Below are 57,671 nucleotides of genomic sequence, written 5' to 3'. Positions count from 1 at the left end.
TAATCCTGCCGCAACTTTTCAGTTGCGGCCTTTGTTTGTTTTCTTTCATTTATTAACTGAAGAACAACAGTCTGCAACAAGGCAGCAAATATGAATCGTTATCCTATATGGAAATATCTGCTTATTATCGTCTCAATAGTGTTGGGTCTGTTATACACCATTCCCAATTTTTTTGGCGAAATACCGGCAGTACAAATCTCTACCAACCGGCAGGCCATTACTATCAATGAACAAACTGAAAATACAGTTAAACAGGCTCTGGCAGCTGCACACATACAGCATCAGGGTATGTTCATTACTGATGGCAGCCTGAAAGTACGTTTCAGTGATACTGAAACTCAGCTTAAAGCACGTGATGCGATTGCTTCTAAATTCGGTGAAGGCTATATCGTAGCCCTGAATCTATTGGCCAATACTCCGGAATGGATGGAAAAAATTCATGCCAAACCGATGTTTCTAGGTCTTGATTTGCGTGGTGGTGTGCATTTCACCATGCAGGTGGATATGGATTCAGCCGTTGACAAAACACTCGACAGCTATGCCGGTGATATCCGCCGCCAGCTGCGTAAATTACAAATCCGTAGTGGCAATATTGTTAAAAACGGACAGACACTGGTTGTTCCTTTCCAGTCTGCAAACGATGCTTCCACTGCAATATCCGGATTAAAAAAATACCTTAATGATGCAACACTAACTCAGAATGGTGACCGTCTGGTAGTTAGCCTGAGTAACACTGCGCTGACCAGAATTCGTACAGATGCAGTGACCCAGAACATTAATACCCTGCATAACCGTGTTAATGAGCTGGGTGTTGCTGAACCGGTTATACAGCAGGCCGGACCGAACAGGATTGTCGTACAACTGCCGGGCGTTCAGGATACTGCTAAAGCTAAAGATATCATTGGCCGTACTGCAACTTTACAGGTACGAATGGTAAGTGATGATCCCAATCTGTATCAGCAGGCGCTGCAAGGACACAATCCAGATGGATTTGAACTACTGCCATCTGCCGGTAACGGAGCACCTACACTGGTCAGCAAACAGGTTGAACTGACTGGGGACAATATTAATGATGCTCAGGCCAGCTTTAACGACCGGGGATTGCCGGGTGTAAGCGTAAATTTTGACAGTACAGGTGCCAGCATTTTTGCTGACCTCACCCGCAATAATGTTGGTAAACGTATGGCGATGGTACTTATCGATCAGGGTAAAGCAGAAGTGATTACCGCACCGGTAATCAATGAACCTATTCCCGGCGGTAAAACCATTATTTCAGGAAGTATGAGTATTGCGGAAGCCAATGATACTGCATTGCTATTGCGTGCCGGCTCACTAGCTGCACCAATGAAAATTATCGAAGAACGAACCATTGGCCCGTCTCTAGGTAAAGAAAATATTAGCAAAGGCTTTCATTCCACCTTATGGGGATTTGTAGTAGTAGCCATATTCATGATGCTTTATTACCGGATGTTCGGACTGTTTTCAGTAATTGCCCTATCATGCAATCTGTTGTTCCTGATCGCCATTTTGTCTGCCATGCAGGCTACTCTGACACTGCCGGGTATAGCCGCAATTGCTCTTACGCTGGGTATGGCGATTGACTCGAATGTATTGATTAATGAACGTATCCGCGAAGAATTACGTCATGGTAATACACCACAGATATCAATTAATGCAGGTTACGATCACGCCTGGCATACTATTGTAGACTCTAATATCACTTCACTGATTGCCGGTCTGGCGTTACTGATTTTCGGCTCAGGCCCTATTCGCGGATTTGCTGTCGTACATTGTCTGGGTATTATGACATCTATGTATTCGTCAGTAGTGGTTTCTCGTGCCATTGTTAATTTGTGGTATGGTCGCAAACGCAAACTGAAAACACTTTCTATCGGCCACATCTGGATTGCAGATAAAGCTGCCACTGGTAAAAGTAAGGCTTAATAAATTATGGAATTCTTCAAAATAAAACGTGATATCCCGTTTATGAGCTATGGTAAGCTGACAACGGCGATTTCATTAATTACTTTTATTCTGGCTGTATTTTTTCTTGTTACTCGCGGGCTGAACTTTTCTGTAGAATTTACCGGCGGTACTGTAATGGAAGTGGAATTCAAACAGAGTGCGGATTTAAATAAAATTCGTACAGAACTGGATGGATTAAAACTTGGAGAAATACAAGTACAGGCACTGGGCACAAATAAACAAATCATGATTCGTCTGCCCAATAAAGCCAATATGACTTCAGCACAATTGTCCAATCAAGTTATGGACTTGCTTAAACAGCATCAGGAAGGTGTAAGTTTACGTCAGGTTGAATTTATCGGACCGCAAGTGGGCGAAGAACTGGTTACTCACGGCTTACTGGCTTTAGGCATGGTTGTGATTGGCATCATTATTTATTTATCCATGCGTTTCGAATGGCGCTTTGCTGTTTCTGCTATTATTGCCAATATGCACGACGTAGTGATTATTCTGGGTTGCTTTGCCCTCTTTCACTGGGAATTTTCTCTTACCGTACTTGCAGGCGTACTTGCCGTGCTTGGCTACTCAGTTAATGAGTCAGTAGTTGTCTTTGACCGTATCCGTGAAAATTTCCGAAAACCACATATGCGTGGTAAAAGTGTTCCGGCAATCATAGATAATGCCATTACCGCAACCATGAGCCGTACCATTATTACCCACGGATCAACTGAAGCAATGGTCATTTCTATGCTGGTATTTGGCGGAGCTGCTTTGCATGGTTTCGCAATGGCATTAACAATTGGTATTGTGTTTGGTATTTACTCATCAGTATTAGTAGCCAGTCCGTTACTACTGATGTTTGGACTGAACCGGCAAAATCTGGTTAAGCCGCCAAAACGGAAAGAGGAAGCTGTAGTTTAAGATTAAATTACTATTATTTTCCCCTAATAAATAAAAAACTCCAGAATAATATTTTATTTCTGGAGTTTTTTATGATTTTAAAATTTATCTACAAAATTAGATTTATCTATACAGCAATCAAAAATGAAATTTGAAGAGCTAACAAACTGATGTGCCTAAGCCGAACAATATCTGATTGCTAACGTAGTGCCCGTTCGTCTTTCCAACCTTTATCCGTCAGAACCAATACCGCCGTACGACGTTGAGGTTCCTGCATAGACTTCCACCAGTTTTCATCGGTAGTTTTCAATAATTTTTCAGCCCATTTTTCAGGTACCAGTTTTGCATCATAAACTACCTTGGAAATAGTCATTCCATTTGCAGGGGTAGGTTCAGTAAAGAGCACAATTTTATCTACTTTTTGTGTTCCTAGGCACAGCATACTTCCCTGAGCTGTATTTTGCACATTGTCCTCACCTTTACTTGTACGGTAATACACTGCCTGCGGTATATCTTTTCCGCCATTAACAACCAGAGTTGCATCCTTACCTTTTTCATACAAGTCTGCATCAGTTAAAATATCCATTTGCTTTAAAGCAGTTTTATTAACTTTATCGCCATCACTATTTTTTCTGGCAATACGTATTTCTTTATTGCCAAGTGCAACCGTATTATTCATACCTCCCTGAGCATTATCCAGCATCAGATTAACCGCCAGACAAACTTTATCATTTTTAGCAAAATCATCTATCGCCTCAGTAAAATTGTGATTACTCGCCTCTTGCTTACCTCCGCAGGCAGCCAGTAACAGGCTAACGGCTAATACACTGATTTTTTTCATCCCGGTATTCCTTATAAAATAAAATCTATACTGATTAAAGCATACTGCCAATATGCCGGATTAGCAACGCAAGCAGTTTACCTTCACTGGTCAGAAACAATTTAAAACGCTCAATCGACATAAAACCAACACTTTAAGCAAATATAAGCAAAACGGTATAATAATAGCTTATTTCTGCAAACAGGCTTTCATCAATGAGTATACAAATTTATGGTATCAGTCAGTGTAATACTGTCAAAAAAGCCCGCAAATGGCTGGCTGATCAACATATTAACGCTGAATTTATCGATTTTAAGAAAACACCGCCAACAATAACTGATATCCAGTTCTGGCTTACACAAGTACCTAAAGAAACATTAATTAACCGTAAAGGTACAACATGGCGGAAATTAAGTAACAATGAACAGACAATTGCTTTAAGTAATGATGATGAAGCCATTCGCCTAATGATAAACCACCCCTCAGTGATTAAAAGACCAGTTCTGGTAAAAAATCAATTAATATTGGTTGGTTTTGATCCGCAACGCTATACTGAATTTTTTGCCTGATACTTCCAGATACAAACCATGAACAACACAACAATATTTATTTCTGATTTACATCTTTCTGAACAGACGCCGCCTTTAAATCAGCTATTTGAACGCTGCCTGCAACAATGGCAAGGAAATATCGATGCATTATACATATTAGGTGATTTTTTTGATGTCTGGATAGGTGACGATGATGATAGTGATTTCATTCGTCATATTAAATCTCTGTTAAAATCTTTTTCTTCTGCGACACCAGTTTTTTTCATTCATGGTAACCGGGATTTCCTGATTGGTGAAAAATTTGCTGCAGAAACCGGAATACAACTACTTACATCACCTCAGCAAATAAATCTTTACGAGCATGAATATATTATTATGCATGGGGATGAATTATGCACTGACGATATTGCATATCAACAATTCCGTGCCCAGTCCCGCAATCCTCTATGGCAAATGGCTGTATTAAGTAAACCTATTGAAGAGCGTCGTTTACTAGCCGGACAAATCCGTCAGATGAGTGAAACACGTAAAAACAATGAGGGTAAAAGTGAGATTTCTGATGTAACAGAACAAGCCATTAATGAACTGATGAGTAGCCATATGCAACCTACTCTGCCTACACTGATTCATGGTCATACCCATCGTCCAGCCGTACATGAATCACAGTTGAACAACCAACCTTTCAAGCGTTATGTCATACAGGACTGGGCTGATAATTACGGCGGCTATCTGGCTGTAGACACAGATGGTGTACATGTACATGAGCTTAAGCTATAAATATAAAAAATACATCTATACTATTAATGGGAATGCTCCTAAAAGTTAATTATCTCATTATTAACTAGGCAGTCAGATTTCGTATCTGAATACAACGCCAGTAAAATAAAAACCGAAAAGATTAAAAATTCTTTTCGGTTTTTATTTATTATTTTTTATTCCCAAATACCCTGATTTATCCGGGTAATAGCATATCATTATTAAATCACCCACTATATTCAGAGATTTTAAAATAAAAACCGTGTCTACTAAGTGTAAACACGGTTGATACTAGTTTTAAAAAATTATTTACTTGCCGCGCATTAAATCAAAAAAGTCGGCATTATTTTTAGACTGCTTGAGCTTATCAATGATAAATTCCATTGCTTCAATATCATCCATTGGATGCAAGAATTTCCGCAGCAGCCACATTTTTTGTAAATGCTCATTAGAAACCAGCAATTCTTCACGGCGAGTACCAGAACGATTGATATTAATTGCCGGAAACAGACGTTTTTCAGCCATACGCCGATCCAGATGCAATTCCATATTGCCCGTTCCCTTGAACTCCTCATAAATTACATCATCCATACGGCTACCGGTTTCTACCAGAGCAGTTGCGATAATGGTCAGTGAACCGCCTTCTTCCACATTACGGGCTGCGCCGAAGAATCGCTTTGGACGATGCAGTGCATTTGCATCAATACCGCCAGTTAAAATTTTACCGGATGCAGGAATAACTGTGTTGTAAGCACGCGCCAGACGTGTAATTGAATCCAGCAGAATGATTACATCTTTTTTGTGTTCTACCAGACGCTTGGCTTTTTCAATCACCATTTCAGCCACTTGTACATGGCGGGTAGCCGGCTCATCAAAAGTAGAAGATACTACTTCACCCCGTACTGAACGGGTCATTTCCGTAACTTCTTCAGGACGCTCATCAATCAGCAGAACAATCAGTTCAGCTTCAGGATAATTAGCTGTAATCGCATGTGCGATATTCTGCAGCATCACTGTTTTACCAGATTTCGGCGGAGCTACCAGCAAAGCGCGCTGACCAAATCCGATAGGTGCAATCAGATCAATTGCACGTCCAGTAAGATTTTCTCCGGAACGAATATCCCGCTCTAGCACAAACTGGCGATCAGGGAATAATGGTGTCAGATTTTCAAACAGGATTTTATGTTTGCATACATCCGGATCGTCTCCATTAATTTTATCCAGACGAACCAGCGCAAAATAGCGTTCATTGTCTTTAGGTACACGTACACTGCCTTCAATCGTGTCACCAGTATGCAGATTGAAACGCCGTATCTGACTCGGACTGACGTAAATATCATCAGGGCCTGCCAGATAAGATGTATCCATGCTACGCAAAAAGCCAAAGCCATCAGGCAGAATTTCCAGCGTACCGGAACAGGTAAACGCTTCTCCCTGCTTCATTTTAATGCGCACAATAGCAAACACCAGATCCTGTTTGCGCAAACGATTGGCATTTTCAATACCAAACTCTTCAGCTATGCCCAGTAATTCAGACACATGTAGATTTTGTAATTCAGAAACGTGCATAAAGATATAAATGAACTTATTTATTAGAATCGAAGATAAAATGAGTCAGAAAACTCATAATAATTCCAGTTACCAGTCTTTAAGTTGCAAAATACTTGCCAAAGACAGGTAAGGTTTTTATTGAAAGTTGATTTGGTTTAATTCTGCCACAAAAGACATTAATAAAAGATTTTTCAGAAGTGACATCTTCTTATGAAGTGCAATTCTAATCTTCAAACCACATAATGTCAAGTTATTATCAACTTTCAATAACACTTGTATGAAGCATACCCTTAAAATTTAATTCTGACATCAGAAAATCCATATAGCATAAAAAGTTATAATTGTGTTTTTTAGTCTGTATCGAGAATTAACCGAACCGAACAACAATTCAGGTTAATATAAATTTCTTATTGTTATATTAATCACTAATTTTTAACTATAAACTGTTATTCAGGCCGGATTATAACCGCATTATTAAAATTAGTATAATAATGTAAATAGAAAAAGAATATATCAGAAAGACAACAGTTACAGATAGATTATATATTCAAAGAACTGAATTTCCAGATATCAAACAATAGCAAACAACCAGTAAAACAGCAGATAAGAAAATGCTTTTCTGCTGATGACTGCTATAATTGTCTCTCCTTTAAATACTAAAAGAGAAATTATGAAACACTTGTCTTTAACTACTCTGGGAATCACTACTGCACTGGCTTTATCGGCCTGTAATTTTGCTGATAATGGGTATAAAAATAACAGCAGTGAGCCGGTAGCAGCTTCAACTGCACCTTCGGCTACCCGAAACCCGCAGCGTGCAGGAGAAGAGTTTCTGGCCAAAAATAAAAATGTTTCCGGTGTAAAAACCACTACATCAGGTTTGCAGTACAAAGTTAATCATGAGGGATCCGGTAAAAAACCTAAAGCCACTGATATAGTGACGGTTCAGTATGAAGGTCGGTTAATCGACGGGACTATATTTGATAGCACAGCTCAGCGTAATAATGAGCCGGTTACATTTCCGCTTAATGGCGTTATTGCCGGATGGACTGAAGGATTGCAGCTTATGTCAGAAGGTAGTGATTACACGTTCTATATACCAGCCCGACTTGCTTACGGCGAACATAGCCCGACAAGTGCCATTCCTGCTAACAGTGTTCTGATATTTGATGTGAAGCTGATTAAAGTTGGAAAGTAAATCAAGTAAATCTGATTGTAGGCATAATTAATGAAAAAGCACTCAGTAAACTGAGTGCTTTTAAAATCTGGCTCCCCGACCAGGGCTCGAACCTGGGACCTGCGGATTAACAGTCCGTCGCTCTACCGACTGAGCTATCAGGGAATGAGGCGAAATTATAGCGACTGTAATTTTACTGTCAAGCTTTTTAAACAACTTTATAGTTACTAGTTGATTAAATTATTAATTACACAATACTAATATTTTAGTAAGCAGTTTTATTTTAAATTATTCAGCCTGTTCATTCTGACCTAGAATCATAGTTCCGACACCTTTATCAGTGAAAATTTCCAGCAAGAGAGCATGTGGAACACGTCCGTCAATAATATGAGTATTGTGAACGCCATGCATAGCAGCCTGCAAAGTCGCATTAATTTTAGGCAGCATACCATTTTGTAAAGTACCATCAGCAATTAATGCATTGATATCAGATGGCGTAAGGCGACTTAATAATTGATTGTTTTTATCCAGTACACCAATTGTATTGGTCAGCATAATCAGTTTTTCAGCCTTCAGACTTTCTGCCAGCTTACCGGCTACCACATCAGCATTGATATTAAATGCTTCACCATGTTCACCTACCCCAACAGGTGCCACAACAGGGATATAACCATGTTCCACCATTTCCTGAATCAGAGCTGTATCAATTTCTTCAACTTCACCTACCTGTCCGATATCCTGCTTTTCATTATCAGAAGTGGTAAGAAACAATTTTTTCGCCTTGATAAAATGATTATCGCGACCAGTAATTCCGACTGCATGCCCTCCATGCAGGTTAAGTAAAGATGTAATTTCCTTATTAACACAACCACCAAGCACCATTTCAACAATATCCATGGTCTCGCTGTCAGTCACCCGCATACCCTGAATGAATTGATTTTCTTTTCCTACTTTCTGTAACAGCTCATTAATTTGCGGCCCGCCCCCGTGTACAATAATCGGATGAATTCCTACAAGTTTGAGCAAGACGACATCTTTAGCAAAACTTTCTTTCAACTGCGGATCAGTCATTGCATTACCGCCATACTTAATTACCATTGTCACACCGGAAAATCGCCGGATATACGGTAGCGCCTCGGCTAAAATATTAGCTTTTGTTTTAGCCTCAATAGCATTAATGTTTGTGAAGATGTCTGTGCTCATTATTTATCCCTGCCTAATTAAACTGATTATTTTTCTACGGTTAAGTTTATCTTTAGTTCTGATAAAATAAAACCATAATTTGTTATTTAATGTTTGTTTAAAATTTTAAGCAATAATGAGCACAAATTGAAAGATAAATGAAAAATATACTTGATTGAAAAAGCAGTCTAAAAATTATCGAAATAATAAAGCACTATTTATTGTAGTTATAAATTCTGCGTTATCCGTAACCCGATATATAGATTTATTTAAAACACATTTGAAAATTAATCAAGTTTGGCCATACATGCGCCAGTACTGAAAAAAGTTGCCAGAATTGCCTGTGCTGCAACCTGATCCAGTATTTGTTTACGCTTTTTCCCAAAGACTAAAGCTTCATTCAGCAAACTTTCGGCGACTACAGATGTCCAGCGCTCATCGACCCAGTATACCGGTAAATTAAATCGACCATGTAAGCGGTTACCAAAACGGCGACAAAGAGCAGTAGCTTCATCGTCCTCACCATCTGCATGAGTGGGAAGGCCTACTACAAGCACCTGTGGCCGCCATTCATTTATTAAAGTTTTAATACGGCTAAAATACTGTTCAGTACTGATAACAGTAATAGTTTCCAACGGATGTACACTCGCCAGCTCAGCTTCACCAACGGCCACTCCTATTCGCGCGCTTCCGAAATCAAATCCGAGCACAGTGCCACGCTTTAGCGGAGAAGGGATTGATTCAGGCATGGCCCACCAATACGCTCAGATTGGCAACATCAATATTTAATAACTGCAAAGCAGCTTTATAACGTTGCTTATAAGGCATATCAAATAAAATCTGGTTATCTGCAGGCACGGTTATCCAGCTATTATTTGCCAGCTCCTGCTCCAGTTGTCCGGCAGACCAGCTGGAATAACCAATAGTAGCTACAGCTTTATCAACTTCATTTTCCTGTGTAAGCCCCAGAATAATATCGCGAGAAGTAGTCATGGCTATATCGTCAGTTACCAACAAACTGCTTTCCCATGAACCTGTCGGAGTATGGACCAGAAATCCGCGGTCTACTTGAACCGGACCTCCCATCAGAACATTTTGTCCGTGAAAACGTTCCGGTGTAGGGGTTTTAGCAGAATCAAACAGTAAATCCATCATAATCGGTGATGGTTTATTTACAATGATGCCCATAGCACCGTCTGCACTATGTTCACACAGGTAAATCACGCTTTCTTTAAAAAACGGGTCTTCCATTGATGGCATAGCAATCAGAAAATGATTGGCCAGAGAAAATCCGGACGGAGCGTTTTGTTGTGCAGCCATATTGTGCTTATCCATGAAAATGATGTCAGACTATATAAATTAATTTGTCGTTAAATTGGGTCTGTTTTACAGTTTCTCAAGCGTATGCTTTTCGCTATAATTCTATCTTACTCCGAACCGGATTGTTTTATCCGGTTTTTAAAATTTTATCAAAACAGCTAATACTGGCAGACTGAGTCAAAGACAGCCATCACAGAAAGGTCAATTGTGTCATTAATTAAACCTGTTGTGCTTTTAATTCTGGATGGTTTCGGCCATCGTGCCGAAGGAAATGACAATGCTATTTTACTGGCGCATACTCCTCATATCGATAACTATCGTCAGCAATATGCTTATGGCACGATAGATGCATCAGAACGAATGGTCGGATTGCCTGTTGGCCAGTTTGGCAATTCAGAAGTGGGTCACCTGAATATTGGTGCAGGCAGAGTTGTACCTCAGGATATTACCCGAATCGATATGGCTATTGAAGACCATACTCTCGAACAAAATCCGGTTTTGCAACAGGCATGGAATAATCCGAATCATACTGTACATCTGCTGGGCTTATTTTCTGATGGTGGTGTGCATAGCCATATAGAACATTTTTTTGCAGTTATAGATGCCGCACTAGCTGCCGGCATGCAAAAAATTGTTGTCCATCCGTTTCTTGATGGTCGCGATACACCGCCGCAAAGTGCCCGTCCCTATCTGCAACGCCTGCAACAATATATGCAACAGCATTCTCAGATATTATGCGGTGCCATTGTCGGACGTTTTTTTGCTATGGACAGAGACAATCGATGGGATCGCGTTGAAGCTGCTTATAATGCCTTATTCGGAGATGCGCCCTATCAGGCTGATTCACCTGTTGCTGCATTAGATGCTGCTTATACCCGTGGCGAGCAGGATGAATTTGTTAAACCTACCATTGTTAGCCCGCAGGCAAAGCTGCTAGATGGTGATGCCATTCTGTTTCTCAACTTCCGCGCTGATCGCGCACGTGAATTAACTCAGGCTCTTACTTTTGCCGATTTCGATGGATTTAAACGCAAGTATCGTGTACAACCGGGATATTTTGCCACGATTACTGCTTACGGGACACAATTCAGCAATCCGGTAATGTTTGAAAAACAATCTGTAAATAATGGTCTGGGAGAATTTTTGGCCGGACAGGGTCTTAGACAGCTCCGCATAGCAGAAACAGAAAAATACCCGCACGTAACTTATTTTTTCAGTGGTGGTCGGGAAGAACCTTATATTGGTGAAGAAAGGATTATGATTCCTTCACCCAAAGTGACTACATATGATTTACAGCCAGAAATGAGTGCTGTCGGCATTACTGAACAAATTATTGATAGTCTGAAACATCATCGCCATGATGTTATTATTTGTAATTTTGCCAATGGTGATATGGTTGGACATACCGGTTCACTTGACGCCGCTATAAAAGCAGTAGAAACACTGGATAGTTGCGTAGCACAGGTTGTCGAAACAACACTTTCTGTAGGCGGAGAAGTGATTATTACTGCCGATCACGGTAACTGTGAACACATGTATGATGAAAAAAATCAGCAACCTCACACACAACATACAGTTGAACCGGTCCCATTTATTTATATAGGGCGTAAGGCTACAATCCGTTCATGCGGAGCGCTTAAAGATGTAGCGCCCTCTCTTTTAACTGCTCTGGGACTGACTCCGCCTGCAGAAATGACAGGCCAGAACCTGATTGAATTCACAGATAAATAATGAAATCTTTATTCTGTCTCATTCTGATATGGTGCAGTACCCTTTTCTCTTTGGCTATCGCTGCCAATAATCAGAAAATCCAACAGCCAACTGGTGAACTGAAACAGGTTCACCAGGCTATTTCAGCAACACAAAACCAGATCAGTAAAACTACGGTTGAACAGAAAAAAATTGATGCCTCAATGGCTGCAACAGACCAGCAGCTTAATCAGGCAAAAAATGAGCTTAACCGCATTCAGCAACAGCAACAGACCAGTATGCGGCAGTTACAAACCCTGCAAACCAATCTGGATAAAACCCGTACCCAGATTGCAGAAACTCAGACCCAGATAGCCCGTTTACTTAATGCACATTACCGTAACCGTCAGCCGAACAGCGTATATTTGATGCTAAAAAATGATCGCTCCGACCAAAAAGGGCGCTCGTTACAATATATCCGTTATTTAAATGAAGCCAATGAGCAGGTCATCCAGCGTTTACGTGAACAACAATTGCGGATGAATACACAGCAACAGGCTATCAATTATCAGCAGCAACAACTTTCTTCGCTACAAAAAAAACAACAGCAGCTTATTAATAAACTTCATAATGAACATACTATTCAGCAAAGTAAATCCAGTGTATTAAACCAACAATTACAAGTACAGAATAAGCAGTTACAATCATTGAAGGCTGATGAAAAACGATTGAATAATCTTTTAAGCCGTCTTTCTGCTCAGGCAACAATGCGTCGTCTGGCTCAGACTCAGCCTAAACCTCCTAAACAAACCATCAAACCGAAAAATACAGGTCAGCCACAAATTACTCCAAGTAACGATGCCGGTAACAATAATACAGACAGCACCAGACCGCCTTCTACCTTAACAGCAGAAGATTTAGCTTTACAGGCTACAGAAAATATTAAAACACCGCTTATTAAAGGTCTTGCACAGAAACAGGGACGCCTTCCCCGACCTGTTAACGGCAGCATATCAGGAAAATTCGGAGAAAACAGACCAAATGGCGGTATCTGGAAAGGATTGTTTTTTTCCTGTAATAATGCGGCTGTACACAGCATTTCTAATGGCAATGTTGTCTATGCTGCTTTTTTACAAGGTTACGGCAATACCGTAATCATTGATCACGGTGAGGGTTATATCAGCATTTACACAGGCTTGTCCTCCGTCAATGTTTCTGCCGGTAGCATTCTTAGCTCTGGTCAAACCATTGGTATAAGTGGTAAATTACCGGACGGTCAGAACGGGCTTTATTTTGAAATTCGTTATCATAATCAGGCAATGAATCCATTATCATGGTTGCGTTAACACATATTATGCTTTGCTATTACTTTCAATAATTTTATAGTGTAAACTCTGACCGATTTTGAATTTTCATCATAACCTGCTATAAACAGGTTATTGATATCCTGAATTAATGTCGTTATAAGAAAGAACAATAGTAATAATGGCTAAATCTAGATTAAAAAAAGCTGCTTTATATACACTCGGTGCTTTCAGCGGTGTCATTCTCACTTTAAGCATACAGAGTTATGCCAATGAGAAATCCGAAGCTTTACCGGTACAATCTCTGCATACCATGGCGGAAGTTTATGGACAAATTAAAGCCAATTATGTTGAGAATAAAACTGACGATACTATTCTTGAAGGTGCCATGAAAGGGATGGTCAATAATCTTGACCCGCATTCTGAATATCTGACTGTTAAAGATTACTCGGATTTACAGGAAAGCACTACAGGTGAATTTGGCGGCCTCGGTATGGAAATCAGCTCTGAAGACGGGCTGATTAAAATTGTGGCACCTATAGAAGACACGCCTGCTGATCGTGCCGGCATCAAAAGCGGTGACTACATCGTTAAAATTGACAGCGAATCAACTCGCAACATGACCACTACCGAAGCTGTAAAAAGAATGCGCGGTAAACCGGGAACCAGTATAACTCTGACTTTAGCTCGTAAAGATGAAGCCCAGCCGATTGTATTACATCTGACAAGAGCAATTATTAAAGTTAAAAGTGTACGTTACAAACTTCTGGAACCTGATTACGGTTACGTGCGCATTACTCAGTTTCAGGAACATACTGTAAGTCTGCTGGCTGATGCTATCAAAGATTTGGAAAAACAGAATAAACAGCCTTTGAAAGGTCTGGTACTCGACTTACGCGATGATCCGGGTGGTCTGTTAAACAGTGCTGTTGGTGTATCCGCAGTATTCTTGAAACCGGGCGTAAAAGTTGTCAGCACGAAAAACCGTGATAAAAAAGAAGGTATGGTATTAAAAGCTATTCCTAAAGATTATGTAGTTAAAGGCAATGATCCGCTGGTAAATATGCCTGAAGAAATTAAAACCATACCGATTACAGTTTTAGTAAATTCAGGTACGGCATCTGCTTCTGAAATTGTCTCCGGCGCACTTCAAGACTATAAACGTGCTGTAATTGTAGGTACACAAAGCTTTGGCAAAGGTTCGGTACAAACAGTAATTCCTCTATCAAATGGTGGAGCAGTTAAACTGACAACTGCGCTTTATTACACTCCTAATGACCGCTCAATACAGGCACAGGGTATCGTTCCTGATGTTGAAGTAAAAGATAAAAACCGAAAATTTGAAAGCCGCGAAGCCGATCTTGGCGGGCATCTGAGTAACCCGCTAGGTGGTAAAGAGGTAAAAGGTGGATTAGAAGGCAGTCAGAAAAAAACCACTTCTCCGGCTTTTGCCAGTGAACCTGTAAATCAACTTAACGAAGATTCGGATAAAGACAGTACCAAGGAAGTTAAAACTGATAAAGACGAAAATCAAACCAATAAAGCTACAACTACTGCTGATAAAAAAGATAGCAAGAAAAAGGATGAAGAAGACTGGCTGGCAAGACGTGAACCTAACCCAGCAAAAGATGCTCAGTTAAAATCTGCTCTGGATCTGGTAAAAGACCCAGTAAAATGGAATCAATCATTGGGACTGGCCGCTAAAAAACCAGTTAAAACCAACGACAAAAAAGATAAAAAATAAAATTTTATCTTTAAAAAACAGATAGCTTTAAGCTATCTGTTTTTTTATTAAATATAGTTAATTTATTTGCAAAATCATATAGACAAACCAAAACCCAATTGCAGAGAAAAAAAACTAAATCTACATATACTTCAATAATATTTAAAAGTACCTGATAATGAATTCAAATCATGTCTTTACACTTTTAAATAAAAAGAACTTATAAAATATTAAAATAATTAAAAATCCAACTTACTCAAAAATAATGTTTGCATAACAGGCCCAATAACAACAAATAAAATTGAATGAATATAAACAATTAATTTGCCACAAACTATTAAATAAAAGCTTTAGTTAATACCTTAATACTTTTAGGTTGGGAAGTTTCCAATAATAATATTTGCCTAAAAATAGCAAATAACCTACCTCTTTTATACTTTTATTTAGTATGAATTGAGCTCCAACAAAATTTATTTAGTATTTAACTTAATTGAATCATGTACTATGATTTAAATAAAAACTTTTAATTAGAACAAAATAAAACTTGATTTATTTAGTTTGAAAATATTAAACAATTTTTATCTTGCTGACCATCCATTCAATAATACCGATGTTTCAAAGTTAGTTGACGGTAATTCATTTACAAAAAAGATTATAGCTATGACGAATAACAAACAATTAGCTTAATCTGTAGACGCAGAAGATATAACCCGCTATGAAAACGATTTTATGATTTATTGGCACTTTATTATCATTCACTAATACTTACTTATCGTATTAATTTTACATAATATAAAAGTTTAATTATGCAAAATTAAAAATCCTGAAATAAGTCATTTATATACGAACCTTCTATATTCATTAATCAAAAACAAAGGCTGCTAATAAAATTAGCAGCCTTTGTTTTACGAACCAAAAAACTTATTTTTTCAGTTCTTTAGCCAGATATAACCAAGTTTCAATTACGGTATCGGGATTCAGAGAGATAGTCTCAATTCCCTCCTCAATCAACCATTTAGCAAAATCAGCATGGTCAGACGGCCCTTGTCCGCAAATACCAATATATTTGTTTAATTTACGGCATGCCTGAATTGCCAGACTGAACATCACTTTAACAGCCGGGTCACGTTCATCAAAAGTACCTGCGATCGGACCACCACTATCGCGATCAACACCCAGCGTTAACTGAGTCATATCATTTGAACCAATAGAGAATCCATCAAAGTATTTCAGGAACTGTTCGGCCAGTACTGCATTGGTTGGCAGTTCACACATCATAATCAGGCGCAGACCATTTTTACCACGTTCCAGTCCGTTGTCTTTCAATGCGCGTACGACATTTTCTGCTTCTTTCAATGTACGTACAAATGGAATCATGATTTCAACATTAGTTAATCCCATTTCATCACGCACATATTTCAGTGCTTTACATTCTAGTGCAAAGCAATCTTTGAAATCGTCAGAAACATAACGGGCTGCACCGCGGAAACCCAGCATCGGATTTTCTTCATGAGGCTCGTATTTATTACCACCTAAAAGATTGGCATATTCATTTGACTTAAAGTCAGACATACGCACAATTACTTTTTTCGGATACACAGAAGCTGCCAGTGTTGCCACACCTTCAGCAATTTTATCAATATAAAAGTCTACCGGAGATGAATAGCCGGAAATTCTGTCAGTAATGGTGGCTTTCATCTGTTCATCCTGCTGATCAAATTCCAGCAAAGCACGAGGATGAATACCAATCTGGCGATTAATAATAAATTCCATTCGTGCCAGACCAATACCATAGCCCGGTAAACCTGAGAAGCTGAATGCCAGCTCAGGATTACCTACATTCATCATGATCTTGGCTGGTGATTCAGGCATATTATCTAAAGGTATTTCATTGACATCAACTTTCAGTAAACCTTCATATACATAGCCTGTATCCCCTTCTGCACAGGACACCGTTACTTCCTGACCATCCTGCAAAGCAGAAGTTGCATTACCACAGCCAACCACTGCCGGAATACCCAGTTCACGCGCAATAATGGCTGCGTGACAAGTACGTCCGCCACGATTGGTAATAATCGCAGAGGCACGTTTCATAACCGGTTCCCAGTCCGGATCGGTCATATCAGTAACCAGTACGTCACCTGGCAACACTTTATCCATTTCATCAACAGATTTAACCAGACGCACTTTACCCTGACCGACTTTCTGACCGATGGCGCGACCTTCTACCAGAATGGCAGATTTGTCATTAATCTGATAGCGACGCAGAACACGGCTGTTATTTTCCTGTGACTTCACAGTTTCAGGACGAGCCTGCAAGATATACAGTTTGCCATCAATACCATCACGACCCCATTCAATATCCATCGGACGGCCATAATGTTCTTCAATAGTCAGTGCATACTGAGCCAGCTCAGTAATTTCTTCGGCACTGATTGAGAATTTTTTCCGGTCGGCGGCATCAACATCTATTGTCTGTACAGATTTACCTGCCTGAGCCGCATCAGTGAAAACCATTTTAATCAGTTTAGAACCCATGGTTTTACGCAGAATCGCAGGACGACCGGCACGCAGGGTTGGTTTATGTACATAGAATTCATCCGGATTTACTGCACCCTGTACAACAGTCTCACCCAGACCATAGGATGATGTAATGAATACAACCTGATCAAAACCAGATTCTGTATCCATGGTGAACATTACCCCGGAAGCGCCTTTATCAGAACGCACCATCCGCTGAACACCGGCAGACAGAGCCACTACATCATGAGCAAAATTCTTGTGCACACGGTAGGAAATGGCACGATCGTTATACAAAGAAGCAAATACATGGTGCATAGCTTCTTTAACATTATCATAACCGCTTATATTCAGAAATGTTTCCTGCTGACCGGCAAAAGAGGCATCAGGTAAATCTTCAGCAGTCGCAGAAGAGCGTACAGCCACGCAAATCTGGTCAGTGCCGGCATCAGCTACCATTTTTTCCCATGCTGCCTGTAAATCTGCTTCCAGTTCAGGCGGAAATGGGGTGTCCATGATCCATTGACGGATCTGTTTACCTACCCGGGCCAGTTCGGCAACATTATCTACATCCAGTGCCTTTAGCTCGTTATTGATACGTTCACTCAAACCTTCGTAAGCAAGAAAATTGCGATAGGCTTCCGCAGTGGTAGCAAAACCACCGGGGACACGCACACCTTTTTCGGTGAGCTGTGAAATCATCTCGCCAAGAGATGCATTTTTGCCGCCGACGCTTTCAACATCAGTCATGCGCAGATTTTCAAACCAGATTACGTTATTACCGGCCATGATGGTTATCCAGTGAGGAGTGGGAAAGTTGAAGACGACCTATTCTAACTAGTCAGGTATAAAATGTCATGTATTTTTGGCTATTTATCCGCCCATAATTGAGGATAATTTATCCCTAATCAAACACTATTCAAATACAAATCCTTGATACCTTAAGTATTTTAATTACATTTTCAATTATTTAGATTAAAATATCAATTTATACATTTTTTTAGCAATTTTAATCTAAAATTGTCTTTTTTATTCAATAAAACATTAATTTTATTGCTTAAATTTTATATATTCAGTCTATTTTTATTTTTTTAGTATCAATGTTGAAAAAAAACCAAAATTTTACGCAGGAACTGGAAGAAACTTCATTTACAATGGATAATTTATAAAGTCACATCCCTTTTTAACTCTGAATTATGTAGATTGATTATGAAACCAGTACGCCAAGTCTTTTTTGTTTCCGACCGAACGGGTATCACCGCCGAAAGTATGGGTCTTGCTTTATTGAACCAGTTTGACAATATAGAATTCAAGCGTGCTACTTATCCATTTGTAGATACGGAAACAAAAGCACGTGAGATTGTTGCTTTAATCAATAATGCAGCAAACCACTGTGAAGCGCGTCCGCTGGTTTTTTCCAGCATCGTTGATGAGAGTGTCCGCAAACTGATTAAAACCAGTGCAGGACTGCATATGAGTTTTTATGATGCATTTATTGGTGAGCTGGAAGATGAACTTGCCACAGAAGCAAATCATTCCATTGGCAGAACCCATGGAATGCACGATACTGAACGCTATGATAAAAGAATGGAAGCAATTAATTTTGCTCTTAATCATGATGATGGAATTACCGATCGTGAATTGAAAAAAGCTGATGTGATTCTGATGGGCGTTTCTCGCAGCGGTAAAACACCAACTTGTCTTTATCTGGCATTACAGTATGGAATTCGTGCTGCAAATTATCCTCTTATTCCAGAAGATCTGGAAAGCAGTGAATTACCTAGAATGCTGCAACCATTCCGGCAAAAATTATACGGACTAACCATAGATGCAGACCGTCTGCATCATATTCGTTCGGAGCGTCGTCCTGATTCCCGTTATGCCAGTCGTGATAATTGCCGACGAGAAATTTTAACCGCCGAAGATATGTTCCGCCGTTTTAATATTCCATATACCAATACAACTCATAAATCTATTGAAGAACTGGCTGCATGTATTATTTTAGCGGCTAAATTACAACGGCGGTTTTAGGTTATTTCGTTATAAAATTTTGCCCTGATTAAATTCAGGGCTTTTATTTTAACTTGCAATTATGATTTGCATTTATCTGGTATCAGTAACAGACAAATAAGTTAAGCAGATTTAATATTAAATCAATCTTTGAACACATGAAAATCATTACCTGAGCACATGACATATTTTTTATATACTATCCCAGGTAACTGTACTATATCTAAATTTCCAAATTAAAATATGTCCGACTATTCAGATACCATCCGGAAGTACTGAGTCTTTTATTCCGTGCTCAGATTGTCGCAAAGATATACTTTAGATTATTATTCTCTTGTTTCAATGACGTAATCAATAAAGCATACTTATCTGTATTTTTTATTTACATTCTATAATTAATAATCATTTAACATAATCGTTTAACATCAGTAATTATTACTTAGTCAGTAAATTTTCAAGCCAGCAAAAACAACAATTATTCTTGATTTCAATATAACCATAATATTTTTAATTTAATCCTAAAAATTTATTTTTATTATGCGTTTAGATTGATATCTTTTGTTATCCATAAATCGAATTATTTTCAATTTAAGTTAAGTTTTCTTGCCATTTTGTTTTTCTCATGGGATTATGAATCATAAAAATCAAAATTGTTTTAACTATTAATCCTTTGAGACAATTTTATGCAGCCGCGTCCAATCATAGGCATACCATGCGATGTAAAGCAGATAGGTAAGTGGAATTTTCACGCTGTCGGTGAAAAATACATTCATGCGGTTCAGGACAGTGTCGGCGATGTTATTTTACTACCGGTACTGTCTGATCAGGAAGTTTTAACTCGCCTGCTCAAATTGGTTGATGGTGTTTTTTTACCCGGTTCTTATTCAAATATAGACCCGAAATGGTATGGTGAAATATCGGCACGAGAAGGTACGTTACAGGATGCAGCCCGTGACCATACTGTTTTACCGCTAATTAAATATATTATTGATAGTGGTATACCACTTCTGGGTGTTTGCCGCGGTCTTCAGGAAATCAATGTTGCACTTGGTGGTGACCTGCACCAGCATATACAGGAAATACCCGGTTATCTGGATCATCGTGAACCTGATAATCAGCCAATTGAAATTCAGTATGGCGATGCGCATGCGGTTAATCTGAAAACAGACAGTTTATTGATGCTGTGGCTGGCAACAGACCACAAACAGTATCAGGTCAATTCTTTACATCAGCAAGGAGTAAAAACGTTAGCACCCGGACTTAGCATAGAAGCAACTGCTCCAGATGGTCTTATTGAAGCATTCAGGATTGATGCAGCGTCAATATTTGGCTATGCAGTACAGTGGCATCCTGAATGGCAATATGGGAACAAGCCGCTTTCTATCGCTATTTTTAAAGCTTTTCGTGAAGCATGTATGCAATATAAATTGCACAGGCAAAAGGAATCATTTTAAGGTGACTTATGTATGATGACATATTTAACTGGCTTAAAGAACATGGTATCACTGAAGTAGAATGTATATTACCGGACATAACAGGTGTGGCTCGCGGTAAAATTATTCCCAAAGATAAATTTATATCTGAGCCGGATATGCGATTACCCGAGGCAGTATTACTGCAAACTGTAACCGGAGAATATCCGCAATCCAGCCTCCTGGATGAAACAGATGCGGATATGGAATTAAAGCCAGACCAGACTACTCTGCGCTTTGTTCCCTGGGCTCAGGATCCGACAGCATCGCTGATATTCGATTGTTTCTCTCCCGACGGTTTACCGGTTGAAACCGCACCACGCAATGTACTTAAACGCATATTAAAATTGTATGAAAATATGGGGCTGGAACCAATCGTTGCTCCTGAAATGGAATTCTATCTGATTTCACCCAACCCCGATCCGGATGTCCCACTGCAACCACCAATCGGACGTACCGGACGCAGTGAATTCGGACGACGGTCTTATGCTGTGGATGCAGTAAATGAATTTGACCCTCTGTTTGAAGAAATCTACGACTACTGCCATGAACAGAACCTTGAAGTTGATACGCTGATTCATGAAATTGGTGCCGCACAGATGGAAATCAATTTCCTGCATGGTAATGCTCTGGATTTAGCCGATCAGGTATTTTTATTCAAACGCACAGTACGTGAATCTGCCTTTCATCATAAAATGTATGCCACTTTTATGGCTAAGCCTATGGAAGGAGAACCGGGTAGTGCTATGCATATCCATCAGAGTCTGAACAACGTAGAAAATGGTAATAATGCATTCAGCAGTGATGATGGCACTCCTTCAGAACTATTTTTTCATTTTATTGGCGGTTTGCAAAAATACCTGCCGCAAACCATGCCATTTTTTGCTCCGTATGTTAATTCTTTCCGCCGGTTAACTCGGTATACAGCCGCACCCACTAATGTTGAATGGGGTTATGACAATCGCACTGTAGGTTTACGTGTTCCGCGGGCCAAAGCCAAAGGAAGACGGATTGAAAACCGGCTGGCCGGAGTAGATGTCAATCCTTATCTGGCGATTGCCTGCTCGCTGGCCTGTGGTTATCTGGGAATTAAAGAACAGCTACAACCGCGTGCTCCGCTGAGCAGTAATGCGTATTCATTACCTTATCAGTTCCCTACTACACTGGAAGAATCTATAGAACGTTTACGCCAGTGTGAACCAATTCATGAAATACTGGGTCAGCGTTTTGTTGAAATGTACATTGCCGTAAAAGAGCAGGAAGTTTCAGAATATTTTCGTGTTATCAGCCCATGGGAGCGCAAATATCTGTTGCTGCATGTCTGAAACCATCCTAATAGCATATTTCATCTGTTATTCTTGTACTAGTACATTGAATGATCGCTTATAACATTTTAAAACAAAGGAGTTTTTATGAGTAATAAAACCGATGTGAGACTGGCTGTAAAACATCATTTACATCCTTTTTCCGATAATGCTGAGCTTAAAAAACACGGTGTACGTATGATGGTTAAAGCAAAAGGCATTTATGTATATGATAGTGACGGCAATGAAATCATTGACGGTATGGCCGGGTTGTGGTGTGTCAATATCGGATACGGAGTAAAAAAACTGGCCAAAATTGCCGAGAAACAAATGCAGGTGCTGCCGTTTTACAATACTTTCTTCAAAACAACCCATCCTGCAATCATTAAGTTATCGGAAAAACTGGTTGAAATCACACCGGAGGGATTTAACCATGTGTTTTATACCAATTCCGGTTCTGAGTCGGTTGATACCATGATACGTATGGTGCGCCATTATTGGGCCTCTGTGGGCAAACCTTCTAAAAAAGTGATCATTGGTCGCTGGAACGGCTATCACGGCTCTACCTTAGGCGGAGCAAGTCTGGGTGGTATGAAAGGCATGCATGAGCAAGGTGATTTACCGATTGCCAATATAGTTCATATTGAACAACCCTGGTATTACGGCTTAGCCAAAACTGGCGAAAGTGAAGAAGAATTCGGCATTCGTGCTGCTAACTGGCTTGAAGAAAAAATTCTGTCACTTGGTGCGGATAAAATTGCAGCGTTTGTTGCTGAACCGATTCAGGGTGCTGGCGGAGTGATCATTCCTCCTGCAAGTTACTGGCCGCGAATTGAAACTATCTGTAAAAAATATGACGTATTACTGGTAGCTGATGAAGTCATTTGCGGCTATGGGCGCACTGGCAAATGGTTTGGATTCGAAACTTTTGGTTTCACGCCAGATATTTTTACGACAGCTAAAGGGCTGTCTTCCGGCTATTTACCGATCGGGGCAGTTCTGGTCAATGACAGAGTAACAGAAGGTTTGCTGGCCGGGGGTGAGTTTAATCATGGCTTTACTTACAGCGGGCATCCGGTTTCAGCCGCAGTTGCCTGTGCGAACCTGAATATAATCGATAAAAAGAATCTGATTGAAAAGGTACGTACCAAAACAGGTCCTTATATGCGCAAACGCTGGCAGGAAACATTCAGTCAGTTTAAATATATTGCTGATATTCGCAGTGAAGGATTGATGTGTGGTTTTACCCTGGTAAAAAACCGTGATACTCGCGAGTTCTTTGATGATTTCGGCACCACAGGTTTGATCTGCCGGGATATCTTTTTTAAGAACAATCTGATTTTCCGTGCTTGTGGTGACCACATCGTGGCGGCTCCTCCGCTAATTATTTCTAAAAAGGAAATTGATAATATGCTGGCAATTGCCAGTGTGTGTATGCGTGAATTTGAGGAACTTATGGACAAAAAGCTGGACTGTAATACAGATAAGGCTGCCTGAAATTGATTAAACAAAAACCTGAGTGATTGCTTAGGTTTTTGTTTATTTCAGAGAGTGAATTTATCGCTCTTATTCTATGCTTTTCAAAGCAACTGATGGTGCCGGATTCAGTAAAATATTTGCATTCTGCGCAGTTAAAGTGAGCGGTACAGTTCGCTTGACCAGTACAAGCCCGTAAACAGCTGCCAGATGCGGCCACCAGCGATTACCCATATACTCTATAGCCTTGTGACTATCACCGTAACAGGCCGGAATACCATAACCCATAAACTGGCCTTCTTCCAGAAACAGACCAAAGCGTTGCATCTTATCAACAGCCGTACGGGCAGATAGTAACTTTAAAGCAGAATGGCCTTTCAGACTGCTCTGATAAAACAGGCGCCAATATCCATGAATATTTAAGCCGGTCATTACAAGATGCCCACCGGGCACCAGAATACGGGCTATTTCAGCTATAGACTCTTCATAATCAGATAAAGTATCCAGACCATGAGGCCAGATAATGGTATCTATACTTTGCTGAGCCCAGGGTAAGGCCTTACATTCAGCAATAACTGCTGTACCACGACCGGCTGTATTACTTTGCACAATATATTGGGAATCAGCTGCAAAAACATGCCGGAACTGCCATTGTGATATACCGCATTGTAATATGGTGCCAAAACGCAACCCTGTTAATTTATGCAGGATAAACTGTTGCTCCAGCCGGCTTAAATAGAGACCAAATTTATGTTCGGCCAGCCAGTTTTCCAATTGCTGAGTATTCATTTAAGCACCATTATGTACCATATTAAATCTAAGCTGCAGACTATTGAATTATTTTATTGCATTTACATCATTACTGTAAAAATAGGGATTTATCCTTGACCGTTAAGAACTTCCTCTTTAATATTAATAGGATTTTGCACAAATTTTACGGTTAAACGAATGGCTAAATTGAAGCATATGGTACTGGCACTTACTGGCCTGATACTTGCTCCCTCATTATCATTTGCCCAATCTTACACCAGTAATGGCATTGGCTTATCAATAATGAATCTGAATGCGGCTACCCTGAAAGGAAAAACGTATTCTAATCATGATATCTGGGGACGCATGCGTCAGGATTTCCGTATGACAGAGGTTAATCCTGAAATTATTCGCCGGCAGGAGCAGTATTATTCAAGCCACAGCGATTACTTTAACCGTACGGTTGTGCGCAGCCAGCCTTATTTATATCACATCGTAAATGAAGCAGAAAAACGCCAGATGCCAGCTGAAGTGGCTTTACTGCCGTTTATTGAAAGTGCTTTCGTCAGCAAGGCTCAGTCGCGGGTAGGAGCTTCCGGCCTTTGGCAGTTTATGCCCAGTAGCGGTCGACAGTACGGACTGGAACAGACTAATCTCTATGATGGTCGTCACGACGTATATGCAGCGACCGATGCTGCTTTAACTTATTTGCAATATCTTTATAGCCTGTTTGGTGACTGGTCACTGGCTCTTGCGGCCTATAACTGGGGAGAAGGTAATGTTGGTAAGGCCATTAAACGTGCCCAGCTGGCCGGTATAGATCCTACCTATGAAAATCTGCGCATGCCAAATGAAACCCGCAATTATGTGCCGAAATTGCTGGCTGTGCGGAATATTATCGAAAATCCGCAGGCCTTTGGTGTTAATCTGGTTTCTGTACCGAACCGTCCCTACTTTGAAGCAATCAGCATTGATCAGCCAATTGATATTGATGCAGCTGCCCGACTGGCGAATATTTCGACTTCAGAATTTCTAACCCTTAATCCAAGTTTCAAGAGTCCGGTTTTTATTCCTAAAGAAAATCGTAAAATGCTGCTGCCGATTACCGCAGTAAATACTTTTGAACGCAATTACCGCAACGCAGATAAAAACACTCTGCTTTCATGGAATATCTTTAAAGCATATTCAACCACCAATGTAGCTGATTTAGCTGCACAAACTGGAATGAGCAGTGCAGAAATTAAGCGGCTGAATAATTTGTCCAGCAATACTGTACCAGCCGGTCGCAGCCTGCTTATCAGTAAAAATAGTTTGAACACTCAGCTTATGGACTCTTTCATCAATAGTGATACGGATCCATTACTGAATATTGCTATGGCAAAACCAGTATTACCTCCGGGCACATTTGTGACTCATCCGGCAGCAACTACTGTTGCTCAGTCTGATAAAGTTACTGATACCGGCAATGCATCTGTACCAGCTCTTACTGAAACAGTTACAACCACAACATCCACTGTACTGAATACTGACCAGCCGTCACCGGTCAATACAACAGTACAAACCCAAACCATAACCGTGGCTGAAAACGCAGCAACCCCGTCTGAATTGCCTGCTCCTGTTGCAACCAATAAGGATGCACTGATGCAGGTTGCACAGGATGCGCAATTACAGGCAGTTGCTGCGGCTTCTGTTCAAAAAGCACTGGCACAGGCTGAACGTGAAGAAGCTCAGACTGCTGCTCGTCTGGCAGAAAACCGTAATGAACGCTCTTTACGCAATATCATCAACGTTGCGGACAAACGCAGTAATATTGCTCATAAAGTGAATAAGGGTGATACATTGTATTCAATTGCCCAGCGCTATAATATTAATGTAGCTGATCTGGTTACTGCCAATAATCTGCGCGGTCATAATCTGCAGGTTGGTCAGGTACTGAAAATTAGCCCGAATCAGGATAATAAACAGATGCTGGCTGCTGTACGTAAAGGTAAAGACTCTAAATCCAGTGTAGTTCCTGTTTCATACACGGTAAAAAAAGGCGATACACTTAGCAGCATAGCTCAGCGCCTGAATATTCCTGTAAGTAAATTGCAAAAAGTTCATGGTAAACAAGTATTACGTCCCGGTCAGAAAATTAAGCTGACCAATCTGTAGCTTTACAGCATATCATTGCAATTAATTCAAAAAGGTTAGTGTACATTCACTAACCTTTTATTTTTAGCTATATAAATTTAATTCTTTTTTGGAATAAATATACAGGTAGTTGCCGCTCCAATAACCATAACTATTCCGACAAAAGCCTGTATATTTACCGTTTCATTCAATAATAGAATGGCCGTTATTACTCCGAAAACCGGTTCCATAGCCAGAAATATCCCGCTCACACTGGCAGAAACATTTTCCAGCCCTTTATTCCAGCACCATGCAGCCACCAGACTGCATCCTATACCCAGATAAGCTATAGCACCAATACCCTGAAAAGAATAATGAATATCCCAGTTTTCAACTAGAAACAGCATAAACGGCAAACCAAATACAGTACCCGTTTGCAACGTTAAGGCTGTATATATCTTAACATTTATTTCGCGTAGTAACTTTTGTGACAAACGTATCCAGAAAGCCATGACAATAGTTGAAGTAAATACCAGCGAGGCTCCCAACAATGCAGTATTACCACTGGCTTTTTCCGGTTTACCTACTACCAGCAGCACCCCTATAAAAGCCACAATGCCCAGTATAAATACCAGCAATGGTGTTTTTTCGCGAAAAAAAATCAGACCCACCAGTACTATAATAATTGGTTCCATACCGATAATGGTGACCGCATTGACCGCAGGAATAAGTTTCAAACCCGTAACCTGTAACAGATAAGTTACAGGATATGTCAGCAATCCTAGTCCGATAATTTTGATCAGTTGTACTTTGGAAATGACATTATGGTTTTTAAAATAGCTCCACGTGATGGGTAAGGTAACTACTGCTGCCAATATCAGCCTGCCGAGTACCACAAGTGATGGATCCAGCATGTCATAAGCCATTTTTGTAGCAATAAACGAGCTACCCCACATAAATGAAGCAATTAAGAGATAAAGCATAATTTCAAACTAAACAAACTAAAAATTCTGCGCACTGACTCGTTTTAAATACATGATTCAATTAATCTGAACAAATATTTGTCAGTGTTTTAACCAAATATCATGTCTATTTGCAATACGTTTCAAAGCCAGTACGCTTTTCTGTACACAAAAGCATGCATATTAGCATACACAAACATTTATAAACTGCTAGAATCCTCCCAGCAGAATAAATAATTTGACTAAGCTCTTCTCAGAATTAAAAGAAATTTTTGACTATGTTTTATTTTAGTATTAACAGCCCGGACAACTGTCATCTTGGTTTTCTGGTACTCATGGATGAAGATAATTCAGCTTATACTGATGGAGCTACCGGCTATTATGCTGTTAAAGCACAGGCTGATGAAACAGACCAGCAAGCCTGTCCGGTACAATGGCAGATATTGCAGCAATTATCAGTTCAGGACAGTCTTCGTTGGTTTCGCAAAGCCGATTATGTTCAGCTTTGTGATGCTGAAAACAATATTATAGGGCGTTTACAGCAACAATATCTCATTTTATGTGGTCAGCATTTTATACTGAATGACCTCACCGGCACCCTGTAACCACAACATATGTATTGGTAAGGTTATTTATGTCTACACCTGATATGCTTCCATCCGGCAACCAGTTTGCTTTTGCCTGTACCAGACGATTTTTACCGCTGTTTGGTACTCAGTTTTTTGGAGCGTTTAATGATAATCTGTTTAAAACCTCATTATTCGTTTTAATCAGCTTTTATGGGCTTGGCGCTAATTCATGGTTACCAGCAAGCCAGATGCTGAATGCTGGTGCCCTGCTGTATATTCTGCCCTTTTTTCTTTTCTCTGCATTATCTGGTGAATTATCTAATAAAATGGATAAAGCCATTCTGGCGCGCTGGATAAAAGCTGCTGAAATCTGCATTATGCTGATAGCAGGTATCGGCTTTTGGATGCAGTCTGTGACAATATTGATGTTATGCCTGTTTCTGATGGGCACACATTCTACTTTGTTCGGTCCGTTAAAATATGCGGTATTACCAGAATATCTCCCTAAATATGAACTACTCAACGGTAATAGCCTGATCGAAAGCGGTACTTTTCTATCAATATTATTCGGGCAGATTTTAGGTACTATTCTGGCTGGCACCAATACAGCATGGCTGTTTGGTATCCTGCTGTTCGTCGCTATTCTTGGGCAGATTGCCAGTATATTTATGCCAAGGGTACCCGCACAAATTCCACAGCAATATATTGATTCAAACATCATGCGGAGTACAAAACAGCTACTTAAGCAAACTTATCTGCAAAAAAATCTCTGGATTGCCATAATCGGTATTTCCTGGTTCTGGCTGATTGGTTCTGTATATATAACCCAGCTCCCTACTTTTACCCGTTTGAATCTTGGTGGAAACGAGGCTGTATTTAATTTAATGCTAACACTCTTCTCCCTTGGCATAGGTACGGGTTCTATAGTTTGTGCACGGATTAGCCGCCATCAGTTACATCTTAGTCTGGTTGTGATCGGGACAATCGGCCTGAGTATATTCGGTCTGCTGCTGGTATGGTTCACACCGTCACAACCTAATCTGCCAGTTGCCGGTATCGGTACATTTATCGGCCGGCCGGACAGCATGGCAATAATCATTTGCATAATCGGTATTGGTTTTTTCGGCGGCTTTTTCTCACTGCCATTATACACATGGCTGCAAACAGCCAGCAGCGATCAGTTCCGTTCGCATGCAATTGCTGCCAATAATATTATCAACGGTCTGTTTATGGTTTGTGCAGCCATATTAAGTGCTGTACTGATCTGGCTGTTTAACAGCATTAATGCCCTATACATGATTGTGGCGCTGGGAAATGTGCTCGTTTTAATTTACTTATTACGAAGTCAAGAGTTACGTATTGATTTTAAGGAATTTATTTTACGAAAACATTAAAACGTTTACCTGATAGCTTTAAATTAGCGTTTTGAAATAGGTATAATACCGGATGGTTTTAATAAACAGCAATTTAATTAAAGCCAGTATCCTCTTTTATCCAGCTAGTTTGGGCAAGGCATTATGTCAGATAACGATACGATTCATATTCGCGGTGCACGCACACACAATCTTAAAAATATAGATCTGGATATTCCCCGTCATCAACTGGTTGTCATTACCGGTTTGTCTGGTAGTGGTAAATCCTCACTGGCTTTTGATACTTTGTATGCAGAAGGACAACGACGCTACGTAGAAAGCCTGTCGGCCTATGCTCGCCAGTTTTTGCAAATGATGGAAAAACCGGATGTAGATTTAATTGAAGGTTTGTCACCAGCTATTTCCATTGAGCAGAAAGCAACCAGTCATAATCCGCGCTCTACCGTAGGAACAGTCACTGAAATTCATGACTATTTGCGCTTATTGTATGCACGTGTCGGCACACCGTATTGTCCTGAACATAATTTGCCTTTATCCAGTCAGACTGTTTCCCAGATGGTTGACCATATACTGAACCTGCCTGAAGAAAGCCGGGTAATGATTCTGGCTCCGGCAGTGCGCGGTCGCAAAGGTGAATTTCTTGAATACTTTGCTGATTTACAGGTACAGGGTTTTGCACGGGTGCGTGTTGATGGTGAGGTATACGCGATTGAAGAAGTACCAAAACTGCAAAAAAACATCAAGCATGATATAGATGTGGTTATTGACCGGGTAAAAGTACGCGCTGATATCAAACAGCGTTTGGCTGAAAGTTTTGAAACTGCACTGCGTCTGGGCAATGAGCGTGCTCTGGCTATCGAAATGGATAGTGGTAAAGAACACTGGTTTTCAGCACGCTTTGCCTGTCCGGTATGTTCGTATAGTCTGCAGGAACTCGAACCACGTCTTTTCAGCTTTAACAACCCTGTCGGAGCCTGTCCCAGTTGTGACGGACTTGGCAGCATGGATTATTTTGATCCTGAACGAGTAGTAATGCATCCGGATTTATCGCTGGCCGCAGGAGCTATCAAGGGCTGGGATAAACGTAATACTTTCTATTTCCAGATGATTCAGTCACTCGGACAGCATTTTAAATTTGACGTTAATACGCCATTTAATGAATTAAAGGAAGAAATCCGGAATATTATTCTTTATGGTTCCGGTAAAGAGCAGATTGAATTTACCTATCTGTCTGAACGGGGTACAAAATTTACCCGTAGTCATCCGTTTGAAGGTATTCTGCCTAATCTGGAACGGCGCTACCGAGAAACAGATTCCGCTACTGTACGCGAAGAATTAGCCCAGTATCAAAGTCATCGAGCCTGCCCGTCCTGCGGCGGTGCCCGTTTGCGAACAGAAGCACGATATGTCTATATAGGCGGAAAATCATTACCGGATGTCAATGCATGGCCGTTAACAGCGACACTGAATTTTTTCCAGAATCTGAATCTGGAAGGTAATAAAAAACAGATTGCTGAAAAAATTCTTAAAGAAATTAATGAGCGCCTTGGTTTTCTGATTAATGTCGGCCTGAATTACCTGAGTCTGGCACGCAGTGCTGAAACCTTATCTGGTGGTGAAGCTCAGCGTATCCGGCTGGCCAGCCAGATTGGTTCCGGCCTGACAGGTGTCATGTATGTACTGGATGAACCGTCTATCGGCCTGCACCAGCGCGATAATGACCGCCTGCTCGATACACTGAAACATCTGCGCGATCTGGGTAACAGCGTAATTGTCGTTGAGCATGATGAAGATGCTATCCGTGCCGCCGATTTTGTTGTCGATATGGGACCCGGTGCCGGTGAGCATGGCGGACAGGTTATTATCGCAGCTTCACCTGAAAAGGTGGCAGCTTGCAAAGAATCCATAACAGGACAATATCTGAGCGGGAAAAAAGCCATTAGCATGCCGGAACAGCGCAGTCCGGTTGATAAAGAGCGCTTACTGATATTAAGCGGTGCCAGTGGCAATAATCTTAAAAATGTAACCCTTACCTTGCCTCTCGGCCTGATTACCTGTATTACTGGTGTTTCAGGCAGCGGCAAATCTACTCTGATTAACGACACACTGGCAAAAATTACAGCACGTGAATTAAATCGCGCCAGTGAAGAGCCAGCTCCTTATGAAGATATCAAAGGACTGGAGCATCTGGATAAAGTCATTAATGTTGATCAGTCTCCCATAGGAAGGACTCCGCGTTCCAATCCTGCCACATATACCGGCCTGTTTACACCTATCCGCGAACTGTTTGCCGGGGTACCACTGTCTCGCGAACGCGGATATACAGTTGGCCGATTCTCGTTTAATGTAAAAGGCGGACGCTGTGAAGCCTGTCAGGGTGATGGTGTTATTAAAGTAGAAATGCATTTTCTTCCCGACATTTATGTACCCTGCGAGGTTTGCCATGGAAAACGCTATAATCGTGAAACACTGGAAATACAATACAAAGGCAAAAATATCAGTGAAATTCTGGAAATGACCGTGGAAGAAGCCTGCACATTTTTCGATGCTGTACCGACAGTTAAGCGAAAATTGCAGACATTGCTGGACGTAGGACTGGGTTATGTACGATTAGGACAGTCTGCCACTACACTTTCCGGCGGTGAAGCTCAACGGGTAAAACTGGCGCTGGAACTCTCCAAACGCGATACCGGGCGGACACTTTATATACTTGATGAACCAACCACCGGCTTACACTTTGCCGATATAGCTCTGTTACTGGACGTTATTCATCGCCTGAAAGGGAAAGGTAATAGTATTGTTATTATCGAACATAATCTGGATGTAATTAAAACAGCTGATTATATCGTTGATCTGGGTCCGGAAGGTGGTGATGGAGGCGGTACGATTATCGCGGAAGGTACTCCGGAAGAAGTTGCAGCCAATCCTAAAAGCTATACCGGAAAATACCTTAAGCCAATGCTTGGCAAATGAATAAATTAAACTGTGGAGCTGTTATCGGTCGCACAGTTTAATTACCAGTTAAAAAACTATTAACCAAAGTAAACATGCATGTAAAAAATACAAGTAACATGCATTTTGTGTTAATGTTCAGCTGTATATTTTTATTGCGTATCTTACTCAAGGTTAAATATGAAAAAATTGTTATTTGCATTATTGTCAGTGGCAGCAATCAGTACGGTACTGACAGCGTGTACTCAGAAAACTGAATCCGTACCGGCCGCCAGTTCTGGCAGTACTCCTGCAACAACAGATAAAACAATACTGAAAGTTGCTGCTTCACCTGTTCCTCATGCAGAAATTCTTCAGGTAGCTAAACCATTACTGGAAAAAGAAGGAATTGATTTACAAATCATTCAGATGACTGACTATGTACGTCCGAATATCGCCCTGAATGAGAAAGATGTAGATGCTAACTTCTCTCAGCATAAACCTTATCTGGAAGATTTTGTCCAGAAACACAAAATGCAGTTAACACCGATTGCCAATATTCATGTAGAACCGATGGGTATTTACTCTAAAAAAGTAAAAGCACTCAGTGAAACACCTGATGACGGGCTGGTTACTATTCCAAATGATGCTACCAATGGTGGCCGAGCTTTGTTATTGCTGCAAAAAGCCGGTTTAATTAAATTAAAAGCAGATGCGGGTATCAGTGCTACTGTACGTGATATTGTTGATAATCCGAAACATCTCAAAATTACACCAATGGATGCGCCTCAGTTACCGCGTACTTTAAATGATGCTACTCTGTCTGTAATTAATACCAATTTTGCTATGGAAGCTAAACTGGTACCAACCAAAGATGCTTTATTTATTGAATCAAAAGATTCACCTTATGCAAATATTCTGGTTGTCCGCATAGGGGATGAAAATCGTGATGCAATCCAAAAGCTGAAACAGGCCATGACTTCACCTGAAGTGAAAAAATTTATTGAAGAAAAATATCAGGGTGCCATCATTCCTGCATTCTGATTAATTATTTCATTTTAGGAAATAAAATAAACCCTTATGTTTGTAACATAAGGGTTATTTTTAATTTATAGCAATTCAAAAAATATTTATGATAAATCTTTTGGATTCACAGCCTGCCACATTCCCAAAGGTAACTTAAGGGAGAAAACATCTAGCTGCCCTATTCCTACTCGCACTAAACGTAAACAAGGCCAGCCGACTTTTGCACACATGCGTCGTACCTGCCTGTTTTTACCTTCACTGATTCGAATTTGCAGCCAGAAATCAGTTACTGTTTTGCGTTCACGAATTGGCGGTACTCGCGGCCATAAACGGGCACTATCAGCAGCACTAACCAATTGAACCTGAGCAGGCTGTGTAATAAAGTCGCTCAGATTTACCCCATCAGCCAATTGCTGCATGCGTTCATTATCCGGTTTACCTTCCACCTGTGCCCAGTATGTTTTTATCAGTTTATACTTAGGATGAGCAATTTTTGCCTGTAAACGTCCGTTGGCAGTTAATAAAAGCAATCCTTCACTATCTGTATCCAGCCGGCCTGCCGGATAGACATCGGGTAATGATACAAATTGCTTCAAGGTAGGATGTTTCTCATGAGCGCTAAACTGACAAATCACACCATAGGGTTTATTCAGTACAATCAGTTCAGGTACAGACATTATGCTTCCAATCAGAAAATCAGGCTGTCAGGAATGCTGACAGCCTGTTTTATAAACACAAAGGTTTAGCTCAGTAATAAAGCATCATCAGATACTTTTTCGCCCTGAGTATGTTCGAACATCTTTAATAGATCCGCCACACTCATACCGGCACGTTTGTCACCAGCCACATCCAGCACTACACGCCCCTGATGCAGCATGACAGTACGTGATCCGTGATCCAGAGCCTGCTGCATCGAATGTGTTACCATCATTGCAGTTAATTTATTTTCACGCACAATGCGGTCTGTCAGCTCCAGTACAAAAGCAGCTGTTTTAGGATCCAGTGCAGCTGTATGCTCATCAAGCAATAAAATTTTAGAACTTTGCAAGGATGCCATCAACAAACTGACAGCCTGTCGCTGCCCACCGGAAAGCAAACCAATTCTGTCGCTCAATCGGTTCTCCAGCCCCAGGTTAAGCATTGCCAGTTTTTCACGGAACAGTTCACGATACTGACGTTTAATAGCCGGACGCAAACCACGACTGCTGCCACGCCGCAGTGCCAGAGCCATATTTTCTTCAATGGTTAAGGCTTCACAGGTACCGGCAAGTGGGTCTTGAAAAACACGTGCTACTAATGGCGCACGTTTATAAGCAGGTTCACTGGTAACATCTTTACTATTGATAGTAATCGTACCGGAATCTACCATGGTGTCACCGCTGATAGCATTAAGAAAAGTAGATTTACCGGCACCATTACTACCGATAACGGTAACAAACTCACCATCTGCAATACTTAAACTCATGCCTCGCAAAGCAGGATTTTCAATTGGTGTTCCCGCATTGAATGTAAGGCGTAAATTATCTGCGCGCATCATGCTTTGAATTTCCTTTTAAAGTAACCTTTGATTGCCGGCAAACGCAGCGCAAGTACAACTAAAATTGCTGTAACCAGATTTAAATCCTGCGGTCCAAAGCCCATATGCTGCAATGTATCACTGCCCAGCGCCAGTGCAATAAATGCACGGTAAAGTACTGCTCCCACTATAACGGCCAGTGTAATAATGATGAACCGTTTTCCCGGAATCAGGGTTTCACCAATAATCACTGCGGCCAGCCCGACGACAATCGTGCCGATACCGATTGATATATCTGCACCGCCCTGAGTCTGCACAAATAGTGCACCGGCCAAAGCAATAAATGCGTTTGATATCGCCATGCCTAACAGCAAAATACGTGAGGTATTCACACCCTGAGCACGAGCCATTCGTGCATTTACGCCAGTAGCTCGCATTGATAAGCCAATTTCTGTAGCAAAAAACCAGTCCAGAAAAAATTTTGCAACCAGCACAAAACCAAAAATCACTAGCGGCTGCACCCAATACTGGTTGCTTCCGTCTGCATTAAAAAACGGCGTGAATACACTGGGCTGATCCAGTAAAGGCAAATTAGGTGCACCCATAATACGCAGGTTAACCGAATACAAAGCAACCATAACCAGAATACTGGCCAACAGCTGCATGATTTTTAAAGAAACATGCAGCCATGCTGTTACCAAACCGGCACATGCACCGGCAACTCCGCCAAGTGCAGTAGCCAGCCACGGATTAATACCATGGGTAACACAAATGGCAAATACAGCACCGCCGAGCGGAAAACTGCCGTCGGCAGTTAAATCAGGAAAATCCAGAATACGGAATGAAATCAGTACACCCAGAGCAACGAGAGCATATATCAGTCCGCTTTCTAAAGCGCCAAATAAAGCTATAGAAGACATATTAACCAATTAATAAATTGTGGTTGAAAATAAAAACAACATCGGCAAAGCCTGAATCAGCTTGCCGATGTTACGGTATCCGTCCCAGAGGCTTTCTATAATCCTAATCGACTAATTTAGCCTGTTTGAGTAATTGCTCCGAAAATGTAATACCTTGTTCGGCAGCATGAGATTTACTTACCATCAAATCAAGCTGATCTGCGGTCATACGCTGCGGAGCAATGTTACCAGCCTGCTCTCCTTTGAGAATCCGACCTACAATTTTACCAGTAGCAGTACCAAGCTCATGATAATTAACCCCCAGTGCTACAGCTGCACCGCGTTTTACCGAACCGGTATCTGAAGCCACCAAGGGCATTTTCATATCTTTGGCAACTTTGTACATGGATTCATAAGCAGAAACCACATTATTGTCCAGAGAGGTATAAATCAGATCTGCCTTACCCTGCAAGCTTTTAGTAGCCATGGGGACATCAGTTGTACGCTGTGCTGGAGCTGCTGCCACAGTAATACCGTCCTTAGCCAGTAAAGACTGTAATTGTCCGAGCACAACAGTTGAATTGATTTCACCCGGGCTATATACATAACCCACTGTTTTCAGGTTAGGTACAACTTGTTTCATTAAATCAATCTGTGGCTGTAAAGGCAGTTCATCAGACACACCGGTAACATTGGTTTTGCTGGGTTCCCAGCTTGTTACCAGTTTAGCGGCAACCGGATCGGTTACTGCTGCAAACACTATCGGAATTTTGCGCGTTGCTGCAACCATAGACTGTGCGCTTGGCGTGCCGATAGTAACAATTACATCCGGATTATTACCAGCGAATTTTTTAGCAATCTGACCGGCAGTAGCAGTATTCCCTTGTGCACTTTGAAAATCCAGCTGAAGATTTTTACCCTGTTCATAGCCTTCAGCACGCAGTTCATCTATCACACCCTGACGTACAGCATCCAAAGCAGGATGTTCAACAATTGCCGTAATGGCTACTTTTTTCGTATTGGTACCGCTGGTTTTATTTCCCTGTTCGGATTGCGAACAGGCAGAAAGCAAACAGGCAGCAGTTAAACCCAGAATAAATAAGGTTTTTTTTGCTCTGAGCATATGAGGTTCCTCAGCACAGGATTAATCCGGAAGCAATTTAGCAATAAAATTGCTTACACCTGCACAAGTAAGCAGATGATGGCATAAATTATACAAAAAACCAGCCTTATTGCGTAATTAAAATTGCTCAGACATACGCTTTTACATTGAAATATAATTTCAATATTTTATTTATTTAAGCAATAAAATTTTAAAAATATAATTCAATTACAAAAATAGTTCTTATAACTCATAATACTCGCCATATCACACTTTTCTTAGAAAACACCCTGCTTCACATTTTTTAATCTATCCGGCCGAAAACCACACAACCATGTTTTCCAGAATAACCGTTGCTGACGCGGTCGCGGTACGACCAGCTGATATTGCATGATATTTTGTAGTCCGTCCTGCTCAATTTCATTAAGCTGAGCCCAGGCTACTGCGAGCATGGCCAGACTGGGGCGCTGCCTGCGGTTATCTGCAGAGGGCAGCAAAGCAAGAGCAGAATTAAACTGCTGTTTTAATGTAGCAAGCCATGCGTTCATCAATGCCGTAAATTCAACTCCACCGTGTCGGTTAAGTACCAAATGAGCCGGAACATTAAATTGCTGTAATAACTCTACTGGAATATACAGCTTTCCCAGCCTTGTATCAGCACCAATCCGTGAGTAAATCATCACCAGCTGACATATTTCACCCACTTTATCGGCAAATTCCAAAGTTTGTTCTGCACTGAATCCCAAAACTCTGCTAGTTAAACGCCCCTGCACCATCCCTGCCTGTTTACTATAATGGCATAGCTGTTCCATATCCTGAAATCTGGCCTGAGTTAATTGCGTACGAAGTGCATCAGGCAAAGCCAGTATTTCAGCCAATGGTAAAGAATATCGGGTAATAAATGGTTTTAAAGCCTGTAATAAAGGATGTTCAGGAACAGAATCAGAGTTATACAGCTTATCTAGTTGTTGCTCCCACCATCGCAGTGTTGTCAAAGCCACATTAGCATCAGAACAATCTTCTACTACATCATTTAATTCTTGCTGCAAAGCATACAAAGCTATCAGTGCATGACGCTGCACCGAGGAAAGAAAAGGAAAACGAAAAGCCATAGCATTCCTGCTATGGCAAATTTTCTGAAGACAATATTCGAGTGGCTGCACAGCAATAAATTAAATTAACCTAAAACAGTATTGTAACCTTTTCCGGATATTTCTCCAGCCACTAATCTGCAATAAAAATTAACTTTTTAGCGTATCTTTTTTTACTTCACCGTTACGAAGTACAAAATTTAAACTATTATTCCAGAATTCAACCAGAAATAAATCATCTTCCGTCAGGTGCTGCTGCTGAATTTTTTGCTCCAGCCACTTTTCATCCTTATTTATCCGATGCAATTCCGTTGTACGCACCTCTCCTTCCTTAAATAAAATTAATGAAGGATATTTGCCTTTATCAGTTAACACCGTCAGCGAACCACTGGGCTCAATCTGTGCATAACTGACTTCCTGAAACGAAGTAATACCCTGAGCATGCAAAAGTGAAGCCACATTAAGAATATCAATCTTATTCTTTTTACGCAGAATATTATCCATCAAAAAATGTCCGTCTTTCATAATCGGAATCGGTTCACCAATAGCAAACATTCGGATAAAGCTGACATGCTTGCATACCCAGTTTAATAATGAAATAAGGCAAACACCGATTAACAACACAATAATATACTGATAAATCGGAATATCCTGATTATAAATCACCCCACCGATAATACCGCCAAGTACAAAGTTACCAATGAAATCTACCGGGGTCATCTGATTCAACTGCGTTTTACCTGTTACATTCAAATGCAGAATGACAATAATAAAACCAACGAGAAACTTAGCCAGCACCCATAAATAATATTCCATAAGAATTTTTCCTGTATTAAAGTTAAATTCCCGACCAGCTATTACCGGTCAGAGTTTATTCCCCTCATACAAGCATCATTCTTAACTTTATTCATAAACTCTGAAAATGAACATTAAGATACTTTAGTTTAATTTGCTTTATTTTAAATAAATGATAAAGATAACATTTTACAAGCAATAATTTTTTATCAAGATGTAACTGATACCGTCTTAACCCTGAGCGAAAAATTTAATTACCTGTCAACGGTATTTATTTCTTTTATCAGGCAAATTACATCACAATTACATTTTTAAATGAAGAATGGTATTTATTCGGTATAATCAGATTAGTACACTAATTTCCGTTATAATTGGTTTCTTTACTCACTAAATGAAATATACATGTCAAATCAGCGCCTCATCATTGGCTTTCACGCAGTTAATGCCCGTTTATGGCAAAACCCGGACAGCATAATTGAACTTTATGTACTGGAGGGTAAACATGATGCCCGTATGCGCGATGTATTAAATAAAGCTGAAGCAGAAAATGTGCGCATTATCAGCGCAGATCAGGCACGGCTCGATACTTTGAGTAAACATGCCCGCCATCAGGGTGTAGTAGGCTTTATCGATGCTTCCAGACAACATGTAGACATAGAAGATGTACTTGAAAATCTGAATGAACCACCTTTATTGCTGATTCTTGATGGCATTACAGATCCGCATAATCTGGGAGCCTGTCTGCGAGTTGCAGATGTTATGGGAGTTCACGCGGTAATTGCACCCAAAGATAAAAGTGTCGGATTAAATGCTACCGTAAGTAAAGTAGCCTGTGGTGCTGCTGAAACAGTACCTTATATTACAGTAACAAATCTGGCACGCACCATTCGTGAATTGAAAAAGCGCGGTATCTGGATTATTGGTACTGATATGAACGGTAGTGATGACTTATATCACTTTACGGCCCCGGAAGCAGTAGCATGGGTAATGGGTGCAGAAGGTAATGGCATGCGCCGTTTAACACGAGATCTGTGTGATACACTGGTATCCATTCCCATGTTCGGAACCGTTGAAAGCCTGAATGTTTCTGTCAGCACTGGTATCGTTCTGAGCGAAACCCGTAGGCAACGGATACTATCTGCCTGAAGTCGGCTTTACAATAAAACACATTTCTGTTAAATATTATAAAGTTAAGGAGATACTGATGATTTGGTGTATTGCAGCTTTGGTTCTGTTTGTATTGGAAATGTTTAGCGGCACTTTTTATATGCTGGTAATCAGTGCCTCATTACTAAGTGCCGGTCTGGCTGAATGGCTGCTGAAAACCAGTGAGAGCGTCAATGCTGTTATTGCAATAGTTTTTTCTATTCTGGGTATTACCATCGTACGTGCCTGGCAAAATAAACATCCGCGTGAAAACATGGCAAAACCAACTGATGATCCGGACTACGGTCAGACAGTGATACTTACTCAGCTCCTACCCGACGGATTATGGCAGGTACATTATCGGGGCACTATCTGGCAGGCTCGTTTTAATCATCCAACTGACGCAAAATCCGGTGACAGTGCTCAAATCATCAGCCATCAAGGCAATATTTTAAATATTACTTCTCAAGCCCCTTCTACTCAGCAGGAATAATCATGATTCTGACTTTTATTTTTCTCGCCGCCATTGTTGCATTTATCTGCATGGCATTTAAAGTTGTACCTCAGCAGGAAGTCTATATTGTTGAACGTTTAGGCCGCTATCACGCTACTCTGGTAGCCGGTCTTAATTTTATTATTCCGATTATCGATCGTGTCGCTTATAAACATACTTTAAAGGAAATACCACTGGATGTACCCAGTCAGGTTTGTATTACCCGCGATAATACACAGCTTACAGTGGATGGTATTATCTATTTTCAGGTAACTGATCCTAAACTAGCATCCTATGGCTCCAGTAACTTTGTAGTTGCCATTACCCAACTGGCACAAACAACATTACGTTCAGTTATCGGTCGTATGGAACTGGATAAAACTTTTGAAGAACGTGATGATATTAACCATACCGTGGTTGCCTCACTGGATGAAGCAGCGGTTTCATGGGGAGTTAAAGTATTGCGCTATGAAATCAAAGATTTGGTTCCACCTCAGGAAATTCTGCGCTCAATGCAAGCTCAGATTACAGCCGAACGGGAAAAACGCGCACGTATTGCTCAGTCTGAAGGGATCAAGCAGGAACAGATTAATCTGGCGGCCGGTCAGCGTGAAGCTGAAATTCAGAAGTCACAAGGTGAAGCTCAAGCTTCTATCAATGAATCTCAGGGTGCCAAAGTAGCACAGATTAATCGCGCCGAAGGTGAAGCTGAAGCTTTGCGTCTGGTTGCACAGGCGACTGCGGAAGCAATTCGTCAGGTAGCTGCCGCAGTAAAAGAACCGGGCGGTACAGAAGCTGTGAATCTGAAAGTGGCTGAACAGTACGTAGATGCTTTTGCTAAACTGGCAAAAACCAATAACACTCTGATTATGCCTGCTAATGTTGCAGATATTGGTAGTCTGGTAAGTGCTGGCATGAGCATTATCAAAGGTCAGAACAACACAGCAGTTAAATAAATAACTTACGTAACTATTAAAAAATCAGGTTCCGGTTAATGATACCGGCAGCCTGATTTTTTATCCCTAACCCTGATACTGATTATTTCTAAATTATTCTTTTTAAAAGCAATATATTTAAATACATACTACTCTTCAGTTAACGGCCACAACCATGCCCAGACATTGCGGCCTTCACTGCGCAATACCATAAAAGTACGGCAAGCAGCAGCTGTAGACATACTTTCTACACCGATTCCTTTTGCGACTAATTGTGAAGTCAGACGCGGATGAATAAACACATGATGATTTCCGGTACCGATTAAAATCACTTCAGGCTTAAACTGTAAAGCCTGAGTAAAATCATCAATGGTTAACTCACTGGCTGCTTGCTTATCCAGTGTGAGCACTTCATCAGCAGTAATACATACAGGTTGAGTATACTGCCGGCCGTTTACAGTAATTTTTCCGGTATCAACTTCCTCAATCCATAATCCTTGTTTATCCCGGATTTCTTCAATTTGCATTAAAATTTCCTTATGCATAACCACACAACATACTATGGCTGTAGTAGTCAAAAAAGCAGTTTTCGGCTAGCATAGTAGATTATTCACGTAAAATTGCAAGTATCAGGCAGTCCATAAATTAAATTTGTCTATTTGAAGGAGTAAACATGCAGCCTCTGCGTATAGGCTTGCTGGGCGTCGGCACAGTAGGTGGTGGTACCGTCAAGTTATTACAGAATAATGCGGATGAAATTACCCGCCGGCTTGGTCGCGAATTAATTATTACCCGTGCAGCAAGTCGTAATATTGAACGTACCCGGGAAATATGCGGTAACAGCACTTTTGTTAGTGATGATGTATTTGAAGTAGTAAATGCAACTGATGTTGATGTTGTGGTAGAACTGATTGGCGGTACAACAATAGCTAAAGACGCTGTGATTCAGGCAATCAGAAACGGAAAGCACATTGTTACTGCCAATAAAAAACTTCTGGCAGAATACGGTAACGAAATTTTCCGACTGGCTTCTGAACACAATGTAATGGTGATGTATGAAGCTGCAGTTGCCGGCGGTATTCCCATTATTAAAGCTTTACGTGAGGGGCTGGCTGCCAACCATATCGAATCTATTGCCGGCATTATCAATGGCACCAGTAACTTTATTCTGAGTGAAATGCGTACCCGGGGCAGTACCTTTCCGGAAGCATTAAAACAGGCACAAGAACTGGGTTATGCAGAAGCCGATCCTACATTCGATATTGAAGGTCATGATGCCGGTCATAAATTAAGTATTATTTCCGCACTGGCATTCGGAACTCCGATTAATTTCAGCCAATGTTATCTGGAAGGCATCAGTCATCTGGAGAGTCTGGACATCTGTTATGCTGAGGAACTAGGCTATCGCATTAAATTACTTGGTATTACCCGCAAAACTCCGCAAGGTATCGAGCTGCGTGTACACCCTACTTTAATCCCTGAAAGCCGATTACTGGCAAAAGTAGAAGGAGTAATGAATGCTGTATCTGTACAGGCAGATATGATTGGGCAGACACTCTATTATGGTGCTGGTGCTGGTGCCGGCCCAACTGCCAGTGCGGTTATGGCTGATATTATTGATGTAACCCGATTACAGAATGCTGAAGCCAGCTACCGGGTTCCCTATCTGGCTTTTCAGTCTAATTCATTACAAAATATCTCCATTCTGCCAATGGATGAAATCACCAGCAGTTATTATCTGCGTGTATCTGCCTGTGATGAACCGGGTGTGCTGGGAGAAATTGCGAATATTCTGGCAGCAGAGAATATTTCTATTGAGGCTCTTATCCAAAAAGGTATTATTAATAAAGAATCTGCCGAAATTGTTATCCTGACACATTCAACCAAAGAACGTTTTATCAAACAGTCAATGGCCAGAATTCAGGCATTACCACGGGTATTATCCCCAGTTACCATGATTCGAATGGAAAGCTTACATCCTCGATAATTCCATCACTGGTCATGTTTCTGAAACGGGCATTATTTGCCCGTTTTTTTATCGTCGTTGCAGAAGTCAGCACAAAATTAGCTGTACCGTTTGTAAAAATAAAAATTTTATTTTTACAATATCGACAAAAGTAATTTAATTATCAATATCAGATTATTATTTCCGAGCATATAATAATTGAATATGCATAAAATAATTAAGCTAATCATATTTATATAATGTATTTATAAAATTTCAATAATTTACAATTAATTCATCATTTAAATGAATAAAATATACAAAATAAATATATTTATATATAATATTATACTAAAATATTGATTGTTTTTTTCCATAATGGTTCGTATATTCCATCAGTTACCAGTCAGATATCATCCGCGTTCTACCCGTAAAAATATACAGGGCTACAGCATGCTTCAGCTTCTGGTTACTCTGGCTGTTATCATTATATTAACCGTTATAGCTTATCCATATTATCGTCAGCATCAGTTACAGGCACGATTAAATCAGGCGAAGGCAGCACTGCTGATTAATGGTCAATTTCTTGCTGTACATTATCAGAAACATCTTAGTTATAAACAAAACAAGCACAACTGGCCAGAATTACCTGTCAGTAAAAATCAGCATTTCTGTTTTCGTATACAAGGGAACCCGAGTTTTGCTCGTGAAGAGCATTTCACACTTAAAGCTGTAGCCATTAATACTGAAGCTGAACCCCGAATTATCAAACTAAATCAGGATGGCAGAATATTTATCTGTCAAAGCAGTACCAGCCGCTGCGATGAAGAAAATCATTTTTTTGATGGTAAAGGTCAGCCAGACAAAAAATGCCGGATTTTTTAATTATTCTATATACAGGACAATAGCAACATATTAACTGTTAAACTGATACAATACACTCGTTTTCATAATTGATATCAGAACATATCCGTTTTAATCATGAGTATTCTGTCACTCGATAATGCCTGCTTTGCTGTAGGTCACCACCCCTTACTGGATCATGCATCTCTGCAAATGGATGCAGGTGAAAAAATAGGCTTTATTGGTCGCAATGGCGCCGGGAAATCCACATTACTGAAAATTCTGGCCCGGGTACAGAAACTGGATGACGGATTGTTGACCATCCAAAACAACCAAAAAGTTGTGTATGTACCGCAGGAGTCTTTTTTTGACCCTCAGACCACTGTATTTGACACCATAGCTCAAGGATTGGGTGAACTGCAAAATCTGTTACGTGAGTATCATGAGCTCAGCCAGAATATAGGTGATGAAGCCAGTCTGAATCGGTTAACTGAATTACAAAATGAGCTGGAAAACCGTAACGGCTGGCAATTTGATGCCTTAATTGCGCAAACCTTAAGTGAATTACAACTGCCGGAAAACGAATTGATTGGCAATTTAAGCGGCGGTCAGAAAAAGCGTGTTGCTCTGGCTCAGGCATGGGTACAAAAACCTGATATCCTGTTACTGGATGAACCAACCAACCATCTGGATATTGAAGCGATAGAATGGATGGAAAATCTGCTTGGTAATTTTGCCGGCAGCCTGATTGTCGTAACACATGACCGACGCTTTCTGGATCGTGTAGCTACGCGTATCATCGAATTAGACCGTGGACATTTACGTAGTTACCCGGGAAGTTTTAGTGCTTATAGTGAAAAAAAAGCACAGGAACTGGCTGTTGAAGCAGAACATAACCGGCTTTTTGATAAATTTCATGCTCAGGAAGAAGCTTGGATTCGCAAAGGAATTGAAGCACGCCGCACACGTAACCAGGGACGGGTTAAACGACTGGAACAACTACGCCGCGAACGCGCTGCACGTCGTGAGGTGCAGGGTCAGGTCAGCTTTAATTTAAATCGCGGTGAAGCCAGCGGGAAAATTATAGCAGAGCTTGAACACGCCGGATTTGCTTATGGTGAACACCTTATTATTCGTGATTTCTCTTGTGTTATTCAGCGCGGTGACAAAATTGGTTTGATAGGATCAAATGGTGTTGGCAAAACCACCTTTTTAAAATTGATTTTAGGTGAATTACAACCAACCTCAGGTAAAATTCGGCTGGGCTCACGTCAGGAAGTTGCCTATTTCGATCAGTTTCGTAGTGCATTAAATGAAAACGATACTGTTTTTGATACTATAGGTCAGGGTAATGATTACATTGATATTGGCGGTCAGCGTAAACACGTAATTGGTTATCTTGAAGAATTTCTGTTTTCTCCGGCCAGAGTTCGTAGTGAAGTCAAATCACTTTCTGGTGGCGAGCGCAACCGGCTATTACTGGCCAAACTATTTACTCGTCCGGCCAATATTCTGGTACTTGATGAACCAACAAATGATTTGGATATCGATACGCAGGAATTACTGGAAGAGTTATTGCGGAATTATAACGGCACCGTATTTCTTGTCAGCCACGATCGTACTTTTCTGGATAATGTAGTTACTCAATCCATAGTTTTCAAAGGTCATGGTCAGTTAAAAGAATACATAGGCGGTTATCAGGATTTTATTGACGCCCAAAAACGTGAACAAAGTTTACTAACACCAGCGCCCACAACAAGCAAAAATATCATTAATCCTGATAAAAACCGGCAAAAAAGCCGACGCAACGATAAACTTTCCTACAACGAACAACGTGAACTTGCCAGCTTACCCGATGAGCTTGCTACTCTCGAAGCAGAACAACAAGAGCTGAATAATAAACTTTCCGATCCGGAAATATTCAAAAATGACTATAAACTAGCAACTGAATGGCAAACACGTATTGCTGAAATTGAAGAGCTGCTGCTGGAAAAACTTGAACGTTGGGAAATCCTTGAAGCAAAACAAAAAAATCAGGGCTAATCCAATAAAAAAGCCAGTATATTCATATACTGGCTTTTTTGTGTTTGAATTTATCTTTTACGATGGCGTCCGGTCCCGCCACCATGTCGCATACAAGTTTCATAACGACGTGTGACATTAGTAGCATACCAGTTGGTATTATAATCTTTGCTTAACTTCGGTCCGCTAATTACAACCTGCGGCATAATGGCATATGGCGGATTCTTACCGAACTGTTGCTTATATAAAGTAATTACATTCTGATAGGTGGATGTATTTTCAAATTCTGCCTGTTTTTCCTGTAATAAATCTGCACGTATCTGCTCCGGTTTCATTGGCATACCATGATCGGCAAATAACTGATTCAGTGCAGTTTCAGTCTGACTTGGCATTGATTGCGCCTTATCATCTTTATCATACAGTAATAAATCTCCATCCAGAGCCATATCTGTATTAAGCAGTTTATTTATATCTTGCTGAAAAGCCGCATTACGGCTGGAATACATGCCGGAATTATAATCAGCAAAACGATATTGAGCATTATCATAAGATGCTGGATACTTCATTAGCCGGTGAATACCATAATATAAACCACCTTCACGTGTATACATATAATCACGTAATTCATTTACCGGAGCATTATCACGTTGATGTTCACGTGCGTATTTTACTGATACCTGCATTGAACCAATTGTTGTAATCGGATTATTATCTTCTCCGATATCTTTTCCCATAAATTTAGCTGCGGCATTGGTAATTGAATCTGCATAAAATTGCTTTGAAACATAAGCAAATATCTGCCGGTAAATTAAATCCAGCTGCTGTTCGGTTTTAACCGTCCGCATCTGTATCAGGAAACTGTTTTCTTTGCTGGGTTCATTAACCAGTACTGAAGTAAAATAGCGTGAAACTGCCGGTCCCAGAGCAGGTCCGAACTGTCTGACAAATTTTTGCGGCACTTCTGTCTGAAAAGCTTTAATTGCTTTATTACCAAGATCCGGAACAGTTGGATTAGCAACAAAATTAGACTCCTGATCTACAACGGCAATTACACTACATACATTTTCCTGTGTTTTACTGATTTTCAGCTCATCCATTATCCGGCTGATATCCACAGCCCACGCATCTCGTTCTTTTACACGAGCAGGTATTAGTCTGCTTATCTGAGAAGGCTGATTTAAAATTCTGCTGCTGTCATCCGGTGAATCATCATTACCGCCATACCATCCGCCACTGTCCTTACATGCAGACAGGCCGTATAGCAGAAACCCGGCCAGTGTTATATGACTAATAGTCTTCAGTAAAAATCTAGCATTCATACCATAGCATTCATTCGAACAAATCTGTTTTCAGCAAGAAACACAGCCCGGTTTTAGCCCTTACGGCTTCGCCAAAACCATACCCAGACCCAAATCAATACGGCTGTAAAAAATAACGCACTCCATATCGGTAAAGGTATCATTAAAATTTTCTGAACCTCACCACAATTACCTGTACCGCGAATAATCGGTTCATACCAATGAAACAATGGCGCATCACGCAGACGGAAAGTCCACGGTGCACCGCAAGATGGCTGATCCATCAATGGCAGATGCTGAATATATATCTGATATATAGCTACGCCCAGTCCGCCTATGGGTGCCAGACTGACCACAATAGCATTTATCACCCGCTCAATACAGTTGCGATTAGGACAGCAGGCACACAAAAATGCCAGAAGCGCAGTGGCAATAACCGCAACACGCTGAACAATACACAGCACACACGGGTTCATACCCAGAACATACTGACCAACAAAAGAACCAGCTGCACAAAGTACAGCCAGAAAAAATACACACCACAATGCTTTACGGAAGCTCATTTTCAATCCTTTTAAGCAGACAGTTACCAAACATTTCTACTTTCTGCCCGTTTATTAATCAAACAAATTCCCATAATCATTTACGTTTCAGGCACCAGCAATAGTCATATTATCTATCAGAATAGATCCAACTTTATGCGTACTGCGCTTTAACGCATCATCTGCTGCACCAACCATCGCCATAAACATTTCCTGTAAACGTGAAGCGATTGTAATACCCTCTACCGGATAGGCAATCACTCCGTTTTCTACCCAGAAACCTGCCGCACCTCGCGAATAGTCACCAGTAATAGCATTTACACCCTGCCCCATCAACTCAGTAACCAATAAACCGGTTCCCATTGTTTTCAATAAATCGTCCTGACTGGCATGGGTATGATTAAGATATAAATTATGAACACCACCTGCATTTCCAGTAGTACGCATACCTAACTTACGCGCACTGTAGCTACCAAGAAAATAACCCGCAACAGAGCCTTCATTGATAACAGTACGTTCATGTGTGGCTACACCCTCAGCATCAAAATATGTACTGGCCAGTGCTTTTTTTACATGAGGTTTCTCTGTAAGACATACCCAGGGCGCCATAACCTGTTTGCCAAGGCTATCTACCAGAAAACTGGTTTGCCGGTATAACGCACTACCACTCAGTGCACCTACCAGATGACCAATTAGACTACCGGCTATAGTAGTATCAAAAATTACCGGATATTTTCCTGTAGCCACAGACCGGCCATCCAAACGCCGTACTGTACGTGTTGCCGCTGTCTGTCCGATAATTTCAGCATCAGCAATATCTCGTGCATCACGCGCTAAATCGTACCAATAATCACGCTGCATTCCGGATGCATCCGCAGCCACTACACTACAGGAAATACTGTGCCTGCTGCCGCGCTGATAAGCACAAAAATCATTACTGTTAGCATATACAAACTGATAATGATCAGTCTGTACTTCTGCTCCTTCTGAGTTTTTGATACGCTCATCCGTATCAAGTGCTGCCTGTTCGGTTTTTTTACCAATCTCAATTGCTTCATCAGCAGACAGCCGCCAGGGGAAAAAAGATTCTGTATCACCGAATTCCGTTGCCAGTAATGCCGCATCTGCCAAACCGGCGCAATCATCCTGAGCAGTAAAACGGGCAATATTCAAAGCTGCTCCGATGACTTCGTCAATTGCCTTATTACTAAAATCAGCAGTACTTGCACGCCCTTTAGCCTGTCCCACATAAACAGTTACATCCAGAGATTTATCCTGCTGATACTCAATATGTTCGACATTCTGCTGGCGTACCTGTACATTCTGACCCGCAGATTCACTGATATCAATTTCAACAGAACTGGCTCCCTGCTTTCTGGCTTTATTTATTGCCTGCTGGCACAGCTCCTGTAACTGATCGGCACTATGATGAAACATTAATCTACTCTCATGCGAAGAAGCCTGCATTTTAACATGCTGAATTCAGCACTGGCAGCAGTTAAACATACATGTCAACTGAAATGATATGGATTTTTTGCTAAAATAGATACTTGAAATTTCGATATACACGTAACATATACATATATGAACAGTAATACAGACAGTCAGTCCCGTGCAGACGAAGAATGGGTAAGTAAAACCCAATTGAAAAAGCAAATGAATGATTTGCAGCAATTAGGTATGGAGCTAACTAAACTGTCTGCTGATACACTGAAAAAAATAAATTTGTCAGAGGATTTATTACAGGCAGTATTAAGCTACCAGAAAATTACCTCCAACAGCGCACTGAAACGTCAAGCTCAGTTTATCGGTCGTCTCATGCGCGAAACCGATACCAAACCAATCAGTGATTATCTGGCTCGCCTCAAAGGTGAAAACAGCGCACATAATGCTTACTTACAACGGCTGGAAAATCTGCGTGATCGTTTAATTTCCGATGACAGCAGCCTCACTGAAATTATCAGCCGTTATCCGCATATTGATATCAACAATCTGCGTACATTAATCCGCAATGCCCGTAAGGAACAGGCTGCGGGAAAGCCACCAAAAGCTTTCCGCGCTATTTTTCAGGTATTGAAAACGGAAATTAGTGAAGATACAGCATCCTGAACATTACTTCTCTCTCTTCACACAATTCACCTTTCACTTTTTTCATTAATTCAGCTTCAGCATGTAACTCCGGACAAAAAAACCATGAGTGATATCTTAAATAAAATTATTGCCACAAAAAAAACCGAAATGGTTACCGCCAAAACGGCTGAACCACTGGCTGAAGTACGTGCAAAAGCCTATGACCAGGCCCCTGCGCGCCCTTTTCTTGAAGCAATACATACAAAACATCATCAGGGAAAAGCTGCCATTATTGCCGAAGTTAAAAAAGCCAGCCCGTCTAAAGGACTGATTCGTCCTGATTTTTCTCCAGAAAAAATTGCCAGAGATTATCAGCTTGGTGGCGCAGCCTGCATGTCTGTATTAACAGACAAAAACTATTTTCAGGGTAACCTTGGCTATCTGAATCTCGCACGCAATGCCTGCAATCTGCCGGTACTGCGCAAAGATTTCATCATAGATGTCTATCAGGTATACCAGTCCCGGGCATACAATGCAGATGCAATCTTACTTATTGCAGCAGCATTAAGCCGTACCCAGTTAACCGAATATGAAGCCATTGCTCACGAGCTGGGTATGACTGTATTACTCGAAATTCATAACGAAGACGAGCTTGAAAAATGCATTAATATGCGTACCCCGCTATGGGGAGTAAACAATCGTAATCTGCGTACTTTCGAAGTAGATTTACAACAAACTATCAAACTTCTGCCTGCATTAACCGGAAAAACTATTGTGACAGAAAGTGGTATTTTCACCACAAACGATATTCATATGATGCAACAGCATCAGGTTAACACTTTTCTTATCGGTGAAAGCCTTATGCGTAAACAAAACATTGCTGATGAACTAAGTTTACTGGTCAATGCTTAAATTATTGTACACATTAACTGAATTGTTTTAATTACCCTAAAAGGAAAAATCATGGCCGTGATTATTAAGAACGCAGAAGAAATTGCTGCAATGCGTGTTGCTGGCCGGCTGGCTGCCGAAGCTCTTGACTACATAGGCCAGTTTATCAAACCGGGAATCACCACCAATGAAATTGATCGTCTGATTCACGATTATCATATCAATGTTCAGGGCGGCTATCCTGCCCCGTTAGGCTATGGCAACCCGCCATTTCCCAAGTCATGCTGTACTTCTGTTAACCATGTAATCTGTCACGGCATACCCGATGATAAGCCACTAAAAAACGGCGACATATTAAATATAGATGTCACCATTATCAAAGATGGTTTTCATGGCGACTCAAGCCGCATGTATGCAGTCGGAGAAATCAGTCCTCAGGCACGCCGTCTCATTAACATCACTCACCAGAGTATGATGGCTGGTATTTCTGTAGTTAAACCGGGCGCGACACTTGGGGATATAGGTTACGCCTGCCAGCAAGTGGCAGAAAATGCAGGTTACTCCATGGTGCAGGAATTTTGCGGACATGGAGTTGGACGCGGATTCCATGAAGAACCACAAGTGTTGCATTATGGTCGTCGTCATACAGGATTAAAATTGCAACCCGGTATGATATTTACAATTGAACCAATGGTTAATCAAGGTAAACGTCATTTGCGTATATTAGGTGACGGATGGACTGTTGTAACCAAAGACCACAAACTCTCTGCACAATGGGAACACGAGGTATTGGTTACTGATGACGGCTATGAAATACTCACAGTCAGCCCATTAACAGGCAAACCTTAATTCACTTTAAAATATCATAACTTTACATTTAAGCTGCACGAATATCTGATATAAGGCAATAAATCTTAATTTAGATTAATTAAAATAAATTTGTATTATCCTGTTATACCGCATTTTAATAAAACAATAGCAATATTGTATTGAATGTAAAAACAATTGTGATAATATTGATGTCCATAGATAATTATGCATAATGGTAAAACATTTTTCATAACATTTATTGATAAATTTTTATCAAAATAAATAATTATCTGTGAATGACCATATTAATTAATTCAACTAAACATAGACAACTCGCTTTTTAAGGTATAAAAATCATGAAAGCATTCAAGCCTATTAACAATGTGCGCGAAATCCGTAAAAAACTTGGTCTGAATCAGATTGAGTTCTGGAGTCAGGTTGGCGTTACTCAGTCTGGCGGTTCCCGTTATGAAGCAGGTCGTAATATCCCGAAGCCAGTTCGTGAACTGGTTCGTCTGGTACATGTTGAACAATTGGAATTAAGCAAACTTAATCGCGTAAACATGGAAGTGGCTGAACTGCTTAAAACTGAGCATCCTGATATGTATCAGCAGCTTAAAGCCAAAGTAGAAGGAAAATGATCCTCTCTGCTCATTAGCCCCTTATCAAAGCTCCGTACCTTTTCTGGACGGAGCTTTTATTTTGTATATTAAAAATTCCAACCTTATAATAAGCAAAACGATTAATTAGGATTTATACATGACACACACAGCATCTACCCTGATGCCCTTTTTCGGCCTTATTCGGGTTAGCGGCGAAGATCGCACCACTTTTTTGCATAATCAACTTTCAAATGACATTAATCATCTTGCAGAAGGACAGGCATGTCTAGCAACTTACAACACAGCTAAAGGCCGTGTCATCGCCAATATGCTTCTACTTAACAGAGGAGACGATATTATTCTGATTGCTGCAGCAGATCTGTGTGAAACACTACAGAAAAAATTGCAAATGTACATTTTGCGCAGCAAAGTAAAATTAGAAACCTTGCCTGAATGGGGTGTAGCAGTTTGTTTACCAAATGATATTCCTGAATCAAATACACCAGAACAACCTCAATATGTTTTATCAGCAACGATGACAAATCAGATCTGGCAGATACAACTGCCAGATCACTCTTTGGTCAGTATCGGCAAAATCGATCAACTACCACCACAGAATACTGAAAATGCCCTAGCATGGAAAACTTATGAAATTATATGCGGCAATCCATGGATTAGTGCAGCCACCACAGAAACATGTGTGGCACAAATGCTCAATCAGCAGCTTATCGGTGCCGTGCATTTTAAAAAAGGATGTTATCCAGGACAGGAAATTATCGCCCGGGCCCAGTACCGCGGTCAGGTAAAACGCGGCTTGGTACTTATTGAAAGTACTACCCCGCTTTCCGACGGAGACAGCATATATGATAGCAACAATGAAGAAGCGGGGCTGATTATCAATCAGGTACAAAAAGACTCAGTTTCATTGGCGCTGGCAGTTATTAAACACAAAGCTGCCCAGGCGCAGCTACAATGTAACAACCAAGTTTTAAATATGAAAAAATGCTTTTTTTCTACAACTAATGACTAACCGGTTTAAATCACCGGTAAACAGCTGATAAATAAAATTTATATTCATAAAAAGTCATGATTAACAGCACTAAAATATCCAATTAACAGATTTCATATCAACCTGTGCTACAATATATCTCTCTTTACAAGACGGCCACAGCCGTCTTGTTTTTATTGTTTTCAGAATATAAAAATCATGAGTCAGATTGCCCAGGAAGCGGCACGACGCCGCACATTTGCGATTATTTCCCATCCGGATGCCGGTAAAACCACCCTAACAGAAAAACTGCTACTGTTTTCAGGAGCTATCCTCTCTGCCGGTACAGTAAAAGGAAAAAAATCCGGTAAATTTGCCACATCAGACTGGATGGAAATCGAAAAACAGCGTGGTATTTCCGTAGCCTCATCTGTGATGCAGTTTGATTATCGTCAACATGTTGTTAACCTGCTTGATACGCCCGGCCACGAAGATTTTTCTGAAGATACTTATCGCGTACTCACTGCCGTTGACAGTGCCTTGATGGTTATCGATGCTGCCAAAGGTGTAGAAGCACAAACAATCAAACTTTTAAATGTTTGTCGCCTGCGTGACACACCGATTGTTACCTTCATGAACAAATATGACCGCGAAGTTCGCGACTCACTTGAACTGCTCGATGAAGTTGAAAACATACTGCACATCCGCTGCGCTCCGATTACCTGGCCGATTGGTATGGGAAAAAATTTCAAAGGTGTCTATCACATCCTGAATGATGAGATTTACCTCTTTGAAGCCGGTGGCGAGAAGCTGCCACATGAATTTGATGTAATCAAAGGTATCAATAATTCCCGACTGGATGAGCTCTTTCCGATTGAAATTCAGCAACTGCGCGAAGAAATTGAGCTCGTGCAGGCTGCTTCAAATGAATTTGATTTAGACGCATTTTTGCGTGGCGAGCTGACACCTGTCTTCTTTGGTTCAGCTATCAACAATTTCGGTATTCAGGAAATCCTCAATGCATTGATTGACTGGGCACCGGCTCCGCAGCCCAGAGAAACACTAGAGCGGGTGGTCGAACCAACTGAAAACAAATTTTCCGGTTTTGTATTCAAAATACAGGCGAATATGGATGCCAAGCATCGCGACCGTATTGCTTTTTTACGCGTGTGTTCCGGTGAATTTACCCGGGGCATGAAAATCAAACACCTGCGTCTTAACCGAGACATTGCTGCATCCAGTGTTGTCACCTTCATGTCACATACCCGTGAACTGGTTGAAGAGGCTTTTGCTGGTGATATTATCGGTATCCCTAATCACGGTAACATTCAGATTGGCGACAGCTTCACCGAAGGAGAACGCCTCACCTTTACCGGCATCCCGTTTTTTGCACCGGAACTGTTTCGTGCTGTGAGAATTAAAAATCCGCTGAAAATGAAACAGCTGCAAAAAGGATTACAACAACTTGGTGAAGAAGGTGCAGTACAGGTATTCAGACCCCACAATGGCGGCGATCTAATACTCGGTGCTGTAGGTGTATTGCAGTTTGAAGTAGTTACCGCCCGTCTCGCCAACGAATATGGCGTTGATGCCGTATTTGAATCTGTCAGCATCTGGTCAGCACGCTGGGTGTCCTGCTCTGACCGGAAAAAACTGGCTGAATTTGAAAAAGCCAACATACTTAATCTTGCTACAGATGCAGGTGGTAATCTAACCTATCTGGCTCCCAACCGTGTAAACCTGTCTCTGACAGAAGAACGCTGGCCGGATATTCGTTTTCATGAAACCCGCGAATTAACAGCACAGATTAATCAATAGATTTTCTGCATAAACAGAAGCAGCTTATTCCTTAGAGGAAAAGCTACTTTTTTAATAATGACTGCTTATCAGTATTTCAAATACTTTATATATTATAAAGCATAATATTCACAATTATTGCTTTAAAATAAAAAAAATTAAATTAAAAAATATTAATTTATGTCAATTTATTTGCATTTAAGTTATTTATTCCATTTGTTTTATATTATATTAATATTAATTTACATATTTTGTCTTATTTTAGTTTACAAATGGGAAATTCAATATGGGGGAAGCATACTGGGCTGCACGTAAGGGAGACGTGCTTTTACATACCTCCGTGCTCGCCGATTATGTCGAGGCTGCCGTTGAAATACTTTGTTATGCGGCCATAACAGCAGTAGTAAGTTTCGCAATCTTTGGCACGGTGGTAACTGGCGGACTGGCTGCAATTTGCACAAGCGTGATTGTTGGTCTATTCATGTATTTCTCAGGTGGTAGCGATTTAGTATCAGATTTAGCTGAAAAAGTCAGTAGCTTATGCCCGCTATCCGAAGATGGTCAGATTGAAACAGGCTCACACAATACTCATACCAATAGCAAACTCTCAGCCCGTGCTGCCGGCATAATAGACAAAGCAAAACCGGTACAGGCTCCGCAACAGCCTGAAGATTTTATCGATATAACCGGCAATATACTGAACTCAATAGGGAAAGCAGCCAAAGAAATATTCTGGCGGCCGACCGTTGCTTCGCCTGATCCGCGTGCAGTTCCTCAAGAGGAAGACAGAATTAGTTGTAAAAAGCATCCCTCCTCTTTCTCCGGTATAGGTATGCCAAGCCCATGGGAACCGGCTATGCTAGAAAAGTTCTTGTTTGGTGTTATCAATGCCGGAATAGGAACCGTTTACGGAGAACCCGAATATATGGCTGAAGGTTCCAAGAAAGTTTATATCAACGGCCAGCCGGCGGTACGCAGCAATGACCGCAGTACCTGCGAAGCCAAAGTCACCGATGACTGCGAAGGCAGCGTTAAAGTTTCCAACAACGTGCGCATCGGCGGAGAATCTGTTGTTGTCCGCGAAATCAAAAGTGGCAAATACCCAGCCGGACTGATACTTTCTGTTGCCCTGGCGGCAATTTGTCCTGGTAAACTTTCCACAAAAATATTCTGTTTCGCTTTAAATGGTGTTATTAGTGCTGGTAGCAGCATGATTACTGCGGTCCTGATCAACGCAATAAAAGCCGGTCATCCTGTTCATATACCTACTGGCGCCAAAATACTTGATGGCCGTGAAGAGTTCGACTTCTCCCTGCCCGCTCACCTGCCCTTCGAATGGCAGCGCTTTTACAACAGCGCCGACACCCGCACCCACAACATGTTCGGTGCCGGCTGGAGTGTAGGCTATGAAATCGAAATGCAAATCGACCCGCAGCCCGACGGTTCCTGCGCCGCTGTCTATACCGACGAACAGGGACGACAGCTTGAGATTGAAGCCCTCCTTCCTAACCACGGCATGCGCGGCATCAATGAAAACCTCACCATCCGCCGCGGCGAACAGGACCGCTGGGTAATTGAAGATGATGACGGCCTCTACCGCCTGTTCGAGCCCGATCCCGGCAATCCAAAACGTCTGCTGCTGAGCATGCTGCAGGACCGCAATGACAACCAGTTACTTATTTACCGCGATTCCCGTAGCCGTATCGTCGAAATTGCCGATAATGACAACGCCGCCCGCATCAGCCTGCACTATCAGGATCAGCGCCATCCGCAGCGCGTGACCGAAATCCGCCAGGAACTGAGCGACGGCAGCAGCCGCTTACTGAACCGTTACCGGTACACCGGACAGGGTGACCTGCAACAGGTCTTTGATGCCGAGAACCGCCAGACCCGCGAATTTGCCTACAACAGCGACCGGCGCATGACCTATCACCGCCTGCCTACTGGCTTACAGTGTTATTATCAGTGGAGCTACTTCAGCACAGCAGCGGCAGAGACCGCATGGCGGGTAACCCGGCACTGGAGCGAAGCCGACGGTCAGCGACTGGAAGACTATCACTTCCATTATGATTTGGACAAACGCCTGACCACAGTAGAAGACAGCCTGGGTCGTGTCAGCGAACATTACTGGAATGAAATTTACCAGATTACCCGCTACACCGATGCCCTTGGTCAGACCACCGAATTTGAATGGAATGATAACCAGCAGCTGGTCAGTGCAACCGATCAGCAGGGCGGACAATGGCACTACAGCTACGATGCACAGGGCCGGTTAACCGAAGAAACCGACCCGCTGGGCAGAACCACCCAGACTCAGTGGCTGCCGCACTGGGCGCTGCCGACCATCAGCGTCGACCCCGACGGCAGCAGCTGGCGCTATTACTACGACGAGCGCGGTAACCTGCTCACCGTCACCGACCCGTTACAGCAGCATACCCGCTAC

At 41.1% G+C, this 57,671-nt stretch carries 48 protein-coding genes and 1 tRNA gene; 30 read left to right on the top strand and 19 right to left on the bottom strand.

Going from position 1 to position 57,671, the window contains the following annotated elements:
- Positions 1 to 90: 90 nt before the first annotated feature.
- A complete protein-coding gene (gene secD, locus GYY70_RS02405; RefSeq protein WP_174831175.1) occupies positions 91 to 1,944 on the top strand; it encodes a protein translocase subunit SecD in 1,854 nt (617 codons plus the stop codon).
- Positions 1,945 to 1,950: 6 nt separating this feature from the next.
- Complete coding sequence (gene secF, locus GYY70_RS02400) at positions 1,951 to 2,886, top strand: protein translocase subunit SecF (RefSeq protein WP_025330655.1); 936 nt, start codon at positions 1,951 to 1,953, stop codon at positions 2,884 to 2,886.
- 178 nt (positions 2,887 to 3,064) lie between these two features.
- Here secF and GYY70_RS02395 read toward each other — a convergent pair whose 3' ends face one another.
- A complete protein-coding gene (locus GYY70_RS02395) occupies positions 3,065 to 3,706 on the bottom strand; it encodes a hypothetical protein (protein ID WP_174831173.1) in 642 nt (213 codons plus the stop codon).
- Positions 3,707 to 3,900: 194 nt separating this feature from the next.
- Between GYY70_RS02395 and GYY70_RS02390 the strand changes: the two genes are divergently transcribed.
- Together GYY70_RS02390 and GYY70_RS02385 are read left to right on the top strand one after the other, a co-directional pair.
- Positions 3,901 to 4,254: a Spx/MgsR family RNA polymerase-binding regulatory protein gene (locus GYY70_RS02390; RefSeq protein ID WP_084554247.1), complete on the top strand. Its 354-nt coding sequence runs from the start codon at positions 3,901 to 3,903 to the stop codon at positions 4,252 to 4,254.
- A gap of 18 nt (positions 4,255 to 4,272) precedes the next feature.
- Positions 4,273 to 5,013, top strand: a complete 741-nt coding sequence (locus GYY70_RS02385) for a UDP-2,3-diacylglucosamine diphosphatase (RefSeq protein ID WP_174831171.1) — start codon at positions 4,273 to 4,275, stop codon at positions 5,011 to 5,013.
- Positions 5,014 to 5,301: 288 nt separating this feature from the next.
- Here GYY70_RS02385 and rho read toward each other — a convergent pair whose 3' ends face one another.
- Positions 5,302 to 6,561, bottom strand: a complete 1,260-nt coding sequence (rho, locus tag GYY70_RS02380) for a transcription termination factor Rho (RefSeq protein ID WP_025330651.1) — start codon at positions 6,559 to 6,561, stop codon at positions 5,302 to 5,304.
- 607 nt (positions 6,562 to 7,168) lie between these two features.
- On the opposite strand from rho, the gene GYY70_RS02375 reads away from it, so the two are divergent.
- Entirely contained in the window at positions 7,169 to 7,741 is a 573-nt protein-coding gene (locus tag GYY70_RS02375; protein ID WP_084554253.1) for an FKBP-type peptidyl-prolyl cis-trans isomerase, read from the top strand.
- 68 nt (positions 7,742 to 7,809) lie between these two features.
- Here the strand turns inward: GYY70_RS02375 and GYY70_RS02370 are convergent.
- The 4 genes from GYY70_RS02370 to GYY70_RS02355 form a co-directional block, all read right to left on the bottom strand.
- Positions 7,810 to 7,885 (bottom strand) — tRNA-Asn (locus GYY70_RS02370).
- A 123-nt stretch (positions 7,886 to 8,008) separates the two neighbouring features.
- Positions 8,009 to 8,923, bottom strand: a complete 915-nt coding sequence (gene argB / locus GYY70_RS02365) for an acetylglutamate kinase (protein WP_084551882.1) — start codon at positions 8,921 to 8,923, stop codon at positions 8,009 to 8,011.
- Positions 8,924 to 9,189: 266 nt separating this feature from the next.
- Positions 9,190 to 9,651, bottom strand: coding sequence for a Holliday junction resolvase RuvX (gene ruvX, locus GYY70_RS02360; protein WP_037393424.1), 462 nt, complete (start codon positions 9,649 to 9,651; stop codon positions 9,190 to 9,192).
- Positions 9,644 to 10,222 carry a YqgE/AlgH family protein gene (locus GYY70_RS02355; protein ID WP_037393479.1) on the bottom strand — a complete coding sequence of 193 codons (579 nt, stop codon included), beginning with the start codon at positions 10,220 to 10,222 and terminating at the stop codon, positions 9,644 to 9,646. The genes ruvX and GYY70_RS02355 overlap by 8 nt, the downstream gene beginning before the upstream one ends.
- 207 nt (positions 10,223 to 10,429) lie before the next feature.
- Between GYY70_RS02355 and gpmI the strand changes: the two genes are divergently transcribed.
- The 3 genes from gpmI to GYY70_RS02340 all read left to right on the top strand — a co-directional run bounded on the left by gpmI (position 10,430) and on the right by GYY70_RS02340 (position 14,959).
- On the top strand, positions 10,430 to 11,953 hold the full coding sequence (gene gpmI, locus GYY70_RS02350; protein WP_174831169.1) for a 2,3-bisphosphoglycerate-independent phosphoglycerate mutase: 1,524 nt from the start codon (positions 10,430 to 10,432) through the stop codon (positions 11,951 to 11,953).
- Positions 11,953 to 13,257: a murein hydrolase activator EnvC gene (locus GYY70_RS02345; RefSeq protein WP_174831168.1), complete on the top strand. Its 1,305-nt coding sequence runs from the start codon at positions 11,953 to 11,955 to the stop codon at positions 13,255 to 13,257. Before gpmI ends, GYY70_RS02345 begins: the two co-directional genes overlap by 1 nt.
- Positions 13,258 to 13,396: 139 nt before the next feature.
- Positions 13,397 to 14,959 (top strand): S41 family peptidase, encoded by a 1,563-nt coding sequence (locus GYY70_RS02340; protein ID WP_174831166.1) that lies wholly within the window; start codon positions 13,397 to 13,399, stop codon positions 14,957 to 14,959.
- Between the two features lie 900 nt (positions 14,960 to 15,859).
- Here GYY70_RS02340 and ppsA read toward each other — a convergent pair.
- Positions 15,860 to 18,247 (bottom strand): phosphoenolpyruvate synthase, encoded by a 2,388-nt coding sequence (gene ppsA, locus GYY70_RS02335; RefSeq protein ID WP_174831164.1) that lies wholly within the window; start codon positions 18,245 to 18,247, stop codon positions 15,860 to 15,862.
- A 420-nt stretch (positions 18,248 to 18,667) separates the two neighbouring features.
- Between ppsA and GYY70_RS02330 the strand changes: the two genes are divergently transcribed.
- From GYY70_RS02330 to GYY70_RS02315, 4 genes are all read left to right on the top strand, one after another.
- Positions 18,668 to 19,489, top strand: a complete 822-nt coding sequence (locus GYY70_RS02330; protein WP_084548167.1) for a pyruvate, water dikinase regulatory protein — start codon at positions 18,668 to 18,670, stop codon at positions 19,487 to 19,489.
- 662 nt (positions 19,490 to 20,151) lie between these two features.
- Positions 20,152 to 20,922, top strand: a complete 771-nt coding sequence (locus GYY70_RS02325) for a gamma-glutamyl-gamma-aminobutyrate hydrolase family protein (protein ID WP_084563594.1) — start codon at positions 20,152 to 20,154, stop codon at positions 20,920 to 20,922.
- A gap of 8 nt (positions 20,923 to 20,930) precedes the next feature.
- Positions 20,931 to 22,265: a glutamine synthetase family protein gene (locus tag GYY70_RS02320; protein ID WP_084548165.1), complete on the top strand. Its 1,335-nt coding sequence runs from the start codon at positions 20,931 to 20,933 to the stop codon at positions 22,263 to 22,265.
- Positions 22,266 to 22,352: 87 nt separating this feature from the next.
- Positions 22,353 to 23,741, top strand: coding sequence for an aspartate aminotransferase family protein (locus tag GYY70_RS02315; RefSeq protein ID WP_174831162.1), 1,389 nt, complete (start codon positions 22,353 to 22,355; stop codon positions 23,739 to 23,741).
- 69 nt (positions 23,742 to 23,810) lie between these two features.
- On the opposite strand, the gene GYY70_RS02310 is transcribed toward GYY70_RS02315, so the two are convergent.
- The gene (locus GYY70_RS02310) at positions 23,811 to 24,509 is read right to left on the bottom strand and encodes a class I SAM-dependent methyltransferase (protein ID WP_174831160.1); all 699 of its coding nucleotides are present in this window, start codon (positions 24,507 to 24,509) and stop codon (positions 23,811 to 23,813) included.
- 159 nt (positions 24,510 to 24,668) lie between these two features.
- Here GYY70_RS02310 and GYY70_RS02305 point away from each other — a divergent pair, with 159 nt between their 5' ends.
- Positions 24,669 to 26,624: a LysM peptidoglycan-binding domain-containing protein gene (locus GYY70_RS02305; protein WP_174831158.1), complete on the top strand. Its 1,956-nt coding sequence runs from the start codon at positions 24,669 to 24,671 to the stop codon at positions 26,622 to 26,624.
- 77 nt (positions 26,625 to 26,701) lie between these two features.
- Here GYY70_RS02305 and GYY70_RS02300 read toward each other — a convergent pair whose 3' ends face one another.
- Positions 26,702 to 27,565, bottom strand: a complete 864-nt coding sequence (locus tag GYY70_RS02300; RefSeq protein WP_174831156.1) for a DMT family transporter — start codon at positions 27,563 to 27,565, stop codon at positions 26,702 to 26,704.
- Positions 27,566 to 27,822: 257 nt separating this feature from the next.
- Here GYY70_RS02300 and GYY70_RS02295 point away from each other — a divergent pair, with 257 nt between their 5' ends.
- The 4 genes from GYY70_RS02295 to GYY70_RS02280 all read left to right on the top strand — a co-directional run bounded on the left by GYY70_RS02295 (position 27,823) and on the right by GYY70_RS02280 (position 33,461).
- Positions 27,823 to 28,149: a hypothetical protein gene (locus GYY70_RS02295; RefSeq protein ID WP_084563589.1), complete on the top strand. Its 327-nt coding sequence runs from the start codon at positions 27,823 to 27,825 to the stop codon at positions 28,147 to 28,149.
- Between the two features lie 29 nt (positions 28,150 to 28,178).
- Positions 28,179 to 29,507, top strand: coding sequence for an MFS transporter (locus GYY70_RS02290; protein WP_238791787.1), 1,329 nt, complete (start codon positions 28,179 to 28,181; stop codon positions 29,505 to 29,507).
- Between the two features lie 123 nt (positions 29,508 to 29,630).
- Entirely contained in the window at positions 29,631 to 32,459 is a 2,829-nt protein-coding gene (gene uvrA / locus GYY70_RS02285) for an excinuclease ABC subunit UvrA (RefSeq protein ID WP_174831154.1), read from the top strand.
- A gap of 159 nt (positions 32,460 to 32,618) precedes the next feature.
- The gene (locus GYY70_RS02280; RefSeq protein ID WP_174831152.1) at positions 32,619 to 33,461 is read left to right on the top strand and encodes a MetQ/NlpA family ABC transporter substrate-binding protein; all 843 of its coding nucleotides are present in this window, start codon (positions 32,619 to 32,621) and stop codon (positions 33,459 to 33,461) included.
- An 86-nt stretch (positions 33,462 to 33,547) separates the two neighbouring features.
- On the opposite strand, the gene GYY70_RS02275 is transcribed toward GYY70_RS02280, so the two are convergent.
- The 6 genes from GYY70_RS02275 to GYY70_RS02250 all read right to left on the bottom strand — a co-directional run bounded on the left by GYY70_RS02275 (position 33,548) and on the right by GYY70_RS02250 (position 38,867).
- Complete coding sequence (locus tag GYY70_RS02275; protein WP_174831150.1) at positions 33,548 to 34,120, bottom strand: pseudouridine synthase; 573 nt, start codon at positions 34,118 to 34,120, stop codon at positions 33,548 to 33,550.
- Positions 34,121 to 34,185: 65 nt separating this feature from the next.
- The gene (locus tag GYY70_RS02270) at positions 34,186 to 34,980 is read right to left on the bottom strand and encodes an ABC transporter ATP-binding protein (RefSeq protein ID WP_037393448.1); all 795 of its coding nucleotides are present in this window, start codon (positions 34,978 to 34,980) and stop codon (positions 34,186 to 34,188) included.
- A complete protein-coding gene (locus tag GYY70_RS02265) occupies positions 34,977 to 35,879 on the bottom strand; it encodes an ABC transporter permease (RefSeq protein WP_084554280.1) in 903 nt (300 codons plus the stop codon). The genes GYY70_RS02270 and GYY70_RS02265 overlap by 4 nt, the downstream gene beginning before the upstream one ends.
- A gap of 103 nt (positions 35,880 to 35,982) precedes the next feature.
- Positions 35,983 to 36,981 carry an ABC transporter substrate-binding protein gene (locus GYY70_RS02260; RefSeq protein WP_174831148.1) on the bottom strand — a complete coding sequence of 333 codons (999 nt, stop codon included), beginning with the start codon at positions 36,979 to 36,981 and terminating at the stop codon, positions 35,983 to 35,985.
- Between the two features lie 257 nt (positions 36,982 to 37,238).
- Positions 37,239 to 38,072 carry a squalene/phytoene synthase family protein gene (locus GYY70_RS02255; protein ID WP_174831146.1) on the bottom strand — a complete coding sequence of 278 codons (834 nt, stop codon included), beginning with the start codon at positions 38,070 to 38,072 and terminating at the stop codon, positions 37,239 to 37,241.
- 129 nt (positions 38,073 to 38,201) lie between these two features.
- Positions 38,202 to 38,867 (bottom strand): DUF421 domain-containing protein, encoded by a 666-nt coding sequence (locus GYY70_RS02250; protein ID WP_025330626.1) that lies wholly within the window; start codon positions 38,865 to 38,867, stop codon positions 38,202 to 38,204.
- A 381-nt stretch (positions 38,868 to 39,248) separates the two neighbouring features.
- Here GYY70_RS02250 and rlmB point away from each other — a divergent pair, with 381 nt between their 5' ends.
- The 3 genes from rlmB to GYY70_RS02235 are packed head-to-tail and all read left to right on the top strand — an operon-like array spanning position 39,249 to position 41,441.
- Complete coding sequence (gene rlmB / locus GYY70_RS02245; RefSeq protein WP_084551869.1) at positions 39,249 to 39,992, top strand: 23S rRNA (guanosine(2251)-2'-O)-methyltransferase RlmB; 744 nt, start codon at positions 39,249 to 39,251, stop codon at positions 39,990 to 39,992.
- Positions 39,993 to 40,050: 58 nt separating this feature from the next.
- Entirely contained in the window at positions 40,051 to 40,485 is a 435-nt protein-coding gene (locus tag GYY70_RS02240) for an NfeD family protein (protein ID WP_025330624.1), read from the top strand.
- Between the two features lie 2 nt (positions 40,486 to 40,487).
- Positions 40,488 to 41,441: an SPFH domain-containing protein gene (locus tag GYY70_RS02235; RefSeq protein WP_037393457.1), complete on the top strand. Its 954-nt coding sequence runs from the start codon at positions 40,488 to 40,490 to the stop codon at positions 41,439 to 41,441.
- Positions 41,442 to 41,569: 128 nt separating this feature from the next.
- On the opposite strand, the gene GYY70_RS02230 is transcribed toward GYY70_RS02235, so the two are convergent.
- Positions 41,570 to 41,947: an Mth938-like domain-containing protein gene (locus GYY70_RS02230; RefSeq protein ID WP_174831144.1), complete on the bottom strand. Its 378-nt coding sequence runs from the start codon at positions 41,945 to 41,947 to the stop codon at positions 41,570 to 41,572.
- Between the two features lie 146 nt (positions 41,948 to 42,093).
- On the opposite strand from GYY70_RS02230, the gene GYY70_RS02225 reads away from it, so the two are divergent.
- The 3 genes from GYY70_RS02225 to GYY70_RS02215 all read left to right on the top strand — a co-directional run bounded on the left by GYY70_RS02225 (position 42,094) and on the right by GYY70_RS02215 (position 46,251).
- On the top strand, positions 42,094 to 43,407 hold the full coding sequence (locus tag GYY70_RS02225) for a homoserine dehydrogenase (protein WP_096765367.1): 1,314 nt from the start codon (positions 42,094 to 42,096) through the stop codon (positions 43,405 to 43,407).
- 336 nt (positions 43,408 to 43,743) lie between these two features.
- Positions 43,744 to 44,250, top strand: a complete 507-nt coding sequence (locus tag GYY70_RS02220; protein WP_084565604.1) for a type IV pilin protein — start codon at positions 43,744 to 43,746, stop codon at positions 44,248 to 44,250.
- Positions 44,251 to 44,346: 96 nt separating this feature from the next.
- Positions 44,347 to 46,251, top strand: coding sequence for an ATP-binding cassette domain-containing protein (locus GYY70_RS02215; protein ID WP_174831143.1), 1,905 nt, complete (start codon positions 44,347 to 44,349; stop codon positions 46,249 to 46,251).
- A 50-nt stretch (positions 46,252 to 46,301) separates the two neighbouring features.
- Here GYY70_RS02215 and GYY70_RS02210 read toward each other — a convergent pair whose 3' ends face one another.
- The 3 genes from GYY70_RS02210 to pmbA all read right to left on the bottom strand — a co-directional run bounded on the left by GYY70_RS02210 (position 46,302) and on the right by pmbA (position 49,537).
- Complete coding sequence (locus tag GYY70_RS02210; protein WP_174831141.1) at positions 46,302 to 47,549, bottom strand: DUF1615 domain-containing protein; 1,248 nt, start codon at positions 47,547 to 47,549, stop codon at positions 46,302 to 46,304.
- Between the two features lie 53 nt (positions 47,550 to 47,602).
- Positions 47,603 to 48,091, bottom strand: a complete 489-nt coding sequence (locus GYY70_RS02205) for a disulfide bond formation protein B (RefSeq protein ID WP_078475533.1) — start codon at positions 48,089 to 48,091, stop codon at positions 47,603 to 47,605.
- Between the two features lie 87 nt (positions 48,092 to 48,178).
- Positions 48,179 to 49,537: a metalloprotease PmbA gene (pmbA, locus tag GYY70_RS02200; protein WP_238791785.1), complete on the bottom strand. Its 1,359-nt coding sequence runs from the start codon at positions 49,535 to 49,537 to the stop codon at positions 48,179 to 48,181.
- 117 nt (positions 49,538 to 49,654) lie between these two features.
- Here pmbA and yjgA point away from each other — a divergent pair, with 117 nt between their 5' ends.
- From yjgA to GYY70_RS02165, 7 genes are all read left to right on the top strand, one after another.
- Positions 49,655 to 50,179, top strand: a complete 525-nt coding sequence (gene yjgA / locus GYY70_RS02195) for a ribosome biogenesis factor YjgA (RefSeq protein WP_025330615.1) — start codon at positions 49,655 to 49,657, stop codon at positions 50,177 to 50,179.
- A gap of 84 nt (positions 50,180 to 50,263) precedes the next feature.
- Positions 50,264 to 51,052 (top strand): indole-3-glycerol phosphate synthase TrpC, encoded by a 789-nt coding sequence (trpC, locus tag GYY70_RS02190; protein WP_174831139.1) that lies wholly within the window; start codon positions 50,264 to 50,266, stop codon positions 51,050 to 51,052.
- 51 nt (positions 51,053 to 51,103) lie between these two features.
- Positions 51,104 to 51,880 carry a type I methionyl aminopeptidase gene (gene map, locus GYY70_RS02185; RefSeq protein WP_025330613.1) on the top strand — a complete coding sequence of 259 codons (777 nt, stop codon included), beginning with the start codon at positions 51,104 to 51,106 and terminating at the stop codon, positions 51,878 to 51,880.
- 317 nt (positions 51,881 to 52,197) lie between these two features.
- Entirely contained in the window at positions 52,198 to 52,482 is a 285-nt protein-coding gene (locus GYY70_RS02180; protein WP_025330612.1) for a DNA-binding transcriptional regulator, read from the top strand.
- Between the two features lie 118 nt (positions 52,483 to 52,600).
- Positions 52,601 to 53,473: a folate-binding protein YgfZ gene (locus GYY70_RS02175; RefSeq protein WP_174831137.1), complete on the top strand. Its 873-nt coding sequence runs from the start codon at positions 52,601 to 52,603 to the stop codon at positions 53,471 to 53,473.
- A 177-nt stretch (positions 53,474 to 53,650) separates the two neighbouring features.
- The gene (locus GYY70_RS02170; RefSeq protein ID WP_084551554.1) at positions 53,651 to 55,249 is read left to right on the top strand and encodes a peptide chain release factor 3; all 1,599 of its coding nucleotides are present in this window, start codon (positions 53,651 to 53,653) and stop codon (positions 55,247 to 55,249) included.
- Positions 55,250 to 55,514: 265 nt separating this feature from the next.
- Positions 55,515 to 57,671 (top strand): DUF6531 domain-containing protein (locus tag GYY70_RS02165; protein WP_174831135.1); only part of this gene is annotated, 2,157 nt, incomplete at its 3' end.

The organism is Snodgrassella sp. ESL0324 (assembly GCF_013344955.1).
Lineage (GTDB): Bacteria > Pseudomonadota > Gammaproteobacteria > Burkholderiales > Neisseriaceae > Snodgrassella > Snodgrassella alvi.
Note: the sequence above shows the minus strand (reverse complement) of the source record. Positions and strands in the feature narration are given on the sequence as shown.

Excerpts from the sequence above, each read along its gene's own strand:
- secD (WP_174831175.1), top strand. The coding sequence starts at position 91 with ATGAATCGTTATCCTATATGGAAATATCTGCTTATTATCGTCTCAATA.
- secF (WP_025330655.1), top strand. The coding sequence starts at position 1,951 with ATGGAATTCTTCAAAATAAAACGTGATATCCCGTTTATGAGCTATGGT.
- GYY70_RS02395 (WP_174831173.1), bottom strand. The coding sequence starts at position 3,706 with ATGAAAAAAATCAGTGTATTAGCCGTTAGCCTGTTACTGGCTGCCTGC.
- GYY70_RS02390 (WP_084554247.1), top strand. The coding sequence starts at position 3,901 with ATGAGTATACAAATTTATGGTATCAGTCAGTGTAATACTGTCAAAAAA.
- GYY70_RS02385 (WP_174831171.1), top strand. The coding sequence starts at position 4,273 with ATGAACAACACAACAATATTTATTTCTGATTTACATCTTTCTGAACAG.
- rho (WP_025330651.1), bottom strand. The coding sequence starts at position 6,561 with ATGCACGTTTCTGAATTACAAAATCTACATGTGTCTGAATTACTGGGC.
- GYY70_RS02375 (WP_084554253.1), top strand. The coding sequence starts at position 7,169 with ATGACTGCTATAATTGTCTCTCCTTTAAATACTAAAAGAGAAATTATG.
- argB (WP_084551882.1), bottom strand. The coding sequence starts at position 8,923 with ATGAGCACAGACATCTTCACAAACATTAATGCTATTGAGGCTAAAACA.
- ruvX (WP_037393424.1), bottom strand. The coding sequence starts at position 9,651 with ATGCCTGAATCAATCCCTTCTCCGCTAAAGCGTGGCACTGTGCTCGGA.
- GYY70_RS02355 (WP_037393479.1), bottom strand. The coding sequence starts at position 10,222 with ATGGCTGCACAACAAAACGCTCCGTCCGGATTTTCTCTGGCCAATCAT.
- GYY70_RS02345 (WP_174831168.1), top strand. The coding sequence starts at position 11,953 with ATGAAATCTTTATTCTGTCTCATTCTGATATGGTGCAGTACCCTTTTC.
- GYY70_RS02340 (WP_174831166.1), top strand. The coding sequence starts at position 13,397 with ATGGCTAAATCTAGATTAAAAAAAGCTGCTTTATATACACTCGGTGCT.
- ppsA (WP_174831164.1), bottom strand. The coding sequence starts at position 18,247 with ATGGCCGGTAATAACGTAATCTGGTTTGAAAATCTGCGCATGACTGAT.
- GYY70_RS02330 (WP_084548167.1), top strand. The coding sequence starts at position 18,668 with ATGAAACCAGTACGCCAAGTCTTTTTTGTTTCCGACCGAACGGGTATC.
- GYY70_RS02325 (WP_084563594.1), top strand. The coding sequence starts at position 20,152 with ATGCAGCCGCGTCCAATCATAGGCATACCATGCGATGTAAAGCAGATA.
- GYY70_RS02320 (WP_084548165.1), top strand. The coding sequence starts at position 20,931 with ATGTATGATGACATATTTAACTGGCTTAAAGAACATGGTATCACTGAA.
- GYY70_RS02315 (WP_174831162.1), top strand. The coding sequence starts at position 22,353 with ATGAGTAATAAAACCGATGTGAGACTGGCTGTAAAACATCATTTACAT.
- GYY70_RS02310 (WP_174831160.1), bottom strand. The coding sequence starts at position 24,509 with ATGAATACTCAGCAATTGGAAAACTGGCTGGCCGAACATAAATTTGGT.
- GYY70_RS02305 (WP_174831158.1), top strand. The coding sequence starts at position 24,669 with ATGGCTAAATTGAAGCATATGGTACTGGCACTTACTGGCCTGATACTT.
- GYY70_RS02300 (WP_174831156.1), bottom strand. The coding sequence starts at position 27,565 with ATGCTTTATCTCTTAATTGCTTCATTTATGTGGGGTAGCTCGTTTATT.
- GYY70_RS02295 (WP_084563589.1), top strand. The coding sequence starts at position 27,823 with ATGTTTTATTTTAGTATTAACAGCCCGGACAACTGTCATCTTGGTTTT.
- GYY70_RS02290 (WP_238791787.1), top strand. The coding sequence starts at position 28,179 with ATGTCTACACCTGATATGCTTCCATCCGGCAACCAGTTTGCTTTTGCC.
- uvrA (WP_174831154.1), top strand. The coding sequence starts at position 29,631 with ATGTCAGATAACGATACGATTCATATTCGCGGTGCACGCACACACAAT.
- GYY70_RS02280 (WP_174831152.1), top strand. The coding sequence starts at position 32,619 with ATGAAAAAATTGTTATTTGCATTATTGTCAGTGGCAGCAATCAGTACG.
- GYY70_RS02275 (WP_174831150.1), bottom strand. The coding sequence starts at position 34,120 with ATGTCTGTACCTGAACTGATTGTACTGAATAAACCCTATGGTGTGATT.
- GYY70_RS02270 (WP_037393448.1), bottom strand. The coding sequence starts at position 34,980 with ATGATGCGCGCAGATAATTTACGCCTTACATTCAATGCGGGAACACCA.
- GYY70_RS02265 (WP_084554280.1), bottom strand. The coding sequence starts at position 35,879 with ATGTCTTCTATAGCTTTATTTGGCGCTTTAGAAAGCGGACTGATATAT.
- GYY70_RS02260 (WP_174831148.1), bottom strand. The coding sequence starts at position 36,981 with ATGCTCAGAGCAAAAAAAACCTTATTTATTCTGGGTTTAACTGCTGCC.
- GYY70_RS02255 (WP_174831146.1), bottom strand. The coding sequence starts at position 38,072 with ATGGCTTTTCGTTTTCCTTTTCTTTCCTCGGTGCAGCGTCATGCACTG.
- GYY70_RS02250 (WP_025330626.1), bottom strand. The coding sequence starts at position 38,867 with ATGGAATATTATTTATGGGTGCTGGCTAAGTTTCTCGTTGGTTTTATT.
- rlmB (WP_084551869.1), top strand. The coding sequence starts at position 39,249 with ATGTCAAATCAGCGCCTCATCATTGGCTTTCACGCAGTTAATGCCCGT.
- GYY70_RS02240 (WP_025330624.1), top strand. The coding sequence starts at position 40,051 with ATGATTTGGTGTATTGCAGCTTTGGTTCTGTTTGTATTGGAAATGTTT.
- GYY70_RS02235 (WP_037393457.1), top strand. The coding sequence starts at position 40,488 with ATGATTCTGACTTTTATTTTTCTCGCCGCCATTGTTGCATTTATCTGC.
- GYY70_RS02230 (WP_174831144.1), bottom strand. The coding sequence starts at position 41,947 with ATGCAAATTGAAGAAATCCGGGATAAACAAGGATTATGGATTGAGGAA.
- GYY70_RS02225 (WP_096765367.1), top strand. The coding sequence starts at position 42,094 with ATGCAGCCTCTGCGTATAGGCTTGCTGGGCGTCGGCACAGTAGGTGGT.
- GYY70_RS02220 (WP_084565604.1), top strand. The coding sequence starts at position 43,744 with ATGGTTCGTATATTCCATCAGTTACCAGTCAGATATCATCCGCGTTCT.
- GYY70_RS02215 (WP_174831143.1), top strand. The coding sequence starts at position 44,347 with ATGAGTATTCTGTCACTCGATAATGCCTGCTTTGCTGTAGGTCACCAC.
- GYY70_RS02210 (WP_174831141.1), bottom strand. The coding sequence starts at position 47,549 with ATGAATGCTAGATTTTTACTGAAGACTATTAGTCATATAACACTGGCC.
- GYY70_RS02205 (WP_078475533.1), bottom strand. The coding sequence starts at position 48,091 with ATGAGCTTCCGTAAAGCATTGTGGTGTGTATTTTTTCTGGCTGTACTT.
- pmbA (WP_238791785.1), bottom strand. The coding sequence starts at position 49,537 with ATGCAGGCTTCTTCGCATGAGAGTAGATTAATGTTTCATCATAGTGCC.
- yjgA (WP_025330615.1), top strand. The coding sequence starts at position 49,655 with ATGAACAGTAATACAGACAGTCAGTCCCGTGCAGACGAAGAATGGGTA.
- trpC (WP_174831139.1), top strand. The coding sequence starts at position 50,264 with ATGAGTGATATCTTAAATAAAATTATTGCCACAAAAAAAACCGAAATG.
- map (WP_025330613.1), top strand. The coding sequence starts at position 51,104 with ATGGCCGTGATTATTAAGAACGCAGAAGAAATTGCTGCAATGCGTGTT.
- GYY70_RS02180 (WP_025330612.1), top strand. The coding sequence starts at position 52,198 with ATGAAAGCATTCAAGCCTATTAACAATGTGCGCGAAATCCGTAAAAAA.
- GYY70_RS02175 (WP_174831137.1), top strand. The coding sequence starts at position 52,601 with ATGACACACACAGCATCTACCCTGATGCCCTTTTTCGGCCTTATTCGG.
- GYY70_RS02170 (WP_084551554.1), top strand. The coding sequence starts at position 53,651 with ATGAGTCAGATTGCCCAGGAAGCGGCACGACGCCGCACATTTGCGATT.